This window comes from Nonomuraea sp. NPDC003754 (assembly GCF_053605785.1).
Genome location: NZ_JBSGJX010000021.1, coordinates 113878 through 167343, shown reverse-complemented (window position 1 = coordinate 167343; position 53466 = coordinate 113878). Strand labels below are relative to the sequence as shown.

The 53466-nt window shown below is 70.3% G+C and carries 58 protein-coding genes and 1 pseudogene (1 of these 59 only partly in view); 36 read left to right on the top strand and 23 right to left on the bottom strand.

Features of this window, described 5'->3' with window-relative positions:
* Positions 1–297 precede the first annotated feature (297 nt).
* Positions 298–1104, top strand: coding sequence for a UTRA domain-containing protein (locus tag ACWEVS_RS25840; RefSeq protein WP_452553729.1), 807 nt, complete (start codon positions 298–300; stop codon positions 1102–1104).
* Between the two features lie 199 nt (positions 1105–1303).
* On the opposite strand, the gene ACWEVS_RS25835 is transcribed toward ACWEVS_RS25840, so the two are convergent.
* The 3 genes and pseudogenes from ACWEVS_RS25835 to ACWEVS_RS25825 form a co-directional block, all read right to left on the bottom strand.
* Positions 1304–1588 (bottom strand): DUF6461 domain-containing protein, encoded by a 285-nt coding sequence (locus ACWEVS_RS25835; RefSeq protein WP_452553727.1) that lies wholly within the window; start codon positions 1586–1588, stop codon positions 1304–1306.
* 65 nt (positions 1589–1653) lie between these two features.
* A pseudogene (locus ACWEVS_RS25830) lies at positions 1654–1896 on the bottom strand (DUF6461 domain-containing protein); the annotation flags it as partial.
* Between the two features lie 309 nt (positions 1897–2205).
* On the bottom strand, positions 2206–2811 hold the full coding sequence (locus ACWEVS_RS25825) for a DUF6461 domain-containing protein (RefSeq protein WP_452553725.1): 606 nt from the start codon (positions 2809–2811) through the stop codon (positions 2206–2208).
* 652 nt (positions 2812–3463) lie between these two features.
* On the opposite strand from ACWEVS_RS25825, the gene ACWEVS_RS25820 reads away from it, so the two are divergent.
* Positions 3464–3751, top strand: a complete 288-nt coding sequence (locus ACWEVS_RS25820) for an NUDIX domain-containing protein (protein ID WP_452553724.1) — start codon at positions 3464–3466, stop codon at positions 3749–3751.
* 383 nt (positions 3752–4134) lie between these two features.
* Here ACWEVS_RS25820 and ACWEVS_RS25815 read toward each other — a convergent pair whose 3' ends face one another.
* Positions 4135–4674, bottom strand: coding sequence for a hypothetical protein (locus ACWEVS_RS25815; protein WP_452553722.1), 540 nt, complete (start codon positions 4672–4674; stop codon positions 4135–4137).
* A 132-nt stretch (positions 4675–4806) separates the two neighbouring features.
* On the bottom strand, positions 4807–5313 hold the full coding sequence (locus tag ACWEVS_RS25810; protein WP_449928013.1) for an anthrone oxygenase family protein: 507 nt from the start codon (positions 5311–5313) through the stop codon (positions 4807–4809).
* 85 nt (positions 5314–5398) lie between these two features.
* Here ACWEVS_RS25810 and ACWEVS_RS25805 point away from each other — a divergent pair, with 85 nt between their 5' ends.
* The 5 genes from ACWEVS_RS25805 (at position 5399) to ACWEVS_RS25785 (ending at position 9815) form a co-directional block, all read left to right on the top strand.
* On the top strand, positions 5399–6067 hold the full coding sequence (locus tag ACWEVS_RS25805; RefSeq protein WP_449928015.1) for a TetR/AcrR family transcriptional regulator: 669 nt from the start codon (positions 5399–5401) through the stop codon (positions 6065–6067).
* Positions 6068–6208: 141 nt separating this feature from the next.
* A complete protein-coding gene (locus tag ACWEVS_RS25800; RefSeq protein ID WP_452553719.1) occupies positions 6209–7159 on the top strand; it encodes an alpha/beta fold hydrolase in 951 nt (316 codons plus the stop codon).
* Positions 7160–7361: 202 nt separating this feature from the next.
* Positions 7362–7997, top strand: coding sequence for an alpha/beta fold hydrolase (locus tag ACWEVS_RS25795; protein WP_452553717.1), 636 nt, complete (start codon positions 7362–7364; stop codon positions 7995–7997).
* A 265-nt stretch (positions 7998–8262) separates the two neighbouring features.
* Positions 8263–8745 carry a CHRD domain-containing protein gene (locus tag ACWEVS_RS25790; RefSeq protein WP_354904914.1) on the top strand — a complete coding sequence of 161 codons (483 nt, stop codon included), beginning with the start codon at positions 8263–8265 and terminating at the stop codon, positions 8743–8745.
* A gap of 239 nt (positions 8746–8984) precedes the next feature.
* On the top strand, positions 8985–9815 hold the full coding sequence (locus ACWEVS_RS25785) for an SDR family oxidoreductase (protein WP_452553716.1): 831 nt from the start codon (positions 8985–8987) through the stop codon (positions 9813–9815).
* A gap of 107 nt (positions 9816–9922) precedes the next feature.
* Here ACWEVS_RS25785 and ACWEVS_RS25780 read toward each other — a convergent pair whose 3' ends face one another.
* Positions 9923–10651 (bottom strand): LysR family substrate-binding domain-containing protein, encoded by a 729-nt coding sequence (locus ACWEVS_RS25780; RefSeq protein WP_452553714.1) that lies wholly within the window; start codon positions 10649–10651, stop codon positions 9923–9925.
* A 55-nt stretch (positions 10652–10706) separates the two neighbouring features.
* Here ACWEVS_RS25780 and ACWEVS_RS25775 point away from each other — a divergent pair, with 55 nt between their 5' ends.
* Both ACWEVS_RS25775 and ACWEVS_RS25770 read left to right on the top strand, forming a co-directional pair.
* Complete coding sequence (locus ACWEVS_RS25775; protein ID WP_452553712.1) at positions 10707–11078, top strand: DUF5997 family protein; 372 nt, start codon at positions 10707–10709, stop codon at positions 11076–11078.
* Between the two features lie 676 nt (positions 11079–11754).
* The gene (locus ACWEVS_RS25770; RefSeq protein WP_452553710.1) at positions 11755–12423 is read left to right on the top strand and encodes a restriction endonuclease; all 669 of its coding nucleotides are present in this window, start codon (positions 11755–11757) and stop codon (positions 12421–12423) included.
* 396 nt (positions 12424–12819) lie between these two features.
* On the opposite strand, the gene ACWEVS_RS25765 is transcribed toward ACWEVS_RS25770, so the two are convergent.
* Both ACWEVS_RS25765 and ACWEVS_RS25760 read right to left on the bottom strand, forming a co-directional pair.
* Entirely contained in the window at positions 12820–14916 is a 2097-nt protein-coding gene (locus ACWEVS_RS25765; protein WP_452553708.1) for a hypothetical protein, read from the bottom strand.
* 71 nt (positions 14917–14987) lie between these two features.
* Positions 14988–15308 carry a GYD domain-containing protein gene (locus tag ACWEVS_RS25760; RefSeq protein ID WP_449924895.1) on the bottom strand — a complete coding sequence of 107 codons (321 nt, stop codon included), beginning with the start codon at positions 15306–15308 and terminating at the stop codon, positions 14988–14990.
* Between the two features lie 254 nt (positions 15309–15562).
* Here ACWEVS_RS25760 and ACWEVS_RS25755 point away from each other — a divergent pair, with 254 nt between their 5' ends.
* A complete protein-coding gene (locus ACWEVS_RS25755; protein ID WP_449924892.1) occupies positions 15563–15727 on the top strand; it encodes a hypothetical protein in 165 nt (54 codons plus the stop codon).
* Positions 15728–15876: 149 nt separating this feature from the next.
* Here ACWEVS_RS25755 and blaOXA read toward each other — a convergent pair whose 3' ends face one another.
* The 3 genes from blaOXA to ACWEVS_RS25740 all read right to left on the bottom strand — a co-directional run bounded on the left by blaOXA (position 15877) and on the right by ACWEVS_RS25740 (position 20193).
* Positions 15877–16725 (bottom strand): class D beta-lactamase, encoded by an 849-nt coding sequence (blaOXA, locus tag ACWEVS_RS25750; RefSeq protein ID WP_452553706.1) that lies wholly within the window; start codon positions 16723–16725, stop codon positions 15877–15879.
* Positions 16726–16951: 226 nt separating this feature from the next.
* Positions 16952–18790 carry an ABC transporter ATP-binding protein gene (locus ACWEVS_RS25745; protein ID WP_354904889.1) on the bottom strand — a complete coding sequence of 613 codons (1839 nt, stop codon included), beginning with the start codon at positions 18788–18790 and terminating at the stop codon, positions 16952–16954.
* A 1115-nt stretch (positions 18791–19905) separates the two neighbouring features.
* Positions 19906–20193: a hypothetical protein gene (locus ACWEVS_RS25740; RefSeq protein WP_449924886.1), complete on the bottom strand. Its 288-nt coding sequence runs from the start codon at positions 20191–20193 to the stop codon at positions 19906–19908.
* Positions 20194–20537: 344 nt separating this feature from the next.
* Between ACWEVS_RS25740 and ACWEVS_RS25735 the strand changes: the two genes are divergently transcribed.
* Both ACWEVS_RS25735 and ACWEVS_RS25730 read left to right on the top strand, forming a co-directional pair.
* Positions 20538–20660 (top strand): hypothetical protein, encoded by a 123-nt coding sequence (locus ACWEVS_RS25735; RefSeq protein WP_354904885.1) that lies wholly within the window; start codon positions 20538–20540, stop codon positions 20658–20660.
* Positions 20661–20691: 31 nt separating this feature from the next.
* Positions 20692–20940 (top strand): hypothetical protein, encoded by a 249-nt coding sequence (locus ACWEVS_RS25730; protein ID WP_452553704.1) that lies wholly within the window; start codon positions 20692–20694, stop codon positions 20938–20940.
* 22 nt (positions 20941–20962) lie between these two features.
* On the opposite strand, the gene ACWEVS_RS25725 is transcribed toward ACWEVS_RS25730, so the two are convergent.
* On the bottom strand, positions 20963–21139 hold the full coding sequence (locus ACWEVS_RS25725; protein ID WP_354904881.1) for a hypothetical protein: 177 nt from the start codon (positions 21137–21139) through the stop codon (positions 20963–20965).
* Positions 21140–21334: 195 nt separating this feature from the next.
* Between ACWEVS_RS25725 and ACWEVS_RS25720 the strand changes: the two genes are divergently transcribed.
* From ACWEVS_RS25720 to ACWEVS_RS25660, 13 genes are all read left to right on the top strand, one after another.
* A complete protein-coding gene (locus ACWEVS_RS25720) occupies positions 21335–21574 on the top strand; it encodes a hypothetical protein (RefSeq protein WP_449924880.1) in 240 nt (79 codons plus the stop codon).
* A 54-nt stretch (positions 21575–21628) separates the two neighbouring features.
* Complete coding sequence (locus ACWEVS_RS25715; protein WP_452553702.1) at positions 21629–21826, top strand: hypothetical protein; 198 nt, start codon at positions 21629–21631, stop codon at positions 21824–21826.
* Entirely contained in the window at positions 21823–22857 is a 1035-nt protein-coding gene (locus ACWEVS_RS25710; protein WP_452553700.1) for a D-2-hydroxyacid dehydrogenase, read from the top strand. Before ACWEVS_RS25715 ends, ACWEVS_RS25710 begins: the two co-directional genes overlap by 4 nt.
* A 233-nt stretch (positions 22858–23090) precedes the next feature.
* On the top strand, positions 23091–23648 hold the full coding sequence (locus tag ACWEVS_RS25705) for a helix-turn-helix domain-containing protein (RefSeq protein ID WP_449924874.1): 558 nt from the start codon (positions 23091–23093) through the stop codon (positions 23646–23648).
* A gap of 44 nt (positions 23649–23692) precedes the next feature.
* A complete protein-coding gene (locus ACWEVS_RS25700) occupies positions 23693–24811 on the top strand; it encodes an ABC transporter substrate-binding protein (RefSeq protein WP_449924871.1) in 1119 nt (372 codons plus the stop codon).
* 7 nt (positions 24812–24818) lie between these two features.
* Positions 24819–25646 carry an ABC transporter permease gene (locus ACWEVS_RS25695; protein ID WP_452553698.1) on the top strand — a complete coding sequence of 276 codons (828 nt, stop codon included), beginning with the start codon at positions 24819–24821 and terminating at the stop codon, positions 25644–25646.
* On the top strand, positions 25643–26425 hold the full coding sequence (locus tag ACWEVS_RS25690; RefSeq protein ID WP_354904864.1) for an ABC transporter permease: 783 nt from the start codon (positions 25643–25645) through the stop codon (positions 26423–26425). Before ACWEVS_RS25695 ends, ACWEVS_RS25690 begins: the two co-directional genes overlap by 4 nt.
* Positions 26415–27497 carry an ABC transporter ATP-binding protein gene (locus tag ACWEVS_RS25685; protein WP_452553696.1) on the top strand — a complete coding sequence of 361 codons (1083 nt, stop codon included), beginning with the start codon at positions 26415–26417 and terminating at the stop codon, positions 27495–27497. Before ACWEVS_RS25690 ends, ACWEVS_RS25685 begins: the two co-directional genes overlap by 11 nt.
* Positions 27494–28885 carry an NAD(P)/FAD-dependent oxidoreductase gene (locus tag ACWEVS_RS25680; protein WP_449924864.1) on the top strand — a complete coding sequence of 464 codons (1392 nt, stop codon included), beginning with the start codon at positions 27494–27496 and terminating at the stop codon, positions 28883–28885. Before ACWEVS_RS25685 ends, ACWEVS_RS25680 begins: the two co-directional genes overlap by 4 nt.
* Positions 28885–29229 (top strand): cupin domain-containing protein, encoded by a 345-nt coding sequence (locus tag ACWEVS_RS25675; RefSeq protein WP_449924861.1) that lies wholly within the window; start codon positions 28885–28887, stop codon positions 29227–29229. Before ACWEVS_RS25680 ends, ACWEVS_RS25675 begins: the two co-directional genes overlap by 1 nt.
* A gap of 80 nt (positions 29230–29309) precedes the next feature.
* On the top strand, positions 29310–30128 hold the full coding sequence (locus ACWEVS_RS25670; RefSeq protein WP_452553693.1) for an ABC transporter substrate-binding protein: 819 nt from the start codon (positions 29310–29312) through the stop codon (positions 30126–30128).
* Positions 30128–30847 carry an amino acid ABC transporter permease gene (locus tag ACWEVS_RS25665; protein WP_449924854.1) on the top strand — a complete coding sequence of 240 codons (720 nt, stop codon included), beginning with the start codon at positions 30128–30130 and terminating at the stop codon, positions 30845–30847. The genes ACWEVS_RS25670 and ACWEVS_RS25665 overlap by 1 nt, the downstream gene beginning before the upstream one ends.
* Positions 30844–31566: an amino acid ABC transporter ATP-binding protein gene (locus ACWEVS_RS25660; protein WP_452414362.1), complete on the top strand. Its 723-nt coding sequence runs from the start codon at positions 30844–30846 to the stop codon at positions 31564–31566. The genes ACWEVS_RS25665 and ACWEVS_RS25660 overlap by 4 nt, the downstream gene beginning before the upstream one ends.
* Here the strand turns inward: ACWEVS_RS25660 and ACWEVS_RS25655 are convergent.
* From ACWEVS_RS25655 to ACWEVS_RS25625, 7 genes are read right to left on the bottom strand one after another with little or no spacing between them, the layout of a single operon-like run.
* Positions 31538–32818 (bottom strand): hypothetical protein, encoded by a 1281-nt coding sequence (locus ACWEVS_RS25655; protein WP_449924847.1) that lies wholly within the window; start codon positions 32816–32818, stop codon positions 31538–31540. The two genes, ACWEVS_RS25660 and ACWEVS_RS25655, sit on opposite strands and share 29 nt — an antisense overlap.
* Before the next feature lie 13 nt (positions 32819–32831).
* Entirely contained in the window at positions 32832–33860 is a 1029-nt protein-coding gene (locus tag ACWEVS_RS25650) for a LacI family DNA-binding transcriptional regulator (RefSeq protein ID WP_452414359.1), read from the bottom strand.
* Positions 33861–35567, bottom strand: coding sequence for a glycoside hydrolase family 36 protein (locus ACWEVS_RS25645; RefSeq protein WP_449924841.1), 1707 nt, complete (start codon positions 35565–35567; stop codon positions 33861–33863).
* Positions 35568–35569: 2 nt separating this feature from the next.
* Positions 35570–36379 (bottom strand): carbohydrate ABC transporter permease, encoded by an 810-nt coding sequence (locus ACWEVS_RS25640; protein WP_452414355.1) that lies wholly within the window; start codon positions 36377–36379, stop codon positions 35570–35572.
* Positions 36376–37278 (bottom strand): carbohydrate ABC transporter permease, encoded by a 903-nt coding sequence (locus ACWEVS_RS25635; RefSeq protein ID WP_449924835.1) that lies wholly within the window; start codon positions 37276–37278, stop codon positions 36376–36378. Before ACWEVS_RS25635 ends, ACWEVS_RS25640 begins: the two co-directional genes overlap by 4 nt.
* Positions 37275–38582, bottom strand: a complete 1308-nt coding sequence (locus ACWEVS_RS25630; RefSeq protein WP_452553690.1) for an ABC transporter substrate-binding protein — start codon at positions 38580–38582, stop codon at positions 37275–37277. The genes ACWEVS_RS25635 and ACWEVS_RS25630 overlap by 4 nt, the downstream gene beginning before the upstream one ends.
* Before the next feature lie 18 nt (positions 38583–38600).
* On the bottom strand, positions 38601–39743 hold the full coding sequence (locus ACWEVS_RS25625) for an aminotransferase class V-fold PLP-dependent enzyme (protein ID WP_452553689.1): 1143 nt from the start codon (positions 39741–39743) through the stop codon (positions 38601–38603).
* A 490-nt stretch (positions 39744–40233) separates the two neighbouring features.
* Here ACWEVS_RS25625 and ACWEVS_RS25620 point away from each other — a divergent pair, with 490 nt between their 5' ends.
* The gene (locus ACWEVS_RS25620; RefSeq protein WP_452553687.1) at positions 40234–40857 is read left to right on the top strand and encodes an alpha-ketoglutarate-dependent dioxygenase AlkB; all 624 of its coding nucleotides are present in this window, start codon (positions 40234–40236) and stop codon (positions 40855–40857) included.
* Positions 40858–41005: 148 nt separating this feature from the next.
* Positions 41006–41653: an HD domain-containing protein gene (locus ACWEVS_RS25615; RefSeq protein WP_452414346.1), complete on the top strand. Its 648-nt coding sequence runs from the start codon at positions 41006–41008 to the stop codon at positions 41651–41653.
* 341 nt (positions 41654–41994) lie between these two features.
* Here ACWEVS_RS25615 and ACWEVS_RS25610 read toward each other — a convergent pair whose 3' ends face one another.
* Positions 41995–42273, bottom strand: a complete 279-nt coding sequence (locus ACWEVS_RS25610) for a DUF4031 domain-containing protein (RefSeq protein WP_449924822.1) — start codon at positions 42271–42273, stop codon at positions 41995–41997.
* Positions 42274–42546: 273 nt separating this feature from the next.
* On the opposite strand from ACWEVS_RS25610, the gene ACWEVS_RS25605 reads away from it, so the two are divergent.
* Complete coding sequence (locus ACWEVS_RS25605; protein WP_452553685.1) at positions 42547–43050, top strand: GlcG/HbpS family heme-binding protein; 504 nt, start codon at positions 42547–42549, stop codon at positions 43048–43050.
* Between the two features lie 1007 nt (positions 43051–44057).
* Positions 44058–44531 (top strand): cupin domain-containing protein, encoded by a 474-nt coding sequence (locus ACWEVS_RS25600; RefSeq protein ID WP_449924817.1) that lies wholly within the window; start codon positions 44058–44060, stop codon positions 44529–44531.
* Here the strand turns inward: ACWEVS_RS25600 and ACWEVS_RS25595 are convergent.
* A complete protein-coding gene (locus ACWEVS_RS25595; RefSeq protein WP_449924815.1) occupies positions 44511–45002 on the bottom strand; it encodes a DUF2867 domain-containing protein in 492 nt (163 codons plus the stop codon). The genes ACWEVS_RS25600 and ACWEVS_RS25595 overlap by 21 nt on opposite strands.
* A 212-nt stretch (positions 45003–45214) precedes the next feature.
* Here ACWEVS_RS25595 and ACWEVS_RS25590 point away from each other — a divergent pair, with 212 nt between their 5' ends.
* From ACWEVS_RS25590 to ACWEVS_RS25580, 3 genes are all read left to right on the top strand, one after another.
* Positions 45215–45688, top strand: coding sequence for a hypothetical protein (locus tag ACWEVS_RS25590; protein ID WP_452553684.1), 474 nt, complete (start codon positions 45215–45217; stop codon positions 45686–45688).
* On the top strand, positions 45688–46035 hold the full coding sequence (locus ACWEVS_RS25585; RefSeq protein WP_452553682.1) for a winged helix-turn-helix domain-containing protein: 348 nt from the start codon (positions 45688–45690) through the stop codon (positions 46033–46035). The genes ACWEVS_RS25590 and ACWEVS_RS25585 overlap by 1 nt, the downstream gene beginning before the upstream one ends.
* 402 nt (positions 46036–46437) lie before the next feature.
* Positions 46438–47664 carry an alpha/beta hydrolase family protein gene (locus ACWEVS_RS25580; RefSeq protein ID WP_452553680.1) on the top strand — a complete coding sequence of 409 codons (1227 nt, stop codon included), beginning with the start codon at positions 46438–46440 and terminating at the stop codon, positions 47662–47664.
* A 286-nt stretch (positions 47665–47950) separates the two neighbouring features.
* Here the strand turns inward: ACWEVS_RS25580 and ACWEVS_RS25575 are convergent, their stop codons facing one another.
* Together ACWEVS_RS25575 and ACWEVS_RS25570 are read right to left on the bottom strand one after the other, a co-directional pair.
* Positions 47951–48478 (bottom strand): hypothetical protein, encoded by a 528-nt coding sequence (locus ACWEVS_RS25575; RefSeq protein ID WP_449924805.1) that lies wholly within the window; start codon positions 48476–48478, stop codon positions 47951–47953.
* 88 nt (positions 48479–48566) lie between these two features.
* Positions 48567–49235 (bottom strand): FadR/GntR family transcriptional regulator, encoded by a 669-nt coding sequence (locus tag ACWEVS_RS25570; RefSeq protein ID WP_354904816.1) that lies wholly within the window; start codon positions 49233–49235, stop codon positions 48567–48569.
* Between the two features lie 76 nt (positions 49236–49311).
* Here ACWEVS_RS25570 and ACWEVS_RS25565 point away from each other — a divergent pair, with 76 nt between their 5' ends.
* The 4 genes in view from ACWEVS_RS25565 to ACWEVS_RS25550 are tightly spaced (each overlapping or abutting the next) and all read left to right on the top strand, a layout consistent with a single transcriptional unit that may run on beyond the window.
* A complete protein-coding gene (locus ACWEVS_RS25565) occupies positions 49312–50472 on the top strand; it encodes an amidohydrolase (RefSeq protein ID WP_452553678.1) in 1161 nt (386 codons plus the stop codon).
* A complete protein-coding gene (locus ACWEVS_RS25560; protein WP_452414335.1) occupies positions 50469–52085 on the top strand; it encodes an ABC transporter substrate-binding protein in 1617 nt (538 codons plus the stop codon). Before ACWEVS_RS25565 ends, ACWEVS_RS25560 begins: the two co-directional genes overlap by 4 nt.
* Entirely contained in the window at positions 52082–53011 is a 930-nt protein-coding gene (locus ACWEVS_RS25555) for an ABC transporter permease (RefSeq protein WP_452414333.1), read from the top strand. Before ACWEVS_RS25560 ends, ACWEVS_RS25555 begins: the two co-directional genes overlap by 4 nt.
* On the top strand, positions 53008–53466 hold the 5' portion of the coding sequence (locus ACWEVS_RS25550; protein WP_449924792.1) for an ABC transporter permease. 339 nt of this gene lie beyond the right edge of the window; only the first 459 of its 798 coding nucleotides appear in the window; the start codon lies at positions 53008–53010; its stop codon lies off the right edge, out of view. Before ACWEVS_RS25555 ends, ACWEVS_RS25550 begins: the two co-directional genes overlap by 4 nt.

The following is a 53466-nucleotide window of genomic DNA, read 5'->3' as shown; positions in this document are numbered from 1 at the left end:
CTGCAGCCCTTCCAAGGCCGGCCACCTCTGCAAGGCCATCGCCGTCCTTCAGAACCACCGTGTCGCTCACGCCGCCCGAGGATGAAAAACGTTCAGTAATCTGGTTCTGCATCATTGACGCCCCAAAGCTCGCGATGCGTTCTGGACCCCCGTTGTGGGCGGTGTTCCAGCACCAAGCTCCCATGGCGGGGTCCTGCTTAGTCCCAATTTTAGGGGGGCTAAAGTCGACGATTGAACGTGGCCTCGCAATTGGAGGCCAAACCAGCTTTCGTCAGTCGCTGAGGAGGCATTGTCCGGATGGATCTGAAGACGCTGAGGGAAGTCGCCCAGATAAGCGACTCCGTGGAACGAGCCCGCATCCTCAGTCGGCTCATGACCGAGGAACAGGGATTGGTCACCGAAGCGGCGAAGATGCGACGCCAGGCGATCGCCGAGGCACGCGAGTCTGGCATGAGTTTGGAAGAGATCGCCGGGCGCTTGGGCGTGTCTCCTGGCCGCATCTCGCAGATGCGGAGTGGACCAGCCGCCCGCGCACCCGAAGGGCCAGCGTCTCCGGCGCCAAGGGTGCTGGTCCAGCGAGCCTTGCCGACCGAGCCAGCCGTACGAGGCTCGAAGTCACTCTTCCTCGCAGAGGCCGAGCGGCAGGGGCTCAAGGCCGACCGGCGGATGCTGTACGTCGGGCTGGAGCCTGCCAGTGATCATGTGGCGCCTTGCCTCCACGTCGAGCCTGAAGCGGAGATCATCGCCAGGCGCAAGATGATGTTGGCCAACGACGTCCCGGTGAGGATCGCGACCAGCTACTTCCGCGTTGATCTGTTCGGTGACACCCGGTTGGCCGAGCCCGAGTTCGTGCAGCCGTCGCTGCAGTCCGCCTTGACCGCTCTCGGCTACAGGTTCGGTCATGCGGAGGAGAACCTGACCGCCAGGCCGCCGACACCATTCGAGCGGGAGACCCTGGAGCTTGAGCTCAGCGAGTGGATCGTCCAGGTGCTCCGGGGGAGCTACTCCACCGAGGGCACGCCCATCCACGTCCTGGAGACGATCTGCGCCGCCAATCGGCACATCTTCCCTATCGGGCAGGTCTCCGGATGCGACGAATTCTGAGGAATTGCGAACTCGGCGTGCCAGACGCCGGCTACGTGTCCGCAGACCTCGCCAGGAAGCGCAGCATCCGACGCGCCGCATGGTCCTGGTTGGGCTGAACCCTACGCCGGCATTCCTTGCATACGGGAACTCCTCACCCGCCCCCATGGCCCGAGCGCTCCGAAATGTGGAACTTCGCGTGAACCGGCTGATCATTCCCTCAGCGGGTACTGCACCGAGGAATCGAAGGTCCAACATGTCTGCGAACAAGGGAAGTTCGGTGATCCTGCTTGCCAGAGCGAACGAACTGGGAATCGAAATCGATGCGCGGGCCATCGAAGTCATGATCAGAGTTCAGTCCCACCTCGCGCATCTCCTCGACGAAGCGGTCCGGATCGATGCCCGACCGCGACCTTGGGCCCTGTGGATCGAACCATGTGACCGGCTCGCCGTCGACAATGTAGGCAAAGGCGTCCGACGCGTAGTCGTGGCGGCAGATCGACACGACCTTGGCTCCCCCCGAGACCCGGGCATATATCTCGGAGTCGACGGCGATCTGCCGCCCCCGGGCTCGATGACCACGGTCCAGTCATCGATCTTCACGGCTCCGATGTAACCGGCCGCGTCCACTGAGTTCTCCGCCGAACGCTCGTCTAGTTTGTCGAACGTGACCTCCTCCATCGTGCCCTCATCCACCCCGAACCGCCGGAGCACCTCGTCCGGGGCGACACCCCGGGCGAAAGACACGCAATAGATCTCACCCAATGGTCCTCGCCCGGCGAGCCAGAGGAACTCTTGGAAGGGCTGTGTCATCGTCACTCCTTTGAGGATGTGAACGCATGATCGCAGCCATCACCGACAAAGAGTTCGATCACTTAGGCGCCGGATACGTCTCTGATGGTGAGCAGCGCGAGGCTGCCCGTGGAGCGATTTTCTGAGTGACCAACTGAGTGACAATTGCTCCGTACGGCCTGGACTCCGAGGGATCGTCGTACGCCCAGATGGGAGCAGTAATCAGCCGTAATCCCGCCCTCGTGATGTGCCTTACGAGCGAGGGGTCGCTGATTCGAACCCAGTACCGCCCAGCAGCGCAAAGGCCCAGTCCCTGCGATGACCTGCCGATCATTCCTCAAGGGGTTCTGCGCCGAGGAACCGCAGGTTCAGTATGTCCGGGGAGAAGAGAAGGCCGGTGATCCTGCTCGCCAGGGCGAACGACCTCTCAATCGGGTAGTCGATGTCCGGGCCGTCGATGTCATGGTCGGGATCCAGTCCGAGCTCGCGCATGTCCTCGACGAAGCGGTCTGGATCACTGCCCGACCGCGCGTCCGGGAACATCGGGTCGAACCAGACGACCGGCGTGCCGTCGACGATGTAGGTGAAGGTGTCCTCGGCGTAGTCGTGGCAGCAGACCGACACGACCTCGGTTCCCCGCGAGATCCGGGCGTATATCTCGGGGTCGACGGCGATCTGCCATCCCCCCGGTTCGACAACCACGGCCCAGTCGCCAACCTTCGCGGCGCCGATGTATCCGGCCGCGTCGTCCCTCATACTCTCCGCCGAGCGCTCGGCCAGCTCATCGAATGCCACCTCCTCCATAGTGTTCTCGTCCACGCCGAACAGGCGGAGGACTTCCTCGGGGGAGAGATTTCGGACGAAGGACACGCAGTAGATTTCACCTAGTGTTTCGTAGCCGGGGAAGCAGGAGAATTCTTCGGGGATCTCGGTCATGGTCACTCCTCTGATGGCATGAGCGGCATGATCGCAGTAGTCGCCGACAAAACGGATCCGGAGACCCGGTCGGTGAACGAGCGTCGGGTCTCGGCCCTGGCCCCAGGGGAGCCTTCTGGGTGACGAACCGGGTGACAACGGCCACAGATGGGGTCGGACGCCAGTGGACGGCTGTGGGTTATCGCCGCAGCTCAGAGCAGCATGGAGCCTGGCCGGGGACACGTTCGGCTCGACTACAAGCGAGGCGTCACTGGTGCGAACTTAGGACCCCCACCAGTGCAAAGGAGACCGGTAGCGATCTTGCTACCGGGCTCCGCCGCCTGGTCGAGCGCCTACGGCCGGTCGAGGTCCTGCCGAGAATGGATGCTGCCCCCAGTCCTGAACGCCGTAGGTCGGCGTCGACCTCTGCCAGCGCCGGTCTCGCTGTCGTCCAGGCGTTCAGCATGTGGAACCGCACGGACGAGGCACTTGACGCGATACTCGCCGTCGAACGCATCGCCCCCGAGCAGATACGCCACCACTACCTGAGCCGCCAACTTGTCCTCTCCTGGATACGCCGTCAGCGAGGCAAGCCCAGCCGTCCCCTTGCCGACCTCGGGCGGCGTCTCCATGCCGCATGACGGCACCTGACGAACCCCGTACGGTCGAGATCATGAGCGACCAACGGAACGCTCCACCGCTCATGGCCACCGCCCGCGTAGCCGCAGGCGCTCTGTTCTTCGACGAGCACGGACGCGTGCTGCTGGTGAAGCCGACCTACAAGTCGGGCCGCGACATTCCCGGGGGCTACGTCGAGCCGGGGGAGACCCCTTTCCAAGCGTGCGTGCGCGAGGTTCAGGAAGAACTCGGCATCCAACCGCCCATCGGGGACCTCCTCGTCGTTGGCTGGGCACCCCACCCCAAAGTGAGCGACAAGATCCTGTTCATCAGATCTTGCTGAATTGTTCTTTGGGGATCAAGCGGCCCGGCGCTTGCCCGCCGTCTGGGCATGAGGCCTGGGGGCCGGTCTCGGTCGGCGGCAGTGCCCGACCGCCGTGCACGCTGTCTCAAGCAACCCGCCGAGCTCGGCGCCGCGTCGCCGCTCGCGTCAACGACGCCGGCGCCGTAGGAGAACGATGGTGACTATGACAGCCAACATCAGGGCCGAGATGAACAGGACTTCGTACCAGCCCAACCCCAGCACGCATCCGCCCTTCAATCGTGATCGCTCCAACCACGGTCTCCGCCGCTGCGGGGCTGGTCAAGGTCTTGTGCCTCCGGAGGGTCCTCGGCTCCTGGATGATCGTGACTAGCGCTCCGGTGAGTCGAAGATCGCGGTTGGGCCTAATGGCTGACTGCGGCGAGGATCCGGCCGAAGACGGGGGTGAACTTGGCCGCGGTGGACGTGTCGGCATTGACCCAGTAGACGTTGATCGCCCGGTCTCCGGCGCCGGCGAGTCCTTCCACGACCGAGCCGTTCCTGTCGCAGATCAGCGCCCCGGACGAGTCCCGAACGCTGCCGCCGTTCTCGGTACAGGTGTCGGTGAAGCTCTTCCTGACGGTGGCGGAGTCCGCGCCCTCCACCAGGTCGACCCGCATCGTCAGCGGATCGGAGCCTTCCTGCGGGGCGTCGGCCGATGTGAAGAGGCAGACCGTCGCCTTGATCGACTCTGCTGTCTCCAGCGGGTACGCGTCGCGCCTCTCCTTCAGTTCCCACCGCAAGGAGGTGGCCTCGGTGAGGGCCTCGGGCGTGAGCGGGCACCCGTCCGCCGCCGGTTGCGGCCGGTCGGCGGCCGCTTCGCCCACCGCCTCGGTGGACGGCGACCCGCAAGCGGCGAGCAGGGCCGCGGACAGGGCGACGACGGCAACGAACGACTTGGCCATCACCTGGTCGCCGTTCTCGGTGAAAGCGCCGGCGCGGTCAATGAGGCGGATCGTGCCATGTGGATTTCCCTTCTTGGTCTTCGGAAGGGCGGGGGAACGGATCGCGAGCCTGCCTTCGGCGATGCGACGCGATCAACGCTCAGCCTGCCCGGGCGCAACAAGGTGCTCTGGCCCGGCGCGGTCGACGCCTTGGCCGATGATCAGGCACGCGAACGCCGCGAGGGCGAGTGCCGTTCGGACGAGGTGCAGGGTGACCCACCGTTGTCGGCTCTCGTGCCAGTCGGCGGGCAACCGGTCGGGATCCCAGCTGTTCGCGATCTGGTTGAGAGGTTCCATGCCTGCCAGGGTGAGGCAGACCGCGAGGATCACCAGGATCAGGGCGGCCGAGCTGACGCCGAAGACGAGCCATCCGCGGCGCCACGACAGGACCGACACGACGAACATCGCCGCGATGCCGGCCAGGAGGAGCGGTGGCATGCCACGGCCGTAGTCGGCGTTGAGCGCCTGCCAGTACCTGACGTACGCGGGCCCCGGCATCCGGGTCACGGACGGGGCGATCACCACGAAGAAGACACCGCCTGCGTACAGGCCGACCAGTAACAGCGCGACCATCCTGGACACGGTGAGAACCAGGGACACGGTGCGTCCTTCCCCCGGCGAGGATTCAATTAGAATTGCACTTTTTCATTAGAAGAGTCTCTAGTCAATGAAATCATGGCTACCGATGACTGAGCAGAAGAAGCGACGCGCCTACTCCAGCGCCTTGCGCCAGGAGCACGCGCAGGCCACGCGACGGAAGATCGCGACGGCGGCGCGGGAACTGATGATCGGCAAGGGCTACGCCGACACCACGATGGCCGAAGTGGCGCGTGAAGCCGGCGTGGCCGTCCAGACGCTGTACACGTCCTGCCCCGGCGGCAAACCCGCACTGGCCAAGCTCGTCTACGACATCACGCTGGCCGGGGACGCCCGGCCCCTGCCGCAGAGCGCCCGCCCCGAGGTCCAGGCGATCATCGACGAGCCGGACCCTGTACGCAAGCTGGCCCGGTACGCCGCCATGGCCACCGCGGTCCTCCGGCGCGTCCAGCCCGTGCATCGGGTCCTGCGCGCGGCGGCCGCCGCCTCTCCGGCCGACACGGGGCTCCAGGACGTCCTGGCTGGCATCGAACGCGAAAGGCTGATGGGAAGCCGCGGACCGGCCGAACATCTGCACGCTCTCGGCGCGTTGCGCCCGGGCCTTCCCGCGGCCAGAGCGGCCGAGCGGATCTATGTCCTCACCTCGACGGAGAACTTCGAGAAGCTGACCGAGGTGTGCGCATGGAGTGAAGCCGAGTACGAGGAGTGGCTCGCCGCCATGCTCGCGGCGGCCCTCCTCGAACACCCGCATGGGTGAACGGCTCGGTTGGCCGGAACATTTGTACAAGCCGCCGGTGCGCACCGGCGGCGACAGTAGGCCCATGATTATGTCCCTGGGGTTCGACGACCCCGCTGTTTCCACGCCGCCGATCTGCGGTTTGCGCACCGGTGGGCTGACGTGAGCAGCGTGGCACGGCGCCGGCAGCGCCTCCTGATCGCCTCGGCCGTCCTCTTCGTCGTCGTAGGACTGCTACTCGTGAACGCGGTGGTGGTGACGCGGGAGGGCATCGAGGCCAGCGGGAATCCGACCCTGCCCCTCGACGGCGGGAACATCTACGTGCGCCAGGACGGCCCCCCCGATGCCCCCGCACTCGTACTGATCCACGGGCTCGCCGCGTCGACCCGCTCGTGGGACGCGCTCGTTCCGCTGCTGACCAAGTCCCATCGCGTCATCCGGATCGACCTGCTCGGGCACGGCCGGTCAGCCAAACCGGCCGGCGGCGGCTACGGGATGCCGGAGCAGGGACGCCGGGTCGGTGAGGCAATGGACCGGCTCGGGGTCAAGCACGCCTCAGTGGTCGGCCATTCCACCGGTGGCGCGGTCGCCACCGCTCTCGCCGAGCAACGCCCCGACCTGGTGACCTCGCTCGTGCTCATCGACACCGCGCCCCGTTTGGCCGCCGCCATCTCAAGCGGCGGCGTCGGCGGGCTCCTGTACGACCCCGTCATCGGGCAACTGCTGTGGCGGCTTCGGACCGACAGCCTGATCCGCAACGCCGCGAGCACCGCGTTCAGCCGCCCCGGCTACCAGGTCCCGCAGGCGGTCGTGGACGACGTGCGCGGTATGACCTACCACGCCTTCATCGCGACAACGCAGACCGGCGACGACTACGTGAATCAGCGCGCGCTCCCCGATCGGCTGATCCCCCTCGGCAAGCCGCTGCTGGTGATCTTCGGTGAGGAGGACCGGAGATGGCGATCCTCCTCCGCCGCCGAATACCGCGCCGTTCCGGGCGCGAAAGTCGAGTTGCTGCCCGGCATCGGGCACTCGCCCATCATGGAGGATCCGCCGCGGACCGCCGCGCTTCTTCTGGCCTTCACCGCGAGCCACACCGCCCAGGCGCACTGAACGAGACGATGCGCCCATGGCGGGACCCGGTGCCGCCGGCACAGCGGGACCGGGCTGCGGTGCGGGTGGATCTGGCCGATGTGCTCAAGCCGTACGTGTACGCCAACGACGACAAACGCCCCCAAGCTAGGAGATCGCGCTGCCACACACCGGTTCAGGCATTCACTGGGAGGAACACGGCCAGGGCCCTCTGACACTTGTCATGTTGCCGGGATTCGGCGCCTCGGCTGACCTCATGACCGGAATCGCGCGACACCTGAGCGGGTTCCGCGTCCTGATCTTCGACCTGCCCGGTCATGGCCGGTCCGTACGCGCGCCGGCGGACGGGAGGCTGCCCACGCTGGCCGAGACGCTGCACGAAGCGATCAACGAAGCGATCAACGACGCGGGCGGCGGCGCTTACTGCCTGGTCGGCTATTCCCTTGGCGGTGCGATCGCGGTGCGTATCGCGCTTGACCACCCGGACGAGGTGCGCGCGCTGGTCGGTGTCGTTCCGTGGAACGCCGCGGGGACGACTGCCGGGGACGAGGTGATCGCCGGTTTCGATGCCGCGTACGGCGATGCCGAAGCCCTCACGCAAGGCGTGGCGGCGATCTCCGTGGACCCGTCGAAGACGTCGAGTCTGACAAGCAGCATGCTGACCGTCACCGAACAGATGTGGCACGGCTGGCTGGCCGGCGGCGCGCTGACAAGCCAGGCCGGCGAGCTGTCCGAGATACGCGTACCGGCAACCGGCGCAGCACATCTTGTGTCCGCCAGAACTCCAACCGGTCACGCCCTGCGCGAAGCCGACCGTGCTCCCTGTCCTGTCCGTAGTAGGCGAGCAGCTCCCGTGTGATCGTGAGCCGCGCACCGCGGGCGAACGAGTGACTCCCCAACCGTTCCACGGCCCGTTCGACCTGCCAGGTGTCCTTGCCGCATCACCGGCCGTACTGCCTTCGAGCCCCCGGCTGATCTCGCCTCTAGGCCGGCACCGTGTCGTCGTCGGTCATGACGTCTCCTTGACGATCCCCGTCGTGACAGCGCGGTTTCGGTCCGACAGAGCCCGGAAACACTACGCAAAGTGATTCATCGCTACTCATAGTTATCAAAGGAGGCTTGTCATGATCAAGTCACTTATCCTGATTCCGGCACTCGCCGCGGTAGCGGCCGTCTTCTCCGGTACCGCCGGCGCGACCGCACACGACCCGTCGCCCTACCAGTTCGTCGAGATGACCGGTGCCCAGGAGGTTCCCGGTCCCGGCGATCCGGACGGCGTGGGGATCTTCGCCTGGAGGGTGAGCGGACGGTCGCTCTGCTACGTCATCACCGCCCACAACATCCAGCCCGCGACCGCGGCGCACATCCATGAAGGAAGGGTGGGTGTGGCGGGTCCGATCGTGGTGACGTTGCAGGCACCCACCCGGGGCTTCGCGAGCGACTGCATTCGCGCCGTGAAGCACCAGACGGCCGACAACGCCGCCACCACGCTGACCCGCGACGAACTGCATGCCATCCTCCAGAACCCGAGCCAGTTCTACACCAACGTCCACAACGCGGAGTTCCCGGATGGCGCCATCCGTGGCCAGCTCACCGAAGCCGTCTGACGAATCCTGGCCCTGCGGTGTCCGCGGAGAGATCCTTCGGTCACCCGCCCAACGCGGCCGGCCGTACGGGCACCGGCCAGCGCTTGCTCGATGACGTCAAGTGACCGCTTCACGGACTTCGTGCCCGTGAAGCGGCACCATCTGTGCGCCGTTCGGGCGCCGGTGGCGATCAACTGGTTTCGACATGTCGATGAGCATCAGCGCCATGCCTCGGAGCGGCTGGTCTATGGTGGCCGGCCATGAGGACCCTCATCGTCGGCGGCAGTGGCTTTCTGGGCCGCGAACTCGTTCGACAGTGTCTGCTCGCCGGGCACGAGGTGGCTGCCACCTATCTGACCCGGCCTGGGGAGACCGCCGGTCTTGAGTGGCTGCCGCTCGACGTGCGCCGGCGAGAGGACGTCGATGTGCTGATCGGCGCATTCCGGCCAGAGGTGGTCATCAACGCTGCTTTTCGGCAGACGGATTGGACGACCACGGCGACCGGCGCGGCGCACGTGGCTCTGGCTGTGTCCAGGGAAGGTGGACGCCTCGTCCACGTCTCGAGCGACGCGGTCTTCTCGGGTGCCGCGATTCGCTACGACGAGACGTGCGTCCCTGACCCGATCAGCCCGTACGGCGCGGCCAAAGCCGCCGCCGAGACAGCGGTGAACGCGATCGTGCCTGCTGCGGTGACAGCCCGGACGTCCTTGATCATCGGCGACGGCGACTCCTCGCACGAGGCCCTGGTGCATGCACTTGCCACCGGTAGGTCGAAAGGAGCGCTGTTCACCGATGACGTGCGGTGTCCCGTGCACAAGGCTGATCTCGCTGCGGCGCTTCTGGAGCTTGCCGCCTCCGAGCACCGGGGTGTCCACCATGTCGCCGGAGCCGATGCCGTCAGCCGATACGAGCTCGGGCTGCTCATCGCCCGCCGCGATGGCCTCGACGCGGACCGGTTGCCTACAGGCCGGCGGGCGGACACCGGCTTGCCCGGTCCGACAGACGTGCGCTTGGACTGTGCCATGACTCAGCGGCGGCTTCGGACCACGTTGCGCGGCGCGCGGCAATTTCTCGGCGACGGCCGGCGATGATCGCGACCCCAGTCTGAAAAGCAGGGCAGCCGGCCTGCGGGATCGCCAGGTTGCCGGAGTGCTGGATTTGATCGAGCTGCAATTTCCAGATCAGAGCAGGCTGCGGGTCACCGGGGGCGGTGGCCGTTCCTCTTACGGCTCGCCGGTACGGCCCGGCGGCCGGAGCCGTTCTGGGCGGGTTTCGGTGCCTGCCGCCGTGCCGGTTTCTCCGCAGGAGGGGCGGGGGTACGGCCGCGCGAGCTGTTCACTGTCCGGCCGCGGACGATGCCGATGAACTCTTCCACCAGGTCAGTGGTCGCGTCCGTGGGCCAGGCCAGCGCGACCTGGGACTGCGGCGCGTCCAGCACCGGCCGGTAGGTGAGATCCCTGCGGTGGTGGAGGCGTGCCAGCGACTGCGGCACCAGGAGAAGCCCGGTGCCGGCCGCCACCAGGGTGACCGCGTCCGCCGTCGTGTCCGGGCGGGTGAACGCGGGCAGCCCGGGCCGGACCGTCCACTCGATGGTGTCGTCCAGAGGATGGAACACCTCGTCGTCGGTCAGGTCGGCGATGGCCACCTCGTCGACGGCGGCCACCGCGTGGTCCTTGGGCACCACGACCACCGTGGTCTCCACGTAGAGCGGAATCACGCTGAGCCCGTCACGGTCGACCGGCAGCCTGACGAATCCGGCGTCGGCGCCGCCGTCCCGCAGGAGTCCCACCGCCTCGGAGACGGGGACCGCGACCAGGGTGATCGGCACACCGGGCATCCTCTCGGTCCAGGTGTTGACCCATTTCGCGGGTGTCACCCCGGGCACGTACGCCAGCCGGAACGCCCTGCCGCTCTCCCCATCAGTCACTTCCTCAGGGTACCGACGTCAGGGGAACCCCTTCCGACTGACTACTCTTGACGCCATGACCTCGCCCAAACGGAAGACCATCCAGACGATGAAGCCGGAGACGGCGGCCAAGAAGCTGGGTGTCCTCTTCTCGGCCACTCCCGCCGATTTCCAGGCGGGTGTCGTCTCCAGGGACGAGCTGAACGAGTTGCAGTCGACGCCACCCGCCTGGCTCGCTGACCTGCGCCGCAACGGCCCGCACCCCAAGCAGGTCGTCGCCGCGAAGCTCGGGGTCTCCATTTCCGGCCTGACCAGAGGCGGGATCACCGGGCCGCTCACCACCGCTGAGATCGACGCGCTGAAGGAAGAGAACCCGGCGTGGCTGGAGCGCGAGCGGTCCATCCAGGCCGAGACCCGCAAAGAAGCAGTCCGCCTCAAGCAACGCTAGACAGCTGAGATCCTGCACGTCTCCGACCGGAGACGAGCCCGGACATCCTTGATCATCGGCGACGGTGATTCCCCGCGCGGGGCCCTGGTGCGTTCACGTGCCACCGGCCGGGCGAGAGGAGCGCTGTTCGCCGATGACGTGCGGTGTCCCGTGCGGAAGGCTGACCTTGCCGGGGCGCTTCCGCTGGAGCCGATGCCGTCAGCCGATACGCTGTGACGCGCCTGCCGGCGAACCCCTGTACACCGGATGGATCTGGTGCCGGTAGACGGTCCCGGTTGCCGACCACACCGGGTGGCCTAGCGGGCGACGCGGCCGGCCTGCGCTGAAGGGGGCGACGCGGCCGGCCTGCGCTGAAGGGGGCGACGCGACCCGCCTGCGCTGAAGGCGGTCATTGGGATGCCAGGAGCGTCCTGGCGACGCTCTGTTCCATCTGGGCGCCGCTCCGCGCCACGGCACCGGCCGTGGCTGTTGCCGGTGTCGGCCGGAGGCGGGCTGCCGGGGTTCAGTCCGGGCAGAAGGGTGGTATCCGGTCCTCCGGTTCCGGCTCTCCGGTCGGAACTTCCGTCTCAGAAGACCCAGAAGGCGTCAGCCGTACCAGAACGCGACAGGCACGGGTCGGTTCTGTCGTAGCCGTTGCGCACACTCGTCTCCACAACCGTCCATCAGGGAGGAACCCATGGCGAGGGGATCCAGGCGAGGCAGGGGCAAGGGCAGGCGACGCGGCATCGGCGATCTGTGGATCTTAGGACTGATCGCCGCGGTCGTGGTGGTCGCGCTGGTGGTCCAGTTCGCCCGTGCCCACCCGGGTTGGGCAGTGGCGCTGGCCGGCCTGCTGTCGGTGCTCTTCGGCGGCGGCCTCGTGCTCCGCTACCGGATCATCCAGGCGGCACGCGTGCGGTTCCTGGCGGCGAACGCCGAGTTGGAGAAGGTCGACCGGATGACCGGCACCCAGTTCGAGCACCTGGTCGCCGAACGGATGATCACCGACGGGTTCCGCCAGGTCCGTGAGCGGGGCCGCAGCGGTGACGGCGGGGTGGACATCACCGCCGTGGCCCTGGGGCATGGGCGCTACGCCGTCCAGTGCAAGCGCTACAGCAAGACCGTCGGCGCGCCGGAGGTTCGCAACTTCCTCGGGGCGCTGGCCAACACCTTCGCCGGACACACCGGCGTCCTGATCACTTCCGGTCGGCTCACCCGGCAGGCCCGCCAGGAGGCGCTGGCGGCCAGGCAGCCGCTGATCCTGGTCGAGCGCGACCGGCTGGCGGACTGGTTACTGGGGACGATCTCGCTGCTGCCGGTACGGCCCGCGGGGCGGCTGGTCGAGGGGGACGAACTCGTGGGCTGAGGGTCGCCGCCGATCCGCTGCCGATCCGCTCCCGACCCCTGCCGACCGGCTGCCGATCCGCTCCCGACCCCTGCCGACCGGCTGCCGATCCGCTCGCGACTCCTCGCGACCGGCGGCCGATCCGCTCAGGATGCCGAGCTTGCTGCTCAGCCGTGGTCGAAGCGGACCGGTTCGCCTGCCCCGGCGGGTGCGGAGTGCTCGGGAGCTAGAAACGCCAGAAGGCCCGCTGGGGCCTCCCTGGAATCGAACCAGGAGAGAAGGAAGCCCACGAATGGCCGCATCCGCCGGAGCGCAAGGAAGGCGGGAGAGCTAGATCCAGACCGGCGCCCGTGCGGGCCGCCCGGTTCCAATGAGGTGAGAAGGAAGCTCTCCCATGGCCTTGCGATCGCCACGGTATCAGGCCGGGATGAGCTCGTGCAGCGTGGCGGGCGTGTAGACCCGCGCCCCTGCCGGGAGGTCGGCGGGCGCCTCCAGCCCGATGTACGTGGTGTGCCCGCCCTGGGAGGCCTTGGCCCGCAGCAAGCCGGCCAGGTAGCCGACCCGGAGCTGGTCGCGCTCCACGATCGAGCGCACGAGCAGCGACGCGGTGACCCGGTTGCCCTCGACCTGGTTGAACGCCGGGTGGCCGGACATGGACAGGTGCAGCCACTTCACCCGCCAGGCGCCGTCGTCGCCGCGCAGGAAGGCCAGGGGCAGCGCGATACGGCCGGAACCGCGCAGGTCGGACTTCATCCGCACGGTACGCGGCTCGAACGGCCTGCCTTCCTGCGCGGCGTCCCTGGTCATGTAGCCGAAGAACGCCTCGGCCGCCTCGTCGAACCGCTCGCCCGCGTAGATGTTGACCTGGGGGATGATGATCGGCTGGGTGGCGTCGGACAGGCGGATGTCGATGAACTCCGAGGCGCCGTCGGTGGCGTCGGTGAGATCACCCGAGTAGGTCGCGTAGCCGTTGGCGTAGGCCGTCCACGAGATGTGCGTCGGGTTGTCGTAGGTGGCGTCGAGCATGAGCGCGGACAGGTCGTAGTCGGTACGCCGCTCGGTCTGGCGCCAGTGCACGAAGAACCGGAGCAGCTCGCCGTCCACGGGTGACAGCGAACCGCGCGGCAGCATGCCGAGCCCGGGGCTGACGGCCTTGCCCGACAGGGGCAGCGCCACGTCGAGCACGGCCGGGTCGACGATCAGCTCGCCGGGGTCGGGCAGGCGGCTGGAGATCTCCTCGTCCAGGTGGGCGAGCAGCTGACCGAGGACCTCCTCGTCGAGCGGGGGGCGGACGTCGGGGGTCGTCCAGGCCCTGCCGTACCGGTTGGTGAAGACCCGGTCCGCGGGGGCGAGCCGGTTCTGCAGGTGCTCGCGCAGGGAGAGCAGCACGCGGCCGGAGGCGCGTGCGGCCGACCGCCGCGCTGCCTCCAGGACGGCGGAGCCGCCGCTCACGCGCAGCAGGTGGTCGAGGCGGCGCAGCAGCGCGCCGGGCGTGTTCTCCAGCAGCGAGAGGGCCTCCTCGGTACGGCCCGCGGCCAGCGCGGCCTCGACCCGGCTGTCGAAGCCCGCCGCCTTGCGCGCACCCCTGGCCACCTCGAAGACCTGGGCCGCCCCGGGGAACTGCGGGTACTCGTGGGGGTGCAGCCGCTCGCCGAGCCGCTTCCACTGCTCCCGGTGGCGCTGCACGTCCCCGTGCTTGGCCGTCGGGACGGTGTCCAGGGCGGCCAGCAGGATGCGGCGTTCGGCACGGCGGAAGGAGCGCAGGCGGGTGGGGGTGGCCAGCGTGACGTCGCCGCCGGAGCAGGCGCAGGCCAGCCGGAGCACGTCTGTCACGGTGTCGACGAGCAGCGGCTGCCCGGCCGCCAGCCGTACCTCGTTGATGACGGCCCGGTTCTCGCGTACCGGGACGCGCTCGGGCCGCTCGTCGGCGCAGAAGGCGGCCAGCTCGCGCAGGGCGGCCAGGTCCTCGGCGGCGAGCGGGACCTCGGAGCCGGCCAGCGAGAGGTATAGCTCTCGCGCTTCGTCGCGCAGGTTGCCGCCCAGCTCCAGCACGGTCACCCGGTCGCGGGCCAGGGGGACCAGCTCGGCGTGCGCGGCCAGCAGGTCGGCGTAGGTGTGCTGGTAGCCGCCGTATCGCGGCAGGTCGAGCAGGTTGAGGACGTCCGGCCGCAGCCGGGTGGCGGCGACCGGGTCGAGCATGGCCTCGCGCAGCAGCCCGGCCCAGAACTCCAGGGTGTCCGGGACGTTCCTGGGGAAGTCGATGAAGTAGGCGTTGTGCTCGACGTGGTCGCCGACCAGGCGGCGGACCGCGCCGAGGACACGCACGCCCAGGTCGATCACCTGCTCGCCGGGCAGCCCCGCCAGGCGGGCGAGCAACGCCGGCGAGCAGGTGAAGCCGACGCTGAGCAGCGCCGCGTCGAGCTGCCGGGCGGCCGCCTCCCCCCAGCCGGGCGTGCCGTCCCCGGCGGCGCGGACGGGAACACGCAGGCGCCGGGCAATGATGAGATCTTCCACGGAGGAACGATAGAGGGTGGACATGTGGGGATCGCCACCGAAATAGCGACGCCTGCGGCCTCCACGGGCCGTCAGGTGCCTGGGGCGCGGTACTGCACCTCCTGCCTCGTCGCCTCGTCGATCTCCTCGGGTGTCAGCAGGACGACCGTCCTGGTCCGGGCCGCGCCGGACGCCGACACCGCGAGGCCCACGGCGGCCATGCTCACGTTGTCCGGCATGTCGGCGATGGCGTACAGGTCCATCTCGCCGAAGGCGAAGTACATCTGCTCGATCCGGCCGCCGACGCTCTCGGCCATGCGTTCGGCCGCCTCGCGGCGTGCGGTGCCGCCCTCCTGGAGCACGCCCTTGATGCCGTCCGCGGTGTAGTTCAGCTGGATGAGGTACTTGGGCATGGGTCGACCCCTTTCCGTGCCACCGCTCCCGTGGGAACGGCCGTGCCTGCGGTCACCTGGACGGGGTTCTCGGCTTCGGGTGACGCTAACCCCAGGCGCCGGTGTGGTTTGCGCCTGCGCGATGGGCGCCGCCCGGCCCGGCGGGCCGGCGGGGGCGGACCCGGCGTGACTTCGCAAGTTCTTGGAGTACCAAGACCGAAGGTAGACGTGAAGACCTCTCGCAAAGCATTCTGACGTGCGAAAGTGGTCGCACTGTGATTGCTCCCCCAGCGTTCCCTCTCGACCTGGTCGCCATGCCGAACGGCGATGTCCTCGTGCTGCCCGCCGTGTGGCCGGTACGGCTGACGCCCGAGCAGCAGCATCAGCTCGCCGAGATCCTCTCGACCCACAACCGGCATGAGGGCGAACCGGAGTCCTGACATCCCGGGCGAGCCGATCGCCGCGGGCGCCCGCCGCGATCAGCTTCTGTTCGCAAGGCCTTCCCCGGACGTCGGTGTCGTCCGGCGGGAGGGGCGGGCGGTGGCGCCCGCGACGCACGGGTCACTCGGTCAGGAACGCCGGGACCGGGTCACCGGGCGGGCAGGACGTTCAGGCGCTTCAGCAGGTCGCGGGCCAGCGGGATGCGCTTGCCCGTGTCGCCGTCCTGGACCACGTCGATGTTGAGCGCGAAGGTGTACAGGCGGCCGCCGCGCTCGACCCAGCCCACCCACCAGCCGACGCTCGGCGTGACGTCGAAGGCCCAGCCGGTCTTGCCGTACAGGGTGTAGCCGTCCTTCTCCTCGATCTTGAGCATGTCGGCGACCAGACGCTGGTTCTTCACCGACGCGGGCAACTGCCGACGGGCGAACCTGGACAGGAAGCGCGTCTGCTCGACCGCCGAGATCTCCAGCGGCCCTTCCAGCCAGAACGTGTCCACCACGCCGCCGACCTCGCGGTTGCCGTAGCCGAGCCGGTGGAGCCACTGCTGTTCCCGCTTCAGCCCGATACGGCGGGCGATCGTCTGGAAGACGGGCACGTTGGAGGCCCTGATCGCGTCGCCGAGGTTCATGTCCTTCTCCCACTCGGGGAAGCGCTGCGGCTTACCGCCGTACGGGATGACCTCCTTGTCGTCCTTGACGGCGCCGGTCTCCAGCGCGACGAGGGCGTGCGGGATCTTGAAGGTGGACGCGGGGATCAGGCGGCGTTCGGCCCTGGCCCGGTCGACGACCGTGACGCGGCCGCTCGAGACGTCGAGGAGGGCGAAGGCGCCGCGGACGCCTGCCTGGTCGAACAGCGCTCGCAGGTCATCGCGCACGATCGGCCCCGGCTGGACGGTGACCTGGACGGGGGTGGTGGAAAGGGTGGCGTGGGCGGTTCCGCCGAGCAGCGCGGAGACCGCCACGAGGGCGGCGCCGGCCATCATCTGGGGACGTTTCATGCCGGAGATCAGATCAGCACCGCGAACGACATGTCCAATAGTGATATCGCCCCAGATCGATGGAGATTCCGATATCGCGCCTGGCAGACGCCATGAGAGGGCCCGACCTTCGCTGGAAGGCCGGGCCCGAGGGTCGTCATCTTCTTGCTGGAAACTTCCGAAAAACAGCGACAGCTTTCTGCAGGAAGCCGTCAGGCCGGATCATGACGCGGCAGCTGACGATCCGTCACGCGGGCGCGTTGCGGGGCGTGCGGTGCTTCAGCGTGATCCGGTTCGAGCGTCGCGCCGGTTCGAGCGTGATCGTGCGGGCCGTTGCCGGAACATGGCGTAGGTCGTGCGTGATCATGATGGTCGTGCGTCCCTCCATCAGCCGCGCCAGAGGCTCCATGATCCGCGCCGCGGTGGCCTCGTCGAGGCCGGTCATCGGCTCGTCCAGCACCAGCACGGGCGCGTCGCGCAGGATGGCCCTGGCGATCGCGATGCGCTGGCGCTGCCCGCCCGACATCAGCCGTCCCCGCTGCCCGATCGGTGTGTCGTACCGCTGGGGCAGAGCGTTGACGAAGTCGTGCACCCCGGCTAGCACCGCCGCCTCCACGACCTCGTCGAGTGTCGCGTCCGGCCTGCCGTACGCGATGTTGTCCCGTACGGTCCCCGAGAACAGCAGGCTCTCCTGGTGGAGCAGCGTGATGTTGTCGCGGAGAGAGGCCATGGTGACGTCGCGGATGTCGGTGCCGTCGAGCAGGACGCTTCCCGCCAGCGGGTCGTAGAAGCGCAGCAGCAGCTTGGCCAGCGTCGACTTGCCCGCGCCGCTCGGCCCCGTCACCACCACCAGCTCGCCGGGCGACACGGTGAACGACACGTTCTGGAGCGTCGGCCGGCGGCGCTGCGGATAGGTGAAGGAGACATGGGCGAACTCGATGTACCCCCGGCTGCGCGTGGCCAGCGGTACGGCGGAGGCCTTGTCGGCGACCGCGGGACGGGCCTTCAGCACCTCCATGACCCTGTCGGAGCCGGCCGCCGCCTCCGAGACCGTCAGCGCGATCTCGCCGAGCTGCTGCACGGACGGATACAGGTAGGCCAGGTAGGCGGCGAACGCCAGCAGGCCACCGATGGTGAGGCGTCCCGAGGCGATCTCCCAGGCGCCGAAGCCGATGATGACGATCAGGCAGAGCGTCTCCAGCACCTGGACGGCAGGGCCGTACGCGCCGGACAGCCACGCCTGCGTCATGTTCGCCCTCAGCCAGGTGCGCCCCTCCCTGTGCAGGTGGCGCGACTCCGACTCCTGGCGGTTGTACGCCTGGACGAGTGACTGGTTGGACAGGCTCTCCTCGATGACGCTGTTCATCGCCCCGTTGCTGAGCCGCTCGCGGGCCGCCGCCGTCCTGAACCTGCCGGCGAACAGCTTGGACACCAGCAGGAACGCGGGGACGAGCGCCATCGTCACCAGGGCCAGGTCCCACCGGATGTAGAAGGCGGCACCCGCGAAGAACACCACGCTGGCGACGGTGGTCAACACCTTGACAAGCCCTGACCCGACCAGTTCCTCGATGGCCGCCACGTCGTCGGTGAGCCTGGCCATCAGGTCGCCCAGCTTGCGGTTGTCGAAGAAGTCGGGTGTGAGGGTCTCCAGGTGCGCGAAGATCCTGTCCCTCAGCTTGAGCAGGAAACGTTCGGCGCCGAGCGCCGTGACATAGGTGGCGCCGAAGGAGAACAGGCCCGCGATCACGGCTACGCCCAGCCAGACCGCCGCGGGGCTCCAGAACGCGGCGAGGTTGCCGGAGCTGAGCACCTCGTCGGTGATGTAGCCGAACAGCGCGATCCCCGCCACTTCACACAGCGCGGCCAGGAGGGCGAGGACGCCGCCGACGGCGAACAGCTTCCGGAGGCCACGGGTGTCGGGCCAGAACTCCTTGAACGTCCTGCGGATGGTGACAGCCGGGGCGAGGGGGGAGCTGTCACGAGCATTAAATGAGAGCCGACGGATTATCCATCGGCTCTCACGAGAACTAACTACCACCATCCCCACCAGCGCCGGCGCCAGCCCCAGCCGCCGCCGCAACCGCACCGGCGACGCCAGCAGCCTCCGCCCCAGCCCCAGCCGTTCTGAGAGGTCGGGTAGATCCGTGTGAGAGTCATCGTTCCTCCCCGTGAAGTGGCTCTCGTTTCAATTCAGAACACTAGCACCCAAATCGGGATGAATCATCAATTATCGCGCATATTGAACATCTCTTTGCGGCAGGATCTCAGGGAGATCGGCTGGCCTATTTATGTAAATGCACGTTAAACCCATCACAGGTTTGCGATACCTAGCCGTACCTGGGCAAACGCGACGTCAAGCTGATGCTGTACGGGTGTCAGCGCGCGAAAGTTGCGACCTTGTTTCGTTGTACGGGCAAGGAAGTTCGTGCAACAAATCGGGCGCCAAATTCCAGCCGGGGATGCGGATGTTTCGGCATAAAGATGGTGATTTGACGGCGTGTCGCCAGGGTTATGCCTGCCGCGTCGTCTGCTCGCGGCCCCTCGGTGGGGGCCGGGAGAGTTCCGGCGGATCCCGTACGGCGAGGCGAAGGACCGCGCGCAAGCCACCCGGATCCTCGCGCCGGGCCCCACGAGGGCATGGAGTGACGGCGGGGAGAGCGGGGGAGCCGGAGGGCCGTCGGTCGGGAGGTGGTGCGGGGCCGGGAGGAGCGCTGAACCGTGTGCAGCCGGGAGACGCGTGGCGGCCAGGAGTGGTGCGGGGGCCGGGAGCAGCGCTGGACAGGCGAAGGTGTGCAGCTGGGAGACGTGCGTCGGCCGGACGTGTGCGCAGGCGCGTCGCGGGCCATGTGTGCCATGGCGGAAGCGCGGAACAGGGCGGAAAGCCGGGGTTGGCGGAGGGGACGGGGAGGTCGGTGGACCGCCGGGGTCATGGGGTCCGGCGACGCAGGACCGACGCCGGCGCGGGGAGTGGGGCGGGGTGTGAGGGAGGACGACGGCCGCGGGGGAGTGCGGTGGGGCGAGGGGAGGGGAGCTGCGGGGGTGCGGTGGGGCGCGGAACCGGAGGCTGCGGGGGAGTGGGGTGGGGCGAGGGAACAGGGGGTTGCTGGGGAGTGGGCGGGTTGCGGGACGGAGGCGCAGGGGGTCTGGCGGGAGCGGTGAGGCGCAGGTCGGCCGGCGGGCCGCGGCCTGCGCCTCCGGTGGTCACACCCCCGCGCGGGCGCGGCTGCTGCCGGCCATCGACCGGTCGAACGTCGTCGCCTCCGGGGTCTCCTCCATGTCCTTGTGCGTCTCCTCCATGCGCAGGGCCACTCCGAGCGCGAAGCACGTCGGCGCCCACTCGCCGATGAAGATCCCCCACCGGTCGGCCCTGTCGATGTTCTCGGCGGTCCTGGAGGCCATCCAGGAGATGATGGACGCGCCGATGGCGGCGAACCCCGCGGCGTACATGTGGCTGGACCTGAGGCCCATGGCGTGCAACTTCTTGATCATCTAAGATCCCCCCTTGTCGTGGGGAATCTGCCCTTCCCATCGGACGGAAACCCGACGTGGGACACAAAGAATTGGCATCCGGCGCCTGCCATGCCCGCAGGGGATGGCCGCTCCACTGTCCGACCCACGGTCCGTCTGGCCTGCTGTCTGCTCGACCCGCGGTCCGCCCGGCCCGCTGTCTGCTCGACCTGCGGTCCGCCTGGGCCTACCGTCTGTCCGACCTGTAGTCCGTCTGATCCGCTGTCTGTCCGTCACCCGTAGTCCGACGCCCGTACTCCGTCACCCGTAGTCCGTCTGGCCCGCTCGCCGTCCGAGCCGCCGGCCGTCCCGCAGGAGGAGACCCTGTGACCGCTGATCGCCACCGCCCCGGCTACGTCCGCCGCCGTCTGGGCCGGGCGCTGCTCGGCTACGCCGTCGCCCTGCTCGTGGCCGCCGTGGTGGTGGCCGTCTGGTGGCTGACCCGGTGAGCGCGGCGCCGGCTCGCACCCGAGTCAGGCATTGGCCGTCTACCGCAGGTGGGTCGCCCTGCTGGCCGCGGTGACCATCCTGTCGATCTGCAAGCCGTGGGGGAGGACGCGCTGGGGACGCCGTGTGGCCGCCCGGATCCGCCCGGACGCCAGGACGGTCGTGTCCGCGATGACCGCCACCGGTCACCCGATCGGCGATCCAGAGGACGGCGACGTGCTCGACGTCGCCGGTCCGGACGCCTGGTCGCCGATGGCGGTCGGCGGGTTGCTGAGGTCCTGACGTCCGGGTCGACGGCCCGCTCCTACACGCCGTTCACGCCGTTGAGCAGGCTGGTGCCTTCCAGCAGCTTGCCGAGCAGGTCGGTGATCTGGTCGGTGTTGCCTCGGCTCGGCACCTCCCAGGCCGCCGCGGCGGCCGGGCCCGTTGCCATGCCCAGCGCCAGGACGACGCCGGCGGTCGTGATCGCGAAGCGCTTCATGTTGTGTTCCCCCTTGAAGATCCTTGCCCGGCACGCTATCGATTCCGGTGGCAATGGCCCGTCAAGCACGGGGCTGTGTTCGTCAACGGGATCACGGCCGCGCGGGACGGCTCGCGGTGCAGGGGACGGCCGGCGCCACGGCCGACGAGGTGGCCCTTTTGCCGCCTCTTGGGGCGTCTCCTGGCACCGTGAAGTATGGACTCCTCGGGGGAGCGCTGGTCCGCACTCCGTGACCAGGCCGCCCGCCTGGCCTTTCCCGACTGGGTGCCCGGACCCGACGACTGGACCTCCCTGTACACCAGCTTCGAGGAGGGCGGCGCCCCGCTGACGGAGGTGGCCGTCTACCGGGGCCACGACCGCATCCACTTCATCCGCTACACCGGCAACGAGCTGATCGCGTTCTGGACCAGGCTGGTCGACCGGATCGCCGAGTGACACCCGCCGCTGAACCGCGAAATTGTCGGTCAGGTACGAAAGACTGATGCCATCATGGTGATCTCCCCTTCGCTTCCCTTCACTCCCGTGCGCTCGCCCTCGGGCGACATCGTGGTGTTCTACACCGGCACGGAGCCGCGCATGACGCGCGAACAGGCGCTGGCGCTCGCCGACCAGCTACGTGAGCTGGCCACCGAGACCCCGCCCACCGGCATGGCCGCCGGGATCCTCTGCGGAGCCGACCGGCGGTGACCCCGGCCGCCTCCAGGACCCCGGCCGCCTCCAGGACCCCGGCCGCCTCCAGGACCCCGGCCGCCTCCAGGACCGCGTCCGCCGGCCCGGATGAAGGCATGCGCCTGTACGTCGAGCTGGCGCTGACCGCCGCCGAGCGGGAGCGGGTCCGCGCGCTGGCCGGCGACGTGCCGGTGTGGTTCGCCCGGCCCAAGGAGCACACCGCCCGCGACGCCGAGGCGTTCGCCGGGGCGCGGGTCGCGGTCGGCAACTGCCCGCCCGAATGGCTGCCGGCGGCGCGCCACCTGCGGTGGCTCCAGCTGTCGTCCATGGGCGTCGACCGGTACGTGGGCCTCGACTGGGCCACGCTCGGGCGGCGGATCACCGTCACGAACGTGTCGGGTGCGTTCGCCGACCCCGTCGCCCAGACCTGTCTGGCGGGCATCCTCGCGCTGTACCGGGGGGTCGACGAGCTGGTCCGGCTGGGGGAGCGGCGGACCTGGTCGGACCGGCCGCTCCGGCCGGGGCTGCGGCTGCTGACCGGGGCCTCGGTGGTCGTCCTCGGGGCCGGTACGATCGCGCGGCGGCTGGCCGAGCTGCTGGCCCCTTTCGGCTGCCGCGTCACGCTCTACTCCCGCAGGATGACCCCGGACGAGCTCGACGCCCTGCTGCCGGGGACCGACGTGCTGGTAGGGCTGCTGCCCGGCACGCCTGAGACGGCCGGCCTGCTCGACGCGACCCGGCTGGCGCTGCTGCCGCCCGGCGCGATCTTCGTCAACGCCGGGCGCGGCTCCCTGGTCGACGAGGCGGCGCTGGTGGCGGCGCTGCGCGAGGGACGGCTCGGCGGCGCGGTCCTCGACGTGACGGCCACGGAGCCGCTGCCGCCCGGGCACCCGTTGTGGAGCTGTCCGAACACGCTGCTCACCCAGCACACGGCGGGCGGCTCCGACCGGGAGTCGGAGCAGATCCTCGAGATCTTCGAGGACAACTGGCGCAGGTTCGTCGCGGGCCGGCCGCTGCGCAATGTCGTGCAGTGGTCGCGCGGGTTCTGAGCACCGGCCGGGCGGCAGGATCGCCCGTGCTCTCCCGCCAGGCGGCGGTCGAGAGTTTTACCTTTCCCGCAGCCAGGCCGCTGACCTGGGGTTTCGCGTGCTGCGTGCTGTGAGCGTGATCACACGTCACCGATTTGTGACCAGTCGCCCCCTTGCTGGGGCGGTTGGGCCGTTTGTACGGTCCCTTCATTGCCACTTAACAACTTGTTCAGTGCAGAGAATCGAGACGTTCGATGGCAGCTGAGCCCTTGGGCGACCGGATCCGTGCCTACCGTCTTATGCGCCAGATGACCGTCAGGGGTCTGGCGGCACAGGCACAGGCCAGCGCCAGCTTCATCAGCCAGTTGGAGCGCGGCCAGACCAGTGCCAGCGTCGGGATGCTGCGGCGGGTCGCCGTCGCGCTCGGCATCACGGTGGCCGATCTGTTCAGCGAGGACGAGGTGGACGGCCACCGCATCGTCAGGCGGTCCGAGCGCCCCGAACTGCACGCGGGACGCGGATCGCGCAAGTACCTGATCTCGCAGCGACCACTCCAGAACCTGGAGGTGTACAGCGGCGAGTTCGACCCGGGCGCATCCACCGGCGAGGAGCAGTACACCCACGGCGACTCGCAGGAGATCCTGCTCGTCCTGCGCGGCACCGTCACCGTCCATCTTGGGGACAGGGAACTGTCCCCGATGGGTCCCGGCGACAGCGTCGAGTACCGCACCTCCATCCCCCACCGCGTCGTCAACGACGGCGACGAGGAGGCCGAGGTCCTCTGGATCATCGGCCCCCCCACCCCCGACTGAACCCCACACGAACCCCACATCACGCTCTACGAGGGGGCAACCCCATGCTCATCCGACCCAAGCGACTGGCCGGTACGGCCATCGCCACGGCCTCCCTCCTCCTGGTCGCGGCCTGCGGCGGCAGCGCCGCCGCGCCCGCGGACATCGACCTCGGTTCGGGACCCGCACAGTCCGGAGCCGTGAAGAAGGACGCCCTGAAGGGCGTCAACATGACCTTCGTCTCCTACGGCGGCGTCTACCAGAAGGGCCAGCAGGACGCGGCCATCGACCCCTTCGCCAAGGAGTCGGGCGCCCAGGTGCTCCAGGACGGCCCGACCGACTACGCCAAGATCAAGGCGCAGGTCGACTCCTCCAACGTCACCTGGGACGTCGTCGACACCGACTCCATCTGGGCCGAGGCCCAGTGCGGCAAGCTGCTCCAGCCGCTCGACTACACGATCATCGACAAGTCGAAGGTGCCGGCGGGCCTGGCCACCGAGTGCAGCGTCCCCGCGATGCAGTACGGCATGGTCCTCGCCTACAACAAGGACAAGTTCGGCGCCAACCCGCCGCAGGGCTGGGCGGATTTCTTCGACACCGCGAAGTTCCCCGGCAAGCGCGCCGTCCCCGGCATCCCGGGCGACGCGGCGCCCGGCCCGTACGAGGCCGCGCTGGTGGCCGACGGCGTGGCCGCCGACAAGCTCTACCCGCTCGACGTCGCCAGGGCCACCAAGAAGCTCGACGCCGTCCGCGGCGACCTGGTCTTCTGGAAGACCGGCGCCGAGTCGCAGCAGCTGCTGGAGTCGGGCGAGGTCGACATGGTCATGATGTGGAGCGGCCGCGCCTACGCCGGCATCAAGAACGGCGCGAAGTTCGACGTCCAGTGGAACGAGTGGATGCCGATCATGGACTCGCTGAGCGTTCCCAAGAACGCCAGGAACCCCAAGGCGGCCATGGCGATGATCAACTACTACCTGGGCGCCCAGCAGCAGGCCAAGCTCACCGAGCTGACCTCCTACTCGCCCATCCACACCGACGCCCAGCCCAAGCTCGACGAGCTCGGCACCTCCTTCCTGACCACCCGCCCCGAGATCGTGGACAAGAGCCTCAAGGTGGACGGCGCGTGGTGGGCGAAGAACCAGCCCGAGATGATCGAGAAGTGGTCCGCCTGGCTCGGAGGCTGAGCGCGCCGTGAAAGAGAGAACGGCGGGGCCCGCGCTCCTTCTGCTGCCCGCGCTCATCGCGCTCGGCGTCTTCTTCCTCTACCCGTTGGGGTCGATGCTGGTCAGCGCCTTCACCGACCCGGAGCCCGGCCTGGGCAACTTCGCCTGGTTCTTCGGGGAGCAGGCCAACATGCAGGTGCTCGGCAGGACGTTCAGCACCGCGCTGTGGGTGACGCTGGTCGCGCTGGCGCTGTCCTACCCCTACGCCTACGCGATGACGATCGTGGGGGCGCGGGCCAGGGCGATCCTGACGCTGCTGGTGCTGGTGCCGTTCTGGACCAGCCTCATGGTGCGCACGTTCGCCTGGGTGATCCTGCTCCAGGACACCGGTGTGATCAACAAGGCGGTGGGCGCGCTCGGGATGGGGCCCTTCAGCCTCATCCGCACCCAGACCGGCGTGGTCATCGGCATGGTGCAGCTGCTGATGCCGTTCATGGTGCTGCCGCTCTACGCGGTCATGAGCGGGATCGACCGGCGGCTGCTGCCCGCGGCCACCAGCCTGGGCGCGCACCCGGTCACGGCGTTCGTCAAGGTGTACGTGCCGCTGTCGCTGCCCGGCGTCTCGGCCGGGTGCCTGACGGTGTTCATCAGCGCGCTCGGGTTCTACGTGACGCCCGCGCTGCTGGGCTCGCCGACCGACGCGCTGATCTCGCAGCAGATCTTCACCCAGGTGAACGGCCTGCTCAAGTGGGGCCGCGGCGGCGCGATGGGCGTCGTGCTGCTCGGGCTGACGCTCGCCATGATCGCGCTGCTGGGGCTGACGCTGCGCCGTACCGGGAAGAAGGTGACGGGATGAGGGCCCGCTGGCCGCTCTGGGCCTTCTGCGCGCTGACGGGCGTGTGGCTGGTCGTCCCGGCGCTGATCGTGGTGCCGCTGAGCTTCACCGACAAGCCGTCGCTGAAGTTCCCGCCGGACGGCTACTCCACCCGGTGGTACGAGAACTTCTTCGGCGACGCGGCGTGGATGTCCGCGCTCGGCACCTCCGTGCAGGTGGCGCTGCTGGTCACGGTCGTGGCCACGACGCTCGGCACGGCCGCCGCGCTCGGCCTGACCAGGGCGAAGATCAAGGGTCTTGCCCTGGCCCAGGGCTCCATGCTGGCGCCGATGATCGTGCCGGGCGTCGTGCTGGCCATCGGCACGTACGCGGTGTTCCTCAAACTGCAGCTCGTGGGCACGCTCGCCGGGTTCGTCATGGCGCACACCGTGCTGGCCCTGCCGTTCGTCATCATCCCGGTCACCGCCTCGCTGCGTGGCTTCGACCGGCGGCTGGAGGACGCGGCCGCCAGCCTCGGGGCGAGCAGGTGGACCGCCTTCCGCAGCGTGACGCTGCCCCTGGTCGCGCCCGGCGTGGCCTCGGGGGCGCTGTTCGCCTTCGTCACCAGCTTCGACGAGGTGGTCGTCTCGCTGTTCATCCAGAGCCCGTACCTGCAGACCCTGCCGGTGAAGATGTACGCCAGCGTCACCAGGGAGACCGACCCGACCATCGCCGCCGCGGCCACGATGATCATCGCGCTCACCACGACGCTCGTCCTCGTCGCCACCTTCTTCGTCGCCAGGAGGACCCGTGCCAAGTAGCATCCAGCTCACCGGCCTCACCAAGACCTACCACGACTTCGTCGCCGTCGACGACGTGTCGCTGACGATCGAGCCCGGCGAGTTCATGACCCTGCTGGGGCCCAGCGGCTCGGGCAAGACCACGACGCTCAACATCATCGCCGGGTTCGTCAGGCAGACCAGCGGCGAGCTGACCGTCGACGGCACCTCCATCAGCGCCACCCCGCCGCACCGGCGCGACATGGGCATGGTCTTCCAGCACTACGCCCTGTTCCCGCACATGACGGTCGCGGAGAACATCGCCTTCCCGCTCAAGCAGCGCAAGGTGCCCAAGGCCCAGCGCGCCGAACTGGTGGCGGCCGCCCTGGCCACCGTCCACCTCGGCGACTTCGGCCACCGCTACCCGCGCGAGCTGTCCGGCGGCCAGCAGCAGCGCGTCGCCGTCGCCCGCGCCATCGTCTACAACCCCCGGGTGCTGCTGATGGACGAGCCGCTCGGCGCGCTGGACAAGAAGCTGCGCGACTGGCTCCAGCTCGAGATCAAGCGCATCCACGCCGAGCTCGGCACCACGTTCGTCTATGTCACGCACGACCAGGACGAGGCGCTGGTGCTGTCGGACCGGATCGCGGTGTTCAACAAGGGCCGCATCGAGCAGGTGGGCCCCGCCGCAGAGCTGTACGAGCGGCCGAAGACGTTGTTCGTGGCCAAGTTCCTCGGCGAGTCGACGGTCCTGCGCGGGCCCGTCTCCGGCCAGGGCATCGGGGTGTGCGCGCGCCTGCTGGACGTGCGGGGCGGCATCGACGGCAAGGACGGCGCCCTGGTGGTGCGGCCGGAACGGCTGGCCGTCCGCAAGCCGGGACACGAGGCCGAGCCCGGCTGGAACGCCCTGCCCGCGACCGTCACCGGCGAGATCTACCTGGGCTCCAGCCGCAAGCTGGAGCTGAAACTGCCGGACGGCAGCCCCGCGCTGGTCCGCGAGCAGGCCGGCGGCCTGAGCGAGGCCCGTGCGGGCGACGAGGTGACGCTGACCTGGCGCGTCGCCGACTCCGTCCTCCTACCTGACGAAAGCGACGCGGAGGCTGTGCTCACGTGAATCTCACCAAGGACTTCGCCAACGGAGGAGTCTCCTTCTGGTACCGGCAGATCGGCGTCCCCGACCGCAGGGCGGCCCTGCCGGGCGCGCGTGACTACGACGTCGCCATCGTGGGCGGCGGCTACACCGGCCTCTGGACCGCCTACTACCTGAAGAAGGCCCAGCCCGACCTGCGGATCGCGATCCTGGAGAAGGAGTTCGCCGGATTCGGCGCCTCCGGCCGCAACGGCGGCTGGCTGTCGGCCGAGTTCGCCGGCTCGCGCGAGCGGCACGCCAAGGCGCGCGGCCGCCAGGCGATGATCGACCTGCAGCACGCCATGTTCGCGTCGGTCGACGAGGTCATCCGCATCGCGGGCGAGGAGGGCATCGACGCCGACATCCACAAGGGCGGGCTCATCCACACCGCCACCAACCCGGCCCAGCGCCGGCGCCTGCACGAGGAGCTCGACGAGCTGCGCGCGTGGGGTTACGGCGAGCAGGACCTGCGCCTGCTCGAACGCGACGAGCGCGAGTCGCGGCTGCGCGTGGCCGGCGCGCTCGACGCCACCTTCAGCCCGCACTGCGCCCGCATCCAGCCGGCCAAGCTGGCCGTGGGCCTGGCCAGGGTGGTCGAGGCGCTCGGCGTCGACATCTTCGAGGGCACCACGGTCACCGCGATCAGGCCCAGGCAGGCGATCACCACCAGGGGGGTGGTGAAGGCGGAGTACGTCATCCGCGCCACCGAGGGCTTCACCGCGGGCATCGAGGGCCAGCGCCGCCAGTGGCTGCCGATGAACAGTTCGATGATCGTCACCGAGCCGCTGCCCGCCGACGTGTGGAAGCACCTCGGCTGGGAGGACCGTGAGCTGCTCGGCGACGAGGCGCACGCCTACATCTACGCCCAGCGCACCGCGGACGACCGGATCGCCATCGGCGGGCGCGGCGTGCCGTACCGGTACGGCTCCCGCACCGACGACCGCGGCGCCACGCAGCGCTGGACCGTCGAGTCGCTGTGGCGCATGCTGGTCAAGCTGTTCCCGGCCGCGGCCGACGCGCGCATCCAGCACTCATGGTGCGGCGTGCTCGGCGTGCCGCGTGACTGGTGCTCGACCGTCCACCTCGACCACGCGACGGGGCTCGGCTGGGCGGGCGGCTACGTCGGCAGCGGCGTCACCACCACCAACCTGGCCGGTCGCACCCTGCGCGATCTGGTGCTGCGGCGGGACACCGAGCTGACCGCGTTGCCGTGGGTGGGCCGCCAGGTCCGCCAGTGGGAGCCCGAGCCGCTGCGCTACGCCGGCGTGCAGCTCATCTACACGCTGTTCCGTGCCGCCGACCGGCGGGAGAACGACAGGGGCACCTCCACCTCCGGATACGCCCGCCTGGCCAACCTGATCGCGGGGCGCTGATGACGCATCTGAGCGACGCCTTGTCCGTGGCGATGCCGCCGGCCGTGCCCAAGCCCACCAGCCTGACCGGCCAGCGCGAGTCGACGCTGGAGCTGTGGCGTGACGGCGGCGCGGAGACCGGCGTGTGGGAGTGCGAGCCCGGCACCTTCACCGCCGTCCGCGACGGCTTCCACGAGATCTGCCAGATCCTGACCGGCAGGGCCACGCTGACCGCGGACGACGGCCAGGTGACCGAGCTCGTCCCCGGCTCCACCGTGGTGCTGAACGACGGGTGGAAGGGCACATGGGTGGTGCACGAGACCATGCGCAAGATCTACGTCACAATTGACACTAATCCTATCTGATTAGTAGATTACCGGACGGCCCGCCGCGTGGCGGGCCGTCTTTTCGGTGTATTTCCTGCTTTTCCTACTGGGATTGTGATATGAGTAAGCGCATCGCCCTGGCCCTCGCCGCCCTCCTCGCCGTCTCCGCCTGCGGATCCAACGGCGCGGGCGACACCGCGGCAGGTGCCGCCGCCAACCCGTACAAGCTCCTCCAGCCGGGAATCGTCAGGACGGGGACGCTGACCGACGCGCCGCCGAACGTCTTCCTCAAGGACGGCAAGTTCACCGGATTCGACAACGACCTGTTCACCGCCGTGGCGGCCAAGGCCGGCCTCAAGGCGGAGTTCGTCGGCACCGACTTCTCCGCCCTGCTGTCGCAGGTGGCCACGCACAAGTTCGACGTCGGCAGCTCCTCGATCACGATCACCGAGGCGCGCAAGAAGACCGTCGCCTTCACCAACGGCTACGACTTCGGCTACTTCGGGCTCGACGTGCCCGCGGACTCGGCGATCAAGTCCTTCGAGGAGCTCAAGGGCAAGCGGGTGGTCGTGGTGCAGGGCACCGTCCAGGACGACTACGCCACCCAGCAGGGCCTCGACCCGGTCCGGGTGCCCGACTACAACGGCGCGGTCAACCAGCTCAAGGCGGGCACCGCCGACGCCTGGATCTCGCCGGCCGAGATCGGCGAGACCAGCGCCAAGGAGAGCGGCGGCACGATCGTGCTGGCCGCCAAGCGGCTCAGCCCGGCGCCGACGGCCTTCGCGGTCGCCCACGACAAGCCCGAACTGCTGGACGCGCTGAACAAGGCGCTGGACGAGGTCATCGCCGACGGCACCTGGAAGAAGCTGCAGGACCAGTACTACCCCGGGCGTCCCGTCCCCGCGGACTTCAAGCCGGGTAGCGCGGGCGCCAGGTGATGGACTGGCTGTCGACGCTGTGGCGGATGTTCTTCGACTGGGAGTCGATGCGCGAGGCGCTGCCCGACATGCTCACGGTCGGGCTGCCCAACACGCTGATCCTGGCCGGCGTCTCCGCCGTGCTCGGCACGGTCCTCGGCATGCTGCTGGCCATGGCGGGCATCGCCAGGACCCGGTGGCTCAGGTGGCCCGCGCGCCTCTACACCGACGTCTTCCGCGGGCTGCCCGCCGTCGTGACCATCCTGCTCATCGGCGTCGGACTCGCGCCCGTCGGGATGCGGATCTGGGGGCCCAACCCCTACCCGCTGGGCATCCTCGCGCTGTCCCTCATCGCCGCCGCCTACATCGGGGAGATCTTCCGCTCGGGCATCCAGAGCGTCGAGAGCGGCCAGCTCGAGGCGGCCCGCGCCCTGGGCTTCTCCCGCGGCGCCGCGCTGCGCCTGGTGATCATCCCGCAAGGGGTACGACGGGTGCTGCCCGCCCTGGTCAACCAGGTGATCGCGCTCATCAAGGAGTCGAGCCTGGTCTACTTCCTCGGTCTGCTGGCCACCCAGCGCGAGCTGTTCAGGATCGGCCAGGACGCGGCGGCCAACACCGGCAACGAGTCCGCGCTGGTGCTGGCCGGGCTGTTCTATCTGCTGCTCACCGTGCCGCTCACCCACCTGGTCAACCACATCGACGGCCGGCTGCGGGCCGCGCCGAAGGAGGCGAGGGCATGAGCGGCGTCGTCACCCGCGACATCCGGCTGTCCTTCGGCGCCACACCCGTCCTGCGCGGCGTGGACCTCGACGTCGCGCACGGGCAGACGGCCTGCGTCATCGGCCCGTCGGGCTCGGGCAAGTCGACGTTCCTGCGCACGATCAACCGGCTGCTCGAACCGTCCGGCGGCGACGTCCTCCTGGACGGCCGGAGCGTGCTGGGGGAGGACCCCGACCGGCTCCGCCGCCGGATCGGGATGGTCTTCCAGCAGTTCAACCTGTTCCCGCACATGAGCATCCTGCGAAACCTGACGCTGCCGCTCCGCAGGATCAGGGGGCTGTCGGCCGACGAGGCCGAGCAGGTCGCCAGGCGCCAGCTCGACCTGGTGGGGCTGGCGGGCAGGGCGGACGCGCGCCCCGGGCACCTGTCGGGCGGCCAGCAGCAGCGGGCCGCCATCGCCAGGGCGCTGGCGATGGAGCCGGAGGTGATGCTCTTCGACGAGGCCACCTCCGCCCTCGACCCCGAACTGGTCAAGGGCGTGCTGGGGCTGATGGCCGAGCTGTCGCGCGAGGGCATGACCATGGTGGTCGTCACCCACGAGATGGGCTTCGCCCGCGAGGCGGCCGACACCGTGCTCTTCCTCGACGAGGGGGTGTCGGTGGAGGCGGGGCCGCCGGCGCGGATCTTCGAGGCGCCGGTCAGCCCCCGGCTCAAGCAGTTCCTGTCGGACGTGCTGTGAGCGTGGCGCCCGGCGCCACCCGCTGGACCTGCCCGCCCGCCGTCCAGGTGTAGGTCACGTGGTCCGACAGGTTGCTGAGCGTGGTGGTGCCGCCCTCGTGGCGCACCGCCACGCTGCCGCCGCCGACGGGGATGCCCGAGATCGACAGCCAGTCGATCCCCGCGGGCAGCGCCGGCTCCGTGGCGATGGCCGCGCCGTTCGGCCGCACGCCGAGCAGGCCCTCGACCACCTGGCTGACCAGCGTGAACGACACCTCCGGGTAGTCGCCGTTGCGCCCGCCCGCGACGTGTTCCTCCTCGCGGGCGGCGTAGATCTCCCGCATCCACCGCCAGGCGGTCTCCGGCCTGCCGGCGCGGAAGAACGTGTCAGGCAGGTAGGTCCACGCCTCGATGTTGTGGGGCCTGCCAGGACCGCCGGCCTGGGCCTCGATCGTGTCGAGGAGCCCGGTGTCGGCGGACAGGCCCTTCAGCGCGGGGAACCAGCTGCTCTCCCTGCCCCAGCCGGTGACGGGGCGGCCGTCGGCGGTGAAACCGCGCACGTCCGTCCACTCGGCGGCGAACCAGTCGCGCAGCTCGGCGGCCCGCCGCAGGTAGTCGTCGCCGTCCAGCCCGCGCGCCCGCGACAGCTCGGCCATGGCCAGGAAGGCCGCGTACCGCGCGGCCACCCCGTCACCCGCCACCGCCAGCGGCTCGCCCTCCAGCTCGTTGTAGGAGGCGGTGCCTTCGAAGATGCTGGTGCCCATCGCGGTGGGCGGCAGCTCGATCGCGTGCCGGTAGTAGTCCCACAGCACCGGGTCGTCGACGTAGGCCCGCTCGCCCGTCCAGCGGTGGCCGACGGCGCCCGCCTCCACCAGCTCGTACACCGCGGGGACCTCCCTGACGAAGTCGCCGGGCCCGCGATAGTCGATCGCCAGGTAGGAGCCGTCGAAGTTGAACGCCCACACCGGACGGCGGCCGTGCTCCTCGGTGGCCGAGGCGGCGAACAGGCGCAGCATCGTGAGGTTGGCCTCGTGCAGGCCGAGCAGGTGGGCGCCGGGGAGCTGGTGGACGAAGTCGCGCAGGTAGAAGCCGCTGCGGTGGGCGTAGCCCGCCCAGTACGAGGCCAGGTAGACGCCCTCGCCGGTGCCTTCCGGCCGCCGCTCGTCCACGTCGACCGGGCCGCGCGATCCGGCCGGGTGCGCCCAGCGCAGCGCCCGGTCGCACGCCCACTCGAACATCGCCACCAGCTCCTCGTTCGAGGAGTCGATACGCATGAAAGCCTTCCGATCAGGGTCCGAGACTGGGCCGGACCACCAGCTCGCCGGGCAGCAGGAGCCCGGACGGGGGAGTGACGCCGTCCTCGATGATCCGCAGCAGCCGGCTGACCAGCGCCTCGGCGATCCGCCGCAGCGGCAGCCGCACCGTGGTCAGCGCCGGCTGCAGGAACGCGGTCACCGGCAGGTCGTCGAAGGCGACGAGGGCCACGTCGCGGCCGATCTCCATACCCTCGGCCCTGGCGGCGGCGTAGACGCCGAGCGCGAGCCAGTCGCCCCCGGCCACGATCGCGGTCGGGCGGTCGGCGCCCGCCAGCAGCTCGCGGGTGGCCGCGACGACCCGCGCGGGCTCGTCACCCGGCACGGCGAACTCCCGGCCCCGCAGGCCGTGGCGGCGCACGCCGGCGCGGAAGCCGTCGCGCCGGTCGTCCATCCACGGCTGCCCGCTGGAGGAGGCCAGGAAGGCGACCTCGCCGTGCCCCCTGTCCGCCAGCAGGCCGACCAGGTCGACCACCGCCTGGACGCTGTCGACGTCCACCCACGCCTGCGGCTGCCCTGGCTCGGTCCTGCCGAAGGCCGCGAAGGGGAAGCCCTCGGCGGTCAGGTAGGCGACCCGGGGGTCATCGCGCAGTATGTCGGACAGCAGGAAGCCGTCCACGGTCCGCGCGGCGAGCAGCTCGTCCAGCGCCTGCTCCTGGCTCTGGCCCGGGCGCGGCCGTACCAGGAGGATCCGGTAGCCGGACTCGCCCGCCGCGGACACGACGGCCTCGAGGAAGCCGCCCATCAGCGGGTTGGGGTTGGCCGGGTCGTCGACCGGCGTCGGGTAGGCGATGATCCGCCTGGTGCCCGACTTGAGGCTGCGCGCCGACTGGTCCGGACGGTAGCCGAGCTCCTCGATCAGCGCGGTCACCCGCTCCAAGGTCTCCGCCTTCAGCCGGTGCGGGGCGTTGAGCGCGTTGGAGATCGTCTGACGTGACACGCCGGCCGCGCGCGCGACGTCCTCGATGGTGACCCCGCGCTCGCGCGGCCGACGTGTCGCCACTCAGTCTCTCCTCAGCTTGAGCAGACCGCCCATGGGCACCTCGACCAGCCTCGCACCCGCGTCGAACCGCAGCCTGTCGGCGCTGACGAGCGTGCCGCCGCAGTCGAAGACCTCGGCGCTCGCCTCGCCCTCGCCGTAGAGGACCACCCGGGGGTCGGAGTCGGCGTTGGCGACCAGCACCTCTCCCGTGTCCGGAACGTCCACGGGGAGCGCGGCGTAGCGGGCGATGATCGTGGTGTCCCCATCGTAGGCCCGCACGAGGGGGTAGCCGTGCTCGGGCTGCGCCGGCTCCAGGGCGCCGAGTTGCAGGGTGTCCAGGTGGGTGCGGAAGACGCCCAGCCAGAACTCGACGGCGGCCAGCTGGTCGGGCCGCTGGGCGGCCAGGTCGACCGACACCTGCGGCACCGAGAACAGCGCGTTGATCAGGTGCACGGCCACCTGCTCGGCCGGCTCGTCCGGGTGCCACAGGATCATGTCCGAGTGCACGGCGACAGGTCCGGCGATCAGCCGCAGGTCGACCGTGCGCTGCCGGTTCTCCTGCGGGCTGAGCGGGCAGTCCATCGCGCGCACCATGTTCGCGTACGGCCACAGGCCCGGCCCCGTGTACGGCTGGCGGTGCTCGATCAGCACGTCCGGCCGCGTCCGGCGGAGCCGCGCGTCGAGGTCGTGCAGCAGCCGCCGCACCCCCTCGTCGACCTCCACGCAGTCGGCGCCGTCACTCGGGGCGGGATCTCCGCCCGGCGTGGCGAACCGGTCCACGAAGTCGATCTTCAGCCCGTCCATGCCCCACCGCTCGACCGCCTGGGCGAGCCTGCCGATGAGGAACTCGCGCACCTCGGGGTGGCGCGGGTCGAGCACGGCCGCGTCCATGTGGTCCAGGTAGCGCAGGAACCTGCCCTCGAAGTGCTCGAAGGCGGCGTTGTGCTTGCCGACGAACGGCAGCGCGTACCACAGCAGGTAGGCCATGCCGTTGTCGCGCACCCTGCGCACATGGCTCGCGATGTCGGGGAAGGCGGCCGGGTTGGGCTCCCAGTCACCGCAGAAGGCGTAGCCGCGCGCCCGGTCGGCGGTCTGCCAGCCGTCGTCCACGATGATCGTCTCGCAGCCGATCCGCCTGGCCAGCCGCGCCTGCACCTCCACCGTCTCCTCGGTGACCTCCTGGTGCATGCTGTACCACGTCGAGTAGGCAGGCAGCCGCGCCTGAAGGGGCGTCGGCGGCAGCTCGCGGCCCTCCAGCCACCAGGCCGCCACGTCGGCCAGCGCGGCCGAGTAGGGCCGCTCCGACACGTCGAGCCTGATCCGCAGCCCGTCGCCCTGCAGGGTGAAGACGAACTCGCCGGTCTCCTCGATCAGCCCGCCGGTGAAGCTGACCTGCGCCACCGTCTCGGCCAGCGCCGCCGTGCACACGTTGGCGCCTGCCGTACCGACCAGGCTGACGACCGGGGAGCCCGTGGTCAGCCTGGCCGTCAGCGGCGCGGCCCAGATCGGCGGCACCCAGCGGGTGCCGCTGCCCGGCGTCCAGAAGGCGGCCGTGCTCACGCACGGCACCCTCCACTGCGCCGCCGTCGCCTCGGGGGCGTCGATCAGCCACACCCCCTCGCCAAGCGGCGTCACGGTGACGCCGGTGGTCCCCGCCACCGCCACCTCGACCCCGCCCGCGTGAACCACGGTCGTCTCGTCGAGCGCGTGCGGCCCCCAGATCTGCATGTCTATCCCTTCGTGGCACCGGCCAGCAGGCCGGAGATGAACTGTCTTTGGAGAACGAGGAAGAGGATCATCATGGGCAGCGAGGAGATCGCCGTGCCCACCATGACCTGGCCGAAGTCGGTCTTGGCCAGCCCCAGCAGGCTGGCGAGGGCCACGGGCAGGGTGTACATCTCGGGCGTGCGCATCGCGATGAGCGGCCACAGGAAGTCGTTCCACGCGCCGAGGAACAGGAAGACCGCCAGCGCCGCCAGGACCGGCCGCATCACCGGGACCACCACCCGCCACAGCACCCGCAGCTCGCCCGCGCCGTCGACCCGCGCGGCGTCCAGCAGCTCGTCGGGTATGGCCAGCAGCGACTGCCGCATCAGGAAGATGCCGAACGGCACCGACAGGCTGGGCAGGATCAGCGCCGGATAGCTGTCGATCAGGCCGATGTCGTTCATCATCTCGAAGATCGGGATGATGGTGACGCCGGTGGGAATGACGAGCGTCGACAGCAGCAGCACGAACAGCAGATTGCGGCCCTTGAAGGTGAACTTGGCGAAGGCGTAACCCGCCAGCAGCGACACCACGATCGCGCCCGCGGTCTGCACCACCGCCACGTACAGGGTGTTGCCCAGCACGGTGACCAGCCCGATCGACTCCTCCAGCTTGGCCGTGTTCGCCACGAGCTGGTCGCCCGGGTAGAACTTCGGCGGCCAGGAGAAGATGTCGGAGTTGGCGTGGGTGGCGGCCATGGCCAGCCAGTAGAACGGGCCGACGCACAGCCCGAACACCACGGCCAGCACGAAAGTCAGCGTCCAGCCTTTCATGTCTTCTGCAACCTCATCTGTGCGATGCCGAACCCGGCCACGATCAACGTCAGGGCGTAGGCGATCGCCGCGGCGTAACCGAAGTCGAAGTAGCGGAAGCCGTTCAGGTACAGGTAAAGGGAGATCGTCAGCGTGGAGTTGTCGGGCCCCCCGCCGGTCAGCACCAACGGCTCGTCGAACAGCTGCAGCGTCCCGATCGTCGACAGCACCACGGTCAGCGCCAGGATCGGCCGCAGCTGCGGCACCGTGATCGACCAGAACCGGCGGACCGGGCCCGCGCCGTCCACCATCGCCGCCTCGTACAGCTCCTTGGCGATGCTCTGCAGGCCGGCCAGGTAGATCACCGCGTTGTAGCCGGTGTAGTGCCAGGTCAGGGCGATGACGATGGAGATGCGGGCCCAGAAGGGGCTGCCCAGCCAGTCGATGGGCGTCACGCCGAAGAAGCTGAGCAGCCAGTTGAGCAGGCCCGCGTCCTTGCGCAGGATCACCGAGAACATCACGCCGTAGGCGACCAGGCCGGTCAGGCTCGGCATGAAGACGCCGAGCCGCCACAGGCCGCGGAGCCGGAGGGAGGCGGAGTTGAGCCCGAGCGCCAGCAGCAGCGCGAGGAACAGCATGATCGGGACCTGGACGACCAGGATCAGCCCGGTGTTCCAGAGCGCGGTCCAGAACAGCGGGTCGTTGACCAGCCGGACGTAGTTGTCGAGCCCGACGAAGGTGCGGGCCGCGCCCGCGCCGGTGGTCAGGCTGATGTACATCGCGGCGAGGATCGGATACGCCTTGAAGACCAGGAAGCCGGCGAGCGCGGGCACGACCAGCAGGTAGGGGACGTTGCGCCGGGTGACGAACGACCGCCTGATCCCCGCCCGCTCCCGCGGCCTGGACAGGGTGAGCGTCATCCGGCGGCCGGCTTCCTGTTGGTCTGCTGGGCCAGCTGCGTGGCGGCCTCGGTCAGCGCCGCGGCCGGATCGGCGCCCTTGAGCAGCACCTTCGTCTGCGCGTCACTGGCGAGCTTCAGCGCCCTGGCGTAGTCGCCGGAGTAGTAGGTGGCGTCGGCGCCCTCGGTGAGCGCGTCGACGAACGTCTTGAGCGCCGGCTGGTCGCCGAAGTACGGCTGGGGCGCGGTGAACCTGGGGTCGGAGTAGGCCGCGGTCAGCGCCGGGAACACGCCGCCCTCCGCGAAGACCTTGTTGATCACCTCGGGCTTGGTCAGCGCGTACTCGACGAACGCGAACGCCTCCTTCTGGTGCGTGCTGGTGCCCGACACCGACAGGTGCGTGGAGTTGACGATCGCGGCGCGCTTGCCGCCCGGTGTCACGGCCGGCGGCTGCATGACCCGCCACAGGCCCTTCTGCTCGGGACGCATCTCGGGGATGTAGCTGACCGCCCAGGCCGCCCAGGGAAGCGCGGCCAGCTTGCCGCTGCCGATCATCTGCTTGGCCGTGCCCTCGCCGGAGGTGTCGGCGAGGATGCCCGCGTCGTTCATCTTCTTGAGCAGGGTCATGGCCTGGACGGCAGGCGCGGAGCCGAGCGTGACCTCGCCCTCCCGGTTGAAGTAGAAGGCGCCCTGCTGCTGGAGCAGCGACTGGTACAGGTCCATGTCGACGCTGCCGGCGGCCGGCTTGTTGAGGCCGAGGAGGAAGGCGCCGGTCTTCTCCTTCAGCTTCTTGCCCGCCTCGATCGCCTCGTCCCAGGTGGTGATCTTCTCCGCGTCGACGCCCGCCTTGTCGAACAGGTCCTTGCGGTAGAAGAAGCCGACCGGGTTGACCTCCCACGGCATCGCGTAGACGCCGCCGTCCTTGCCGGTCACCGTCGGCCACAGCCCCTTGGCGAAGGCGTCCTTGTACTTGTCGGCGCCCAGCTTGCGCAGGTCGGCGAGGCCGCCGGGGAACTTGTCCATGTAGCCGGGCAGGTAGTCGATGCCGATGTGCAGCACGTCTCCCAGGCCCTTGCCGCCGGCGGCCATGCCGATGGTGATCTTGTCCCAGATGGCGGGGTTGCCGATCGCCTGGACGTTGACCTTGATGTTCGGGTTGGCCTTCTCGAAGTCCTTGGCCACGGCGGCCAGGCCCTCACTGGCGGGCTTCCACGACCAGACGGTGATCGTGACGGGGCCGTTCTGCTCCGCGTCGGGGGAGGAGCCGCAGGCCGCGGCGAGTGCTCCGGTGAGGACGACGGCCAGGGCCGCGCGACGGTTGATCATTTCTTTCCTTTCGGGGGGTCAGGGCCTGCGTGTGATACGCAGTCCCTCGGCCAGGCGGTCCACGGCCTGGCTGGGGGTGGTGGCGTGGGGGGACAGCCGGATCCACGGGCCGCGCAGGGTGGTGGTGAGCCCTGCTCGCGCGAGGGCGGCATGGACGTCCGCGGGATCGTGCCCGGGGAGGCGGAAGCAGGCGATGCCGCCGCGCTCCTCAGGGGGCAGGTCGTCGTGCGGGATCTCCGCACCCGCGGCTCTGGCGGTGTCCAGGAGGGCGCCGAGGGTGTCGGCGAGCCTGGCGGCGATGGCATCCACGCCCACGGTGGTGACGAGATCGAGGGCGACGCCGAACGCGGCGACAGCCGGGTAGTCGGGGTTGGTCATGGTGTGCGCCGCCGCGCCGGGGAGCGGCTCGCGTGGATGGCCGCTCGTGCCGTCCGGGGCGGGTGCGGGGGCCTGTTCCGCCAGGGGTTCGCGGACGCCGGACCAGCCGCCGATGCCGGGGGAGAGGTGGCCCGAGACCCGGTCGCGGACGAGCAGGGCGGCGGCGCCCCACCCCGCCCTGAGCCATTTCTGGCCGCCGGAGGCCAGGACGTCGGCCGCCTCCACCTCCAGGGGAACGGCGCCCAGGCCCTGGATGGCGTCCACGACCAGGACCCGGTCGCGGCCGAGGACCTCCTTGAGCGCGCCGAGCGGGGGCCGATGGCCGGTCAGCGCGTCCACGGCGCTGACCGCCAGCGCCCTGACGTCGGAGGTGAGGTGGGCGGCCACGACCTCGGGGGTCACCCGGGGGGCGTCGATCCACCGCACGCGTGGCCCGCCGCGATCCTGCAGGCGCAGCCACGGATAGACGTTGGCGGGGAACTCGCCGCGGCGCACCAGCACCGTGCCGCCCTGGAGGGCGGCTGCCGCCGCGAACAGCGCGTGGCTGGTCGAGGAGACGAAGGCGACCTCGTGCGGCGTGGCCCGCAGGAAGCCGGCGGTGTTCCGCCGCGCCTCCTCGAGCCGGGCGGCCAGCGTGTCCACCGCCCGCTCGCCCCTGCTCGCGCGGGCCGCCTCGACCAGGGTCATGGCGACGTCGTGTGAGATCGGGCCGACCCTGGCGAAGTCGAGATAGCCGGGCAGCTCGTCGAATCGCCCCAGGTAGCGCGCGAGTTGAACGTTCATATCAACAAGGCGTGCCATGGGGGACTCCAGGGGTGGGGGGTAGATATGAGCGTTCAATATAGGGTAATTCGGGCGCGCCGGGAAGACCCCGTGCGCGCCCGATGCTTTCTCAGTACTCGGTGGTCAGCGTGACACCGCTGAAGTCCGTCACGCCGTAGAGGGCTGGCGGCCGTGGCCTCGCCCGCCGGTGGCGGCTCGTCGCCGGACGGTGCCGGGCCCGATCGCGCCGCGGACGCGGGGGCCGGGGGTAACGAGAGGGAGTCGGCCCGGGCGGCGGTCAGGCCACCGGTCGCCAGGCTGAGCGTCAGGGCGACCACGGCCGCCTTCGACAGGGTTCGCGCAATTCTCATCGCCACTCCTGGGGGTGGAGCGCGGGAAGGGCCGGGCCCCCGAGTGTCCACCGGCCGGCCGCACTTATGGAGTGCAAGCGTCCACTTGCCGAAGCGTCCGCGGCTGTCATTCCCGCCGGTCACGACCTATACTCGAACACATGTTTCAGGCTTCGCTGCTCGACCTGTTCGCCGCCGAAGGCCCCGGGCCGCTCGGATCCACGGTCAGGCGCGTCGACCTGGGCCACGGCGCCTGGATCGACCTCAGGCCCGGCTGGATCGGCGGTGCCGACGCCCTGCTCGACCGGCTGATCACCAGAGTGCGATGGCGGGCCGAGCGGCGTCACATGTACGACCGGGTGGTCGACGTGCCCCGCCTGCTGGCCTTCTACGAGGAGGGGCAGGAGCTGCCCGACCCGGTGCTGGACGAGGCCAGGGCAGCGCTCGACGCCCACTACGGCGCCGAGCTCGGCGAGCCGTTCGCCACGGCGGGCCTGTGCTTCTACCGCGACGGCCGCGACAGCGTGGCCTGGCACGGCGACACCATCGGGCGGGGCAGCACCGAGGACACCATGGTGGCCATCGTCTCCGTCGGCGCCCCGCGGGCCCTCATGCTGCGGCCCCGCGGCGGTGGCGGCGCGACCGTGCGGCACGAGCTCGGCCACGGCGACCTCCTGGTGATGGGCGGCAGCTGCCAGCGCACCTGGGAGCACGCGATCCCGAAGACGGCCCGCCCGGTCGGGCCGCGCGTCAGCATCCAGTTCCGCCCCCGCGGCGTCCGCTGACCTTCGCGCTACGCTCGGCTCGGGCGCCAGCATCCGGTTCCGGCCCCGGAGCGTCCGCTGACCTTCGCGCCGGATCAGCTCGTGCGTCAGCATCCGGTTCCGCCCCGGGGTGTCCGCCGACCTCGCGCCCGATCAGTACGCTCGGCTCGTGCCACATACCCTGACCGCAGGTTGGATCACGCTCGTGGGGCCGTCGCCCGCCGCCGCGGCCACGGGCGCCGAGCTGGTCGCCCGATGGGCCGAGCCGCATCGCCGGTACCACACCCTCGACCACCTGCGCGCGGTCCTGCGCGCCGTCGACACGCTGGCGCACCTTGCCGGCGACGCCGACGCGGTACGGCTGGCCGCGTGGTTCCACGACGCGGTGTACGAGGGCAAGGCCGGCTCGGACGAGGAACGCAGCGCCCAGCTGGCCCAGTCCCGGCTGGCGAGATGCGGTCTGCCGCAGGCTCGGGTGGCCGAGGTGGCCAGGCTCGTCCGCCTCACCGCCACGCACGACCCCGACTACACCACCGAGCCGCCCTCCTCGCCTGGGCGCGGGCGGGACGCGAACGGGGCGGTGCTGTGCGACGCCGACCTCGCCGTCCTCGCCGGCGACGACTACGCGGCATACGCGCGGGCCGTCAGACAGGAGTACGCGCACGTGCCCGACGAGCTGTTCCGGCCCGGCCGGGCCCAGGTGCTGCGCCGGCTGATGGACGCGCCCCGGCTCTATCGCACGCCGCTCGCCCACGACCTGTGGGAGGCGAGGGCCCGCGCCAACATGAGCGCCGAACTGGCCACCCTCGAAGCCTGAGCCGCGCCGGTCTTCTCGTGCGCCACCCTGCGGTCAACGCAGTCACGGACGGATCCCGGCCGCTCGGGCCCCACCGCCCCGCGATCAGGCGGCGTCGCGTGCCCCGGCTGGTCTCGCGCAGGGTGCGCCGTCGTCCTGCGGTCCGCGGTGTCGGCGTGCCTGGCTGGTCTCGCGCAGGGTGTGCCGTCGTCCTACTGTCAGCGGTTTCGGCGTGCCTGGCTGGTCTCGCGCAGTGCGGTCAGCGGCGTCGGCGTACCCTCGCTGGTCTCGTGTGGGGTGTGCCGTCGTCCTGCGGTCAGGGGCGTCGGCGGGCCCCGGCTTGTCGCGTGTATCGTCCTGGGTCAGCGGGGTTCCGGGGAGCGGCGCTTGCGGTGGCGCAGGCCGGCGGCGATGAGGCGGGCCAGCAGTTCCCTGGAGCTGACCGGCTCGGCGCCCAGCGAGACGGCCCGCGAGTGCACCGTCTCCGGCACGTCGTAGTGGTCCCTGTCGAAGGCCCGCGCCGGCACCCCCAGCAGCTCCGCGAACTCGTGCAGCTCCTCCAGCGAGCGGTCGCTGACCAGATGGGACCACAGCAGCCCCCGGGGACCGGGCCAGTTCGGGGGATCGATCAGCACCGTCACGCCGTCAAGCGTAAAGCCACCCGCGCCGTGAGGCGGCGCCCCGAAACCGCGGCACTTCCGCCAGTCCTTGGGGCTGGACCAGCTCGAACCGCGCGCCGGCCCCACCCCGCGGCAGGAGACCCAGCCACCGCGGATCAGGCGGTGGGCCGCTCCCCGGGCGATGGCATCAACCGATCGGTTGATGGGAGGTTCATCCAGACCCCTGATGGCCCCGGCAGGCCGCGACGGCAACCTGGAACACGTCAAGCCGTTCCGACCTGGAGAACCGACACCATGAAGATCCGTACCCGCCTGGTCGCTGGAGCCGTCGCCGCCATCGCTCTCACCAGCGGCCTGGCCACCACCCAGGTCGCGCGGGCCGCGGCCGCGGACCCGGCCGTCGTCGAGACCAAGGTGCTGTCCGCCGACGCCGCCCTGAAGATCGCCGACGCGGTGCAGAAGGAGGCGGCCAAGCAGAAGCAGCGTGTGACCGTCGCGATCGTGGACCGCTCCGGCGCCACCCGCCTGATCCTCAAGGGTGACGGCGCCGGTCCGCAGACGGAGGAGTCGGCCAGGCGCAAGGCGTTCACCGCGGTGAGCTTCGGCCAGGCGACCAGCGCGCTGGCGAAGAACCAGGCGCTGGCGGCCATCCCCGGCACGCTCCTGCTCGGCGGCGGCATCCCCGTGGCCGTCGACGGCGCCCCGATCGCGGGCATCGGCGTCGGCGGCGCACCCTCCGGCGACATCGACGAGGCCCTCGCCCAGGCCGGCCTCAAGGCCGTCCAGGGCCTTGGCTGACCCGCTCCACTGCTGCCCGCCGACCCGCCGACCCACTGACCCGACCCGCTGACCTGGGGTGGCCCCCGCTCCTCAGGTCAGCGGGTGCGGCCGACCATCCGGTACGGCACGCCGTCCCCCGCGCCACCCGAGGGCGCGGGGCTGGCGCTGTCCAGGGATACGCTCCTCGATCGCGCGTGGCCCGGGCTCGTAACGGCGCCCCGGCACGCGACTCGGGGCCAACCCTCGCCCCCGGCCTCGGCGAGATCGGAATCGCGACCGACCTCGGACCGGGTCGCGCCGTGACGATCGTCGGGACCAACCCGGATCCGGCCGCGCCGAGACCGGCGTTGGGACCACCCCCCGAATCAAGGCCGCACGGAGATGGGGGTTGGTCTACCGGATCGGGCCGCATCGTGACGATCGTCGGGGCCAACCTCGGATCGGGCCGCGCCGAGACCGGCGTTGGGACCACCCCCCGAATCAAGGCCGCACGGAGATGGGCGTCGGTCTGTCCCGCCGCGTGTTCCTGTTGCCGGGGCGGCCGCACGGCATGCCGCAGGAGGGTGATGAAGATCACCAGCGAAATCCCGTGCGAGGGAGGCCGCCGGATCGTCCTGTCGGGAATCGTGGGAGGCCGGAGGTCACCTGATGCACGTTTTCTCATGCGATGGGCCGTCGCGCCGCGATTCCCCCTTGTCACCGGCCTGCGTAGAGCAGCGGAGCCGGCTGACGGCCACGCTCCGTAGGTTCTCGCATCCCCGACCGGCGGATTCCTGGCCGGCGGTGAATCCCCAATCGGCGGATTCCTGGCCGGCGGATCCCCGGCCGATGCCGAACTCCCGGCCGATGCCGAACTCCCGGCCGATGGGGGATTCCCGGCCCATGGCGGATCTCCGACCGGCGGCGGGCCCTCGGCCGATGGTGGATTCCCGGCCGATGTCGAATTCCCGGGTGGCGGATCATGCCGGGGCGTGCCGGAGCCGCGATGCGGTCGCGGGCGGCCCGCACGAGCGTCCGGTCGCGTCATGACGGGCGATCTCGCGCAGCCGTACCTGCTGCCCGCAGGAGAGGGCGAGGCCGCCGCCACCCCGCAGCTCACGCCCATGCGGATCAAGGCGTCCAGCGAGCTCACAGGGGGCGCGATGGGCATGCTGGAGAGCGCGGATCCGCCCGGCTTCTCGACCGTGCTGCACACCCACGAGGTCGCGGAGCTCTGGTACATCCTGGAGGGGCACTACGACTATCACGTGGCGGGGCGGTGGTTGTCGGCCGAGGCGGGCGCCGTGGTGTTCGTGCCACCGGGATGCCCGCACGGTCTGCGTGCGGGGCCTTCGGGAGGGCGCAAGCTGACGATCTTCGTGCCCGGTGGCACCGAGGGGTTCTTCCGCGACATCCACCGTCGCGCCGAGGCGGGTGATCTCCCGGAGGAGACCATGCGCGCCCTCGACGCGACGTACGGTGTGACCACGCTCGGCCCGTTACCGCCCCTGGACGGCTGAGCCCGCCCGCGCCATGCCGCGTACCACGATCCAGTGGAAGGGCCGGATGACGGCGAAGTAGAGCCGGCCGGTCCAGTGCAGATACCTGATCACGGTCACCATCCGGAAGCGGTCGTCTCCGTCGGAGACGACCGCCAGGTAGGCGGCCAGGTGCGAGTCGCTCGCCTCCAGCAACAGGTGCCGGTCCTCGACGCCTTCGACGACCCGGAAGAACCCGATCCTGCGGCCCGGCGTGAACGGGATGTCCTCGGGCCGCATGCCGCCCGATCCCGGCTGGACGTCCGGGTGGGCCGTGCGCAGCATCCGAGCGAACACGCCCCGCATCCGGTACAGGAGCCGCAGCCAGCCGGGTTCCCATCCGAGCGCGCCCGCGACGAACTCGCGCAGGGTCCCCCGGGCGCGGACCGGCAGCGTGTCGGTGAAGTCGCCGGAGCCGGTCAGGGCGCGCAAGGCGGCGAAGTCGGTGCCCATGCATCCTCCTTTTTAGAGAGTATCCTCTAGAATTATGTTACATCCGGGCTGGCGGCCCGTTCGGGCGGGCGGCTCGGGCCGGTACGGCGGGCGGGTGGCCACCGAGTAGGCCCTGTGGAGGATCGCCAGGCGCACGGCCGCTGACCACTTTCCTGTGAGGAAAACAGGTGCTACTTTCCTGAGAGGAAAGTAGTCGACATCAGGGAAGGCCCATGGACCCTCAGAACGCCCAGTCCTCGCTCGACGACATCAGGCGCCTCCAGGACAAGACCCGCGACGCGATCGTCCGCCAGATGTTCCCGCTGCCCTACGTGGTCGTCTCGGCGCTCGGCATCTTCGCCGGGTTCGCGGCGATCGACCTCCCTCGCCCGTGGTCCATCGCCGGCACTCTGCTCGGGTTCGGCCTGTATGCGGGCATCGGCATCGTGTACGCGCACTGGTCCTCCGTCCGCAGGAAGGCCACCAGCGAGGAGGTGGGAATCTATGTGGCGTTGACGGTCGGCCTCCTGCTCGTCTTCGCCGTCACCAGGATCGTCGCCTTCTTCGTGTTCGGCGTGCCGGCGCACGGACTGCCGTCCCAGGCCACCGTCGCCGGGGCCGCGTCAGCCGTGACGTACGTGGCGATCATTCCCCTGGCCCGCCGGGTCTTGAAGAGGATCGTCGTGCAGGACGGTAGGCGCGGCTGATGGACCCGCTGTTCGACGAGTTCCTGCACGTTCCCGCGCGGTTGTCGATCGTCGCGGTGCTGGCGCCTGCCGACTGGGTGGACTTCGGTTTCCTCAGGGACGCGGTCGAAACCAGCGACTCGGCGCTGTCCAAGCAGGTCTCCGCCCTGGCCGCCGCCGGGTACGTCGCGGTCCGCAAGGGGCAGGACAAGCGGGCGCGGCGCACCTTCGTGCAGCTCACCTCCGAAGGACGGCACGCCTTCCGGCGGCACGCGGCGGCACTGGAACGAATCGTCGAACTCGCCAGGACGCCGGCGGAACAGCACCCGAGGGACGACCAAGGCCATGCCGGCACAGCCGGGGGCTGAGAGCTGCCGGTGACCGTAGGGCGGGACATCGGGGGAGAACCGGTTCAGGGTGCGGGGGTTCGGCTGGGGGCTGAGAGCTGCCGGTGACCGTAGGGCGGGACATCGGGGGAGAACCGGTTCAGGGCGCGGGGGTTCGGCTGGGGGTTGAGGGCTGCCGGTGACCGTAGGGCGGGACATCGGGGGAGAACCGGTTCAGGGTGCGGGGGTTCGGCTGGGGGTTGAGGGCTGCCGGTGACCGTAGGGCGGGACATCGGGGGAGAACCGGTTCAGGGCGCGGCGGCTGGGTCGGGACCCCTCCGATCCGGGGCGGATGCGCCGCGGCGGCCCGCTCCCAAAGTCGCATCCGACAATGGATCTTTGGGCCGAGGCGCTCCCCGGCCGCCCGCCACCAGCATGGTCACCATGTCAAAGACGACCATCCGCGGCGCGCTGGCCGCCGGCATCGCGCTGCTCGCGTTCACGGCGACCCCCTTGACGGCCACCGCGTCCGCCCGCGCCGCCGAACCGCCCTCGCCGTCCCCCGCCTCGCCGTCCCCTGCCTCGCCCTCCGCTTCGCCGGCTTCGCCGTCCCCCGCTTCGCCGGGTGTCCTGCCCAGGCCGAGCGGCCCCCGCGCGGTGGGCGCCACCACGCTGCACCTGGTGGACGACTCCCGCCCGGACCCGTGGGTGCCCGAGGAGAAGGCGCGCCGGCTCATGGTGTCGCTGTGGTACCCGGCGAAGACCTCCACCGGACGGCGGGTGCCGTACATGACGGCGGAGGAGTCGGCGCTGCTGCTGAAGGGGCAGAAGATCACCGGCGTGCCCGGAGACACGTTGAGCAGGACCAGGACCAACGCGATCGCCGGCGCCGCGCCGGTCGGCCGCCGGCGGAGCCTGCCCCTCGTCGTGCTGTCGCCGGGGTTCACCATGCCCCGCTCCTCGCTGACGATCCTGGCGGAGGACCTGGCGAGCAAGGGGTACGTCGTGGCGGGGATCGACCACACCTACGAGTCCTACGGCACGAGCCTTCCCGACGGCCGCACCGCGACCTGCGTCGCCTGCGCGGAGCAGGAGAAGGAGGCCTGGACGTTCGGTGACAAGGCCACCAGGGGCCGCCAGCCCGACATCGCCTTCGTGCTCGACCGGCTGACCGGGCCACGGCCCGCCTGGAAGGGCGGCGAGCTGATCGACCGCTCCAGGATCGGGGTGGCGGGGCACTCCCTGGGCGGCAGCAGCGCCGCATGGACCGTGCTCAACGACTCCCGGGTGCGGGCCGGCGTCAACATGGACGGACCGTTCTTCGTCCCGGCCCCCGGCGAGGGGCTCGACCGCCCGTTCCTGATGATGGGCGCGGGGAAGGTCCACGAGCCCGGCGGGCAGGACTTCACGTGGGGACGTGACTGGAAGCGCATGACGGGCTGGAAGCGCTGGCTCACCGTGGACGGTGGCGACCACGGGTCCTTCACCGACTATCCGCTGCTCCTGGAGCAGGGCGGCATCGACCTCGGCACGCCGCTGTCCGGGGCCCGCGCGGCCGAGATCACCCGCCGGTACGTCGGCGCCTTCTTCGACCTGCACCTCGGCGGACGGCACCAGCCGCTGCTCGACCGGCCCTCCCGGCGCTATCCCGAGGTGAGGTTCTGGCGCTGACGTCCTGCCGGGCGCCCAGCACACCCACCGGCACCGGGCGCGGCCGTCGCCCCGGACCGCCGCCGGCCAGCGTGGTTCCCGGCGAGCAGGCGTGACCCCTCGTCCCTGGTGCGATCTCGGCCTCGCGCCCTGGGCGGAGGGCACGCCTACCGAGGTCGCACGAAGCACCCGGAGAAACAGCCGTTCGGCCAGGGCCTGAGCGGCCGAAGTCGGTGCCGGAGCACGCCGGCCCCTGCTCGGCGTGTCCGGCGCGGGAGTCAGCCGGCCCGAGCTCGGCGTGTCGCGGTCATCGGCCCGTCGCGCGCCGCTTGAGCGCGGCCAGCATGACGCGGCGCACGAAGCCGCTGCCCAGCCTGATCACCGCCCAGTAGCGGGCCATCGCCCGGCGGGCGTCGGGGCTGGTGGTGATCAGGCGGGTCTCGGTCGTCAGCAGGATCCGGCCCCGGCCGAGGTCGGACAGGCGGAAGCCGACGACCGCCTTGGCGTAGCCGGGACGGTCGAAGGCGGCGAAGTCGGCGACGGGGACGGTGCCGGCCGCGCCGAGCCGCCACCACTGGCCGACCACACCGTGCACGATCTCGCTGCCCGGCACCTCGTCGAGCACGTCGAACACCGGCAGGTCCCGCTGCGGATGCCCGTGGAGAAGGCGGGAGAGGAGGTCGCGGGCGGCGAACAGCGGCCGGGCGGCCCTGACGTCGCCCGGCTTCAGGTCGTGGAGGGCGGCCCAGACCCGCTCCCGGGAGGCGTGGATGACGATCGAGTGCCGCTCGGCGTGTTCGGGGTCGGGCATGTACCGGTCGACAAGGGTGGACATGCGGTCCACTCTCCGCCGGGAAGCCAGCCGGCGGCCTCCCATGGCAGAGGGAAAACGCTCCCCCGCGCGGGGGAGCGCGTCGAGTGGCCTACAGATCCTTCTCCTGCTGGTCGAGGATGGACAGGGCCACCGACACCGCCGTGGCGGCGTCCTCCGCCTCGATCGCCGCCAGCAGCCGCTCGTGCGAGGTGTCCGAGCCCAGCACCGCCCGCTCCATGCAGTGGTCGCTGCGCACGCTGTCCCGCAGCGCGTCGCTCATGCTCCGGTACAGGTCGCCCAGCACCGGGTTGTGCGCCGCCTGCGCCACCAGCAGGTGGAAGTCGACGTCGGCGTCGGCGAAGGCGTCCAGGTTCACCGAGCGGCCGGCCTCGGCCCGGCGGGCCAGGGCCTGCCGCATCAGCTCGAGATCCTCGTCCGTCCGCTTGGTGGCCGCCAGCCGCGCCGCCACCAGGTCCAGGCCGCGCCGCACGTCGATGATGTCCATGGCGGCCGCCCTGTCCAGGCGCCGGCGCAGGGCCACCTGCGACTCGTCGCTGGCCGTCACGTACGTGCCGTCGCCCTGCCTGGTCGTCAGCAACCCCGCGTGCACGAGCACCCGTACGGCCTCGCGCACCGACAGCCTGCTCACCCCCAAAGAGGCGGCCAGCTGGCTCTCCGACGGGATCTTGCCGCCGACCGGCCAGGCCCCGCTCGCGATCTCCTGTCGCAGCTCGGCGATGGCGGCGTCGACAAGCGAGATCCGGCCCACGTTCCGCATCAGTCCTCTTCTCTAAACATCTGATGTCTGATAACTCTAGTGCGGAGTTCTCCTCAGAGTAAGGGGATCACCTCCCATGAGTTCCGTGCTGTTCACCCATATCCATCCCCATGACCTGCTGGTCGTCGACGGCCGCATCGCCGACCCCGCGACCGCTCCAGAGAACACCATGATCGTGGACGGCAAGGGCGCCCTCGCGCTGCCCAGCCCCGTCGACGCGCACATCCATCCCGACAAGACGACGTGGGGCCGGCCCTGGCTGAGCCGTGCCCACGCCGAGACCCTCATGGACCTCATCGAGGGCGACGTGCGCGCCCGCGCGGCCATGACCGCGTCGGTGGCCGAGCGGGCCGGGGCGCTGATGGACACCGCCATCGCCCGCGGGACCCGGGCCTGGCGCGCCCATGTGGACGTGGCCCCCGTCTACGGCCTGGCCAACGTGCACGGTGTGTACGAGGCCGCACAGGCCCGCAAGGACCTGCTCGACGTCCAGATCGTCGCCTTCCCCCAGCTCGGCCTGCTCACCAGGCCGGGCACGGCCGAGCTGATCGAACGCTCCCTCACCGAGGGCGCCGACGTGATCGGCGGCCTGGACCCCGTCGGCATCGACGGCGACCTGCACGGCCACCTCGACGTGCTGTTCGGCATCGCCGAGCGCACGGGCGCGCCGATCGACATCCACCTGCACGACCGCGGCGAGCAGGGCCTGGCCCAGGTCAGGGAGATCGCCCGCCGCGCGGCCGGCCATCCCGTCACCATCAGCCACGCCTTCTGCCTCGGCGAGGACACGGCCGGCAGCAGGGCGGCCGACGAGCAGCTCGCGCGTTCCGGCGTCGCGCTGGCCACCTGCGCGCTCGGCGCCGACCCGGTGCTGCCCGTCGGCCCGCTCACCAGGGCGGGCGTGCTGCTGGCCGCGGGCTCCGACGGCGTCCGCGACCCGTGGACGCCCTTCGGCGACGGCGACATGATCGCGCGGGCGCACCTGCTCGCCTATCGCACCGACGCCCGTACCGACGAGGAGCTGGCCGCCTGCTACGCGGTCGCCGCGCACGGGGGCGCCGCGCTCCTCGGTCTGGAGCGGGTCGATCTCCAGGTCGGCGACCCCGCCGACTTCCTGCTGGTACAGGCCGGCTCGCTCGCCGAGGTCGTCGTGGACCGGCCCGTTCCCCAGTTCGTCGTCCGCGGCGGTGCCGTGATCGCCCAGGACGGACATCTCCTCGAAAGGTCCCCTCGATGATCCGTCGTGCCGTACCTGTCGCCGGGCTCGTCCTGGCCCTCGCCGCCTGTGGCGGCGCTCCGCAGCAGCAGCAGGCGCCGGCGCAGGACAAGCCCGCCGCCCTCGACCTGAAGACCTCCACCACCGCGGCCGCCAAGGGCCTGGACCAGGTGACGTGGAACCTGCCCTACGAGCCGCAGACGATCGACCCGATCCGGTCGTTCAACTACGCGGAGAACACCGCGCTGGCCAACATGTGCGAGAGCCTGCTGCGGCTCACGCCCGACTTCGAGATCAAGCCGGGCCTGGCGGAGAAGGCCGACAACCCCACGCCGACGACCTGGGTCTACACGATCAGGAAGGGCGTGAAGTTCTGGGACGGCAAGGAGCTGACCGCCAAGGACGTGGCCGCCAGCCTGAAGCGGCACCTCGACCCGGCGCTCGGCACCTGGTGGGGCGACTACTTCCACACCGTCGAGTCGGTCGAGGCCACCGGGCCGATGCAGGTCACGGTGACGCTGAAGCAGCCCGACGTGCTGTTCAACCAGGCCATGGCCACGGCGGCGGGCGCCGTCGTGTCGGCGGAGTTCGCCGCGAAGAAGGACCTGGGCTCGCCCACCACCGGTGTCATGTGCACCGGGCCGTTCGCCTTCAAGGGCTGGAAGCCGGGCGACTCGCTCACGCTCACCCGCAACGACTCCTACTGGGACACCACGCTCGCCGCCAAGTCGAAGGAACTGGTCTTCCGCTTCATCGCCGACGAGACCACCGCGGTCAACGCGCTGCGCTCGGGCGAGGTGGACGGCCAGTACTTCTACCTGCCGCCCGCCGGCCTGGCCCAGCTGCGCGAGTCCACGACGGGGTCGGTGACGCTGGGCAGGTCGCTGACGTTCTGGACGCTGCTCAGCGCCGCCAAGTCCGGCCCCTACGCCGACCCGAAGGTCCGCCAGGCGCTCTCGCTCGCCCTCGACAGGGCCGCCATCTCCAAGGTCGTCTTCCAGGGGACCGCCGCCCCGCAGCGCGCGCTGGCCGGCGCGGAGTACTGGGGCTACGAGCAGAACACCTTCAAGCAGGCCTACGACGCCCTGCCGCCGGAGACCCAGGACCTGGCCAAGGCCAAGCAGCTGCTGACCGAGGCGGGCACGCCGACCCAGCCGATCACCATCGGCATCCAGGGCAGCGCCGCCACCCACGAGCAGACCGCCAACCTCATCAAGGCCACAGGTGAGGCGCTCGGCCTGAAGATCGACATCAAGGTCATCCCGGTCGAGCAGTACGGCAACCTCTACAGCGACCCCAAGGCGCGCGAGGGCATCGACGCCTTCTTCTCCACCTGGTACGGCAACGTGCCAGACCCGCTCGACATCTACACGGTCTTCCTGGCGGGCGGCAGGACGAACTTCAACGACTACCCCGCGGTCGACGCCGACATCAAGAAGGCCAGGGCGGAGTACGACCCGGTCGCCCGCGCCGCGCTGGTCACCGGCATCCAGGACAAGGTCACCCGCGACGTGGCGTGGATGCCGCTGAACAACCTGCCGGTGATCCTCTACATGAACAACAGGGTCACGGGCGCGGTCGCGTCCTTCCCCTACCTGTACTACCCGTGGGCCGCCGGGCTGGGCGCCAAGTGAGATTCGCGTTGAAGCGGCTGGCAGGGCTCGTCGTGGTCCTGCTGGTCGCCTCCTTCCTCGTCTACGGCCTGCTGTACCTGGTGCCGGGCGGCCCGATGGCCTTCCTGCTCGGCAACCGGAGCGGCACTCCCGAGCAGATCGCCGCCATCCGGGCCCAGTACCACCTCGACGACCCGTTTTTCGTGCGCTACGTCTCGTGGCTGCGCGACGCGCTGACCGGCGACCTCGGCAGCTCGCTGGTCTACCGGCAGGAGGTCTCGGCGCTGATCGGCTCGCGCGTGGCCACCACCATCCTGCTGGTGGTCTACGCGACCGTGCTGATCTCCGTCGGCGGCGTCGCGATGGGCCTGCTGGCGGGCCTGCGCGGCGGCCGGGTGGAGAGCGCCGTCGGCGTGCTGACCTCCGTCCTGCTGGCCACGCCGCCGTTCGTGGTCGGCGTGCTCCTGGTGATCGTCTTCGCGCTCGGCCTCGGCTGGTTCCCCGTCTTCGGGGCGGGCGACGGCCTGCTCGACCGCCTCTACCACCTGACCCTGCCGGCGATCACGCTGAGCCTGGCCAGCGCCGCCTTCCTGGCCCGCATCACCCGCGCCTCCGTCCGGGAGGAGCTGGGCCGCGAGCACGTCGAGACGGCCCGCGCCCGCGGCTTCGCCGAGCGGCACATCGTCCGGCGGCACGTGCTGCGCAACGCCTCGATCCCGGTCGTGACCGTGACCGGGCTCAACGTCGCCGGCCTGATCGCCGGCTCGGTCGTCGTGGAGAACATCTTCGCCCTCGACGGGCTCGGCTCGCTGTTCGTCCGGGCGATCCTGCAGCGCGACTTCGCCATCGTCCAGGCGGTGGTGCTCGTGCTCGTGACCGCCTTCGTCCTGATCAACCTCCTGGTGGACCTGTGCTACTCAGCTCTCGATCCGCGCCTGTCGCGGTGACCCGCCTGGGCGGCCTGGGTACGGCGTCCGCCGTCCTGCTGGCCGCCGTGGCGGCGACGACCCTGCTGGCGCCGCTCCTGGCGCCCTACGACCCTGACTTCCCCGACCTGATGAACGCGCTGAGCGGCAGCACGGCCGCACACCCGCTGGGCGCCGACGCGCTCGGCCGCGACGTGCTGTCCAGGCTCATGTACGGCGCGCGGACCACGCTCATCGGCCCCCTTCTGATCATCTGCGTCTCCAGCGTGGCCGGCACCGCGCTGGCGATCACCGCGGCGTGGGCGGGCGGCCGGGTCGACGCGGTGATCTCCCGGCTGCTCGACATCCTGTTCGCGGTGCCCGGCATCGTCTTCGCTCTGGTCACGGTGGCCGTCCTCGGTCCCGGCATCCCAGGCGTGGTCACCGGGCTGGCCGTGGCGTACACGCCGTACGTGGCCAGGGTGGTCCGGTCGGCG

Excerpts from the sequence above, each read along its gene's own strand:
- ACWEVS_RS25840 (WP_452553729.1), top strand. The coding sequence starts at position 298 with ATGGATCTGAAGACGCTGAGGGAAGTCGCCCAGATAAGCGACTCCGTG.
- ACWEVS_RS25825 (WP_452553725.1), bottom strand. The coding sequence starts at position 2,811 with ATGACCGAGATCCCCGAAGAATTCTCCTGCTTCCCCGGCTACGAAACA.
- ACWEVS_RS25820 (WP_452553724.1), top strand. The coding sequence starts at position 3,464 with ATGAGCGACCAACGGAACGCTCCACCGCTCATGGCCACCGCCCGCGTA.
- ACWEVS_RS25815 (WP_452553722.1), bottom strand. The coding sequence starts at position 4,674 with ATGGCCAAGTCGTTCGTTGCCGTCGTCGCCCTGTCCGCGGCCCTGCTC.
- ACWEVS_RS25805 (WP_449928015.1), top strand. The coding sequence starts at position 5,399 with ATGACTGAGCAGAAGAAGCGACGCGCCTACTCCAGCGCCTTGCGCCAG.
- ACWEVS_RS25795 (WP_452553717.1), top strand. The coding sequence starts at position 7,362 with ATGTTGCCGGGATTCGGCGCCTCGGCTGACCTCATGACCGGAATCGCG.
- ACWEVS_RS25790 (WP_354904914.1), top strand. The coding sequence starts at position 8,263 with ATGATCAAGTCACTTATCCTGATTCCGGCACTCGCCGCGGTAGCGGCC.
- ACWEVS_RS25785 (WP_452553716.1), top strand. The coding sequence starts at position 8,985 with ATGAGGACCCTCATCGTCGGCGGCAGTGGCTTTCTGGGCCGCGAACTC.
- ACWEVS_RS25775 (WP_452553712.1), top strand. The coding sequence starts at position 10,707 with ATGACCTCGCCCAAACGGAAGACCATCCAGACGATGAAGCCGGAGACG.
- ACWEVS_RS25770 (WP_452553710.1), top strand. The coding sequence starts at position 11,755 with ATGGCGAGGGGATCCAGGCGAGGCAGGGGCAAGGGCAGGCGACGCGGC.
- ACWEVS_RS25760 (WP_449924895.1), bottom strand. The coding sequence starts at position 15,308 with ATGCCCAAGTACCTCATCCAGCTGAACTACACCGCGGACGGCATCAAG.
- blaOXA (WP_452553706.1), bottom strand. The coding sequence starts at position 16,725 with ATGAAACGTCCCCAGATGATGGCCGGCGCCGCCCTCGTGGCGGTCTCC.
- ACWEVS_RS25740 (WP_449924886.1), bottom strand. The coding sequence starts at position 20,193 with ATGATCAAGAAGTTGCACGCCATGGGCCTCAGGTCCAGCCACATGTAC.
- ACWEVS_RS25725 (WP_354904881.1), bottom strand. The coding sequence starts at position 21,139 with ATGAAGCGCTTCGCGATCACGACCGCCGGCGTCGTCCTGGCGCTGGGC.
- ACWEVS_RS25720 (WP_449924880.1), top strand. The coding sequence starts at position 21,335 with ATGGACTCCTCGGGGGAGCGCTGGTCCGCACTCCGTGACCAGGCCGCC.
- ACWEVS_RS25715 (WP_452553702.1), top strand. The coding sequence starts at position 21,629 with ATGGTGATCTCCCCTTCGCTTCCCTTCACTCCCGTGCGCTCGCCCTCG.
- ACWEVS_RS25705 (WP_449924874.1), top strand. The coding sequence starts at position 23,091 with ATGGCAGCTGAGCCCTTGGGCGACCGGATCCGTGCCTACCGTCTTATG.
- ACWEVS_RS25700 (WP_449924871.1), top strand. The coding sequence starts at position 23,693 with ATGCTCATCCGACCCAAGCGACTGGCCGGTACGGCCATCGCCACGGCC.
- ACWEVS_RS25690 (WP_354904864.1), top strand. The coding sequence starts at position 25,643 with ATGAGGGCCCGCTGGCCGCTCTGGGCCTTCTGCGCGCTGACGGGCGTG.
- ACWEVS_RS25675 (WP_449924861.1), top strand. The coding sequence starts at position 28,885 with ATGACGCATCTGAGCGACGCCTTGTCCGTGGCGATGCCGCCGGCCGTG.
- ACWEVS_RS25670 (WP_452553693.1), top strand. The coding sequence starts at position 29,310 with ATGAGTAAGCGCATCGCCCTGGCCCTCGCCGCCCTCCTCGCCGTCTCC.
- ACWEVS_RS25665 (WP_449924854.1), top strand. The coding sequence starts at position 30,128 with ATGGACTGGCTGTCGACGCTGTGGCGGATGTTCTTCGACTGGGAGTCG.
- ACWEVS_RS25660 (WP_452414362.1), top strand. The coding sequence starts at position 30,844 with ATGAGCGGCGTCGTCACCCGCGACATCCGGCTGTCCTTCGGCGCCACA.
- ACWEVS_RS25655 (WP_449924847.1), bottom strand. The coding sequence starts at position 32,818 with ATGCGTATCGACTCCTCGAACGAGGAGCTGGTGGCGATGTTCGAGTGG.
- ACWEVS_RS25645 (WP_449924841.1), bottom strand. The coding sequence starts at position 35,567 with ATGCAGATCTGGGGGCCGCACGCGCTCGACGAGACGACCGTGGTTCAC.
- ACWEVS_RS25640 (WP_452414355.1), bottom strand. The coding sequence starts at position 36,379 with ATGAAAGGCTGGACGCTGACTTTCGTGCTGGCCGTGGTGTTCGGGCTG.
- ACWEVS_RS25635 (WP_449924835.1), bottom strand. The coding sequence starts at position 37,278 with ATGACGCTCACCCTGTCCAGGCCGCGGGAGCGGGCGGGGATCAGGCGG.
- ACWEVS_RS25630 (WP_452553690.1), bottom strand. The coding sequence starts at position 38,582 with ATGATCAACCGTCGCGCGGCCCTGGCCGTCGTCCTCACCGGAGCACTC.
- ACWEVS_RS25625 (WP_452553689.1), bottom strand. The coding sequence starts at position 39,743 with ATGAACGTTCAACTCGCGCGCTACCTGGGGCGATTCGACGAGCTGCCC.
- ACWEVS_RS25620 (WP_452553687.1), top strand. The coding sequence starts at position 40,234 with ATGTTTCAGGCTTCGCTGCTCGACCTGTTCGCCGCCGAAGGCCCCGGG.
- ACWEVS_RS25605 (WP_452553685.1), top strand. The coding sequence starts at position 42,547 with ATGAAGATCCGTACCCGCCTGGTCGCTGGAGCCGTCGCCGCCATCGCT.
- ACWEVS_RS25600 (WP_449924817.1), top strand. The coding sequence starts at position 44,058 with ATGACGGGCGATCTCGCGCAGCCGTACCTGCTGCCCGCAGGAGAGGGC.
- ACWEVS_RS25595 (WP_449924815.1), bottom strand. The coding sequence starts at position 45,002 with ATGGGCACCGACTTCGCCGCCTTGCGCGCCCTGACCGGCTCCGGCGAC.
- ACWEVS_RS25590 (WP_452553684.1), top strand. The coding sequence starts at position 45,215 with ATGGACCCTCAGAACGCCCAGTCCTCGCTCGACGACATCAGGCGCCTC.
- ACWEVS_RS25585 (WP_452553682.1), top strand. The coding sequence starts at position 45,688 with ATGGACCCGCTGTTCGACGAGTTCCTGCACGTTCCCGCGCGGTTGTCG.
- ACWEVS_RS25580 (WP_452553680.1), top strand. The coding sequence starts at position 46,438 with ATGTCAAAGACGACCATCCGCGGCGCGCTGGCCGCCGGCATCGCGCTG.
- ACWEVS_RS25575 (WP_449924805.1), bottom strand. The coding sequence starts at position 48,478 with ATGTCCACCCTTGTCGACCGGTACATGCCCGACCCCGAACACGCCGAG.
- ACWEVS_RS25570 (WP_354904816.1), bottom strand. The coding sequence starts at position 49,235 with ATGCGGAACGTGGGCCGGATCTCGCTTGTCGACGCCGCCATCGCCGAG.
- ACWEVS_RS25565 (WP_452553678.1), top strand. The coding sequence starts at position 49,312 with ATGAGTTCCGTGCTGTTCACCCATATCCATCCCCATGACCTGCTGGTC.
- ACWEVS_RS25560 (WP_452414335.1), top strand. The coding sequence starts at position 50,469 with ATGATCCGTCGTGCCGTACCTGTCGCCGGGCTCGTCCTGGCCCTCGCC.